Here is a 55,632-nt window from a genome sequence, read left to right on the forward strand (position 1 = left end):
CCGAGGGCAACTTCAACTGATTAAAAAATCGCCCGCCGGATCAGGTTCAACCCCGCCACCATCAAGACCACCAAAGTCATCTTGCGAAACAGCACCGGATCGACCCGGTCCATCACCTTGCTGCCCAGCCAAACGCCCACCATCACCGGTAGAATCAACAGCGCCGAAAAGGGCCAGGTCTGCGCGTTCAGAACGCCCGAGCCGATATGCGCGACAAGCAGCGCCACCGCGCCCAGCCCGTAGATCACCCCTTGGATCCGCATCTGATCATGTTTCGCGGTCCCGAGCGCGGTGAGATAGGCCACCGTAGGCGGCCCCCAGATGCCGGAAATCCCCCCAACGGCCCCGGCAAATCCGCCCACCAGCGCCTCGACCTTCGTCGACCGCTGCGCCAGATGGAACTGATGCTTCGACAGTTGCAGCAGCGCAAACAGCACCACCGGCACGCCGATCATCAGCAGCATCACCGTCGCTGGCACCAGCCGCACCATCTGGGCGGAGAGCACCAGCATCACGCCACCGCAGAGCAGAAACACCCAAAACAACTTGATCGACCGCAGCGCGGCCTGCGGCCCCTGCCGCAGCGCTTGAAAGGCATTGGCCAGCACCGTGGGCAGAATCAGCCCCGCCAATGCCAGATCGGGCGCCATGAAGGTCGTGAGACCGGAAATCAGCACCAGCGGCAGGGCAAAGCCCACCACGCCTTTGACGAAGCCACCGCAAAGACCGATTGCAAGTGCAGCATAAAATTCGAACGGGGTGAGAAAGGGGAAAATACTGTTCATACCGTTACATAGCACCCTCCTCCGGGGCCGCACGTCAAAAATGCTCGCGCAAGATTAGAACAAAATGCCGCAACGAAACGTATCTTTGTTGTGCTGCAGCTGCGAAAGGTCTATGCCTGTCCCAACCAAGAAAGGACAGCCCATGGCACATGACGGTCAGGACATGACGATGCATCGCGTAATTCTCGACGATCTGATCGGGCAGACCGGCGCGGCCCTGCCGCCGCTCGACCAGTTGCTCGAAACCGCCACCGCCGCGGTCCGCGCGCAGGTGAGCGATGACGACCGGGTTTCGGCCAAGCTGATCGAGGCCAATCAGACCGCTGCCCACGGGCTTGCTTGGCTCGCCACCTATGTCCAAGCCCTGCGTCAGATGCAGCTTTGGGCCGAGCGGCTGCAAAGCGAGGGGCGCTTTGGCGAGGTGGAGCAACTGCTGCACCAGATCGCCTTTGGCGAATACCTCTGCCAGATCCGCGGCGGCATCCAGATGAACCAAGGGGAGATGCTGCGCCTGCAAGATCTGGGGTTGAGCGCCGAGGATGAGGCCGTGCTCGATAATCCTGCGATCACCAGCCTGACCCGCGCGGGCAACACCCAAGCCGCGCGCAGCCGTCTGGTCGAACTGATGCAGGAACGCAGCGCCGATGTGACCTTTGGCGTCAGCGGACTGGACGAAGAGCTTGAGATGATCCGCGACCAGTTCCGCCGCTACGCGGTTGAGAAGGTCGAGCCGCACGCCCATGACTGGCACCTCAAGGACGAACTGATCCCGATGGAGGTGATTGAGGAACTGGCCGAGATGGGCGTTTTCGGCCTGACCATCCCCGAAGAATACGGCGGGCTGGGCCTGACCAAAGCGTCGATGTGCGTGGTCAGCGAAGAGCTGTCGCGCGGTTATATCGGGGTCGGCTCGCTCGGCACCCGCTCGGAAATTGCCGCCGAACTGATCCTCTGCGGCGGCACCGACGCGCAGAAAGAGAAATGGCTCCCCCGCATCGCAAGCGCCGAGACCCTGCCCACGGCGGTCTTTACCGAGCCGAACACCGGCTCCGACCTCGGCAGTCTGCGCACCCGCGCGGTCAAGGACGGGGAGGATTACAAGGTGACCGGCAACAAGACATGGATCACCCATGCCGCGCGCACCCATGTGATGACCCTGCTGGCGCGCACCGATCCCGAAACCAGCGATCACCGCGGGTTGTCGATGTTCCTAGCCGAGAAAACGCCCGGCGATGATGCCAATCCCTTCCCCACCCCCGGCATGACCGGCGGCGAGATCGAGGTGCTGGGCTACCGCGGCATGAAGGAATACGAGCTTGGCTTCGACGGTTTCGAGGTGAAGGGCGAGAACCTCCTCGGCGGCGAAGAGGGGCGCGGCTTTAAACAGCTGATGGAGACCTTCGAGAGCGCCCGCATCCAGACCGCCGCCCGCGCCATTGGCGTGGCGCAATCGGCGCTCGATATCTCGATGCAATACGCGCAGGACCGTAAGCAATTCGGCAAATCACTGATCAACTTCCCCCGCGTCTCGGGCAAGCTGGCGATGATGGCGGTGGAGCTGATGGTGGCCCGGCAGCTGACCTATTACAGCGCCTTCGAGAAGGACGCCGGACGGCGTTGCGACGTAGAGGCGGGCATGGCCAAACTGCTCGGCGCACGGGTCGCTTGGGCCGCAGCCGACAATGGCTTGCAAATCCACGGCGGCAACGGTTTCGCGCTGGAGTACAAGATCAGCCGGGTGCTTTGCGACGCGCGAATCCTCAACATTTTTGAGGGCGCCGCCGAGATTCAGGCGCAGGTTATTGCCCGCCGCCTTCTGGGCTGATCTGCCGGGGTTGCAAGCGTCGCGGATGTCAGGGACATAGGCGGCGCTTCACTCCAAAGGACAGCCCATGCGCAGCTTTCTGATCCTCGCCGCCCTCAGCGCCCTGCCGCAATGCCAAGGCGATGAAACCGTCCGTGCCTATGGCGCGGGCGACAAGACATGGCATCTGGTGGAGTTGGACGGCAAGCCCTTCGATGCCCGCGCGACCCTGACCTTCCCCGAGACCGGCAAGATCGCCGGGCAGGCCCCCTGCAACGCCTATAGCGCCGCGATGACGGTGCCCTACCCATGGTTCGACACCGGCCATATCGCCGTCACCCGCCGCGCCTGCCCCGACCTTGCGGGCGAGACGGCGTTCTTGGATGCGCTGACAGAGGTGACCATTTCGGACGTGCTGGGCGACACGATGATACTGTCGGATGACAGCGGCGAACGTCTGGTTTTCAAAGCCGCCGACTAAAGGCATCGACAAAGCGCGCCCGGGCTTCCGGCAGGGGTTTGCCGCCCAAGTCCCGCGCCAGATGCACGGTCAGGAAATGCCCCGTCGTCCGCAGCCCCTGCGCCACCTCAGCATCACTTCCCGCCCCGCCGCGCAGCACAGGCGGCAGGGGCAAAAGCCGATCCGCCCAGTCCCCCGCCCCCTTGGCCGAGACCGCACGCCCAGTCTTGGGGGAGACATAGATCAGCCCCTCGGTCGCGCCAGTCACCGCGCAGGCGTCGAGGTCGAGCGCATAGCCCATTTCTTCCAAAAGGCGCAGTTCCCATTTGAGGTAGGCCAGTGGCCAGACATCGCCCTGCCCCAGCATATCCAACAGCGCCTCGGTGCGGCGGTAAAGCGCCGGATGCGGCTCGCGTTCGGGCAGACAGAAGGCCAAGAGCGCGGTGACCGCGTTCAGCCCCGCCAGCGCCAGACGGTCCTGCATCGCCACGGCGGCACGGCTGCGCAAAGGCTCGACGGTGAAGGCGCCGATGTGGTCCTCCAGCCGCGCGCGCCATGCCACGTCAAGCTGCGCGCCGGGTTGCAGACTGGGGGCGATCTTGCGGCTGGTACCGCCACGGACGATGCCAGCGTGGCGGCCTTGGGCGGGGGTGAAAACCTCAATGATGGCGGAGGTCTCGCCATGTCGCCGCGCGCTCAGCAGAATGCCCTGATCGCGCCATTCCATCAGGCGAGCCCCGGTTCGTCCAGAAGGTGCCGCCCGGCGCGGTCCTCGACCTCGATCACCCAGAGGTCAGGATCGAAGCTACGCTGGCGCGAGACGGTGGCATCGACCTCCCCCTCGTCGCCCGCGGCCAGTTCGACCCACTTACGCGCGCCGCTCATCAGATCGAAGGAACGCTGGAACAGCACCGCGCGGCCATCGAGCGTTGCCAGCTTCACCAGCACCGCGCCGCCGGTGTCATCGCCATGGGCCACGACGAAGGCGGGGATGTCCTGCAACCTGAGCCGCGCGAGATAGGCATCGACCCAGAAGCGCGCAGTCAGGCGGGCCATGGCAGACCTTTGGCGTCAGTCATTGCCATCTTTGAAATCCAGGCCCATCTCGGAATAGCGCTCGGCCTCTTCCAGCCAGTTGGCGCGGACTTTCACCTGCAAGAACAGATGCACCTTGCGGCCAAGGAACTCTTCGAGTTCCTCGCGCGCGGCCTTGCCCACCGCCTTGATCGTCTCGCCCTTGTTGCCCAGCACGATTCCCTTGTGGCCGTCGCGAACGACATAGACCAACTGGTCAATCCGGGCCGAGCCGTCCTTGCGCTCTTCCCAGTTCTCGGTCTCGACGGTGAGCTGGTAGGGCAGTTCCTGATGCAGGCGCAGGGTCAGTTTTTCGCGCGTGATCTCGGCGGCGATGTTGCGCATCGGCAGGTCGGCGATCTGGTCCTCGGGGTAGAGCCATGGGCCGTCCGGCACCTCGCCCGCCAGCCACTCGCGCAGGGTATCGGTGCCGTGGCCGCGCTCGGCGGAGATCATGAAGGTTTCGGAAAACTCAAACCGCTCGTTCATCTTCTCGGCCAGCCCCAGCAGCACCGGCGCCTCGACGCGGTCGATCTTGTTGATCGCCAGCGCCACGCGGCGGCCCTTGGCGATGTTGCTAAGCTCTTCGAGGATGCGTTCCACGCCCTCGGTCACGCCCCGGTGCGCTTCGATCAGCAGCACGATCACATCGGCATCCGCGGCCCCGCCCCAAGCGGCGGCGACCATGGCGCGGTCCAGACGGCGGCGCGGCTGGAACAGGCCGGGGGTATCGACGAAGACCAGTTGCGCATCGCCCTCCATCGCCACGCCACGGATGCGGGCGCGGGTGGTCTGGACCTTATGTGTCACGATCGAGACCTTGGCCCCGACCATGCGGTTCAGCAGGGTGGATTTGCCCGCGTTGGGCTCTCCGATCAGGGCGACGAATCCGGCACGGGTGGTCATGTGTTGCTCTCCAATTGCCGCAGCAGCGTGCTGGCGGCGGCCTGTTCGGCGGCGCGTTTCGACGGCGCGGTGGCGGCGGCCTCGGCCCCGTTGTCCAGCCGCGCGGTAATGGTAAAGACGGGCGCGTGATCCGGGCCGCTGCGCCCGGTCTGCACATAGCGCGGCGGGTTCAGCCCGCGCGCCTGCGCCCATTCCTGCAGCGCGGTCTTGGCGTCGCGCGCGTCTTCCTTGACGGTTTTCAGCCGGTCGCCCCAAAGCCGCAGCACGAGGTCTTTGGCGGCGTCAAAACCACCGTCCAGATAGACCGCGGCGATCACCGCCTCGATGGCATCGCCCAAAAGCGCCTGTTTGCGCCGCCCGCCCGAGATCATCTCGGACCGACCGAGCTTGAGCACCTTGCCCAGATCAATCTCACGCGCCACATCGGCGCAGGTTTCCTTGCGCACCAATGCGTTGAAGCGCGGGGCCAACTGGCCTTCGCTTGCGCCGGGATCAAGCGCCAGCAGCGCTTCGGCCATGACAAGGCCCAGCACCCGGTCGCCCAGAAACTCCAACCGCTGGTTGTCGTCGCGGTTGGCCGAGGACATGGAGGCATGGGTCACCGCGCGCACCAGCAGCTCCGGCTTGGCAAAGTGATGGCCAATCCGCGTCTCGAAGGCTTTGAGGTCTCCGCTTAGTTTCATCTGACAGCTTCGAAGAAGCGGTCGCCGCGCCATGTCCAGAAGAACAGCATCGAACGCCCGGCAGAGCTGAACATGATGCGATCCGCGCGGCCAATGAGGTTTTCGAAGGGCACGAAACCCACACCCCCGGCGCGCTGCGCCAGACGGCTGTCAGCAGAGTTGTCGCGGTTGTCGCCCATGAAGAAGTAATGCCCCTCGGGCACGGTATAGACGCCCGTGTTGTCCGACTGCTGATTGGTGATGTTCAGGGTCGGGTAGGACACGCCATTGGGCAGGGTTTCGATCTGGCGGCTTTTCACGCAGGTTGCCCCTTGGCCCACGGGGCCGTTTTCGCAGCGCGGGCGCAGTTGTTGCGGGCCTTGGGGGGCCATCACCTCTTCAAACGTGCCGGCATCTTCGACCTCGACCGGGGTGCCGTTCAGGCTGATGACACCGTTTTTGATCTGCACCTTGTCACCCGGCAGGCCAATCAGGCGCTTGATATAGTCGCGGCCCGAGACAGGGTGACGGAAGACGACCACATCGCCGCGCTCAGGCTCAGACCCGAAGAGGCGCTCGTTATCGCCATCGAAGACACCGCAGACATCCTTTGCGTCAATCTCGATCCCGACACCGGGCAGCATCAGGCTGGGGCAAGAGGCGTAGGAATAGCCGTAGGCCATCTTGTTCACGAAGAGGAAATCACCGATCAGCAGCGTCTCTTTCATAGAGCCAGAGGGGATCCAGAAGGGCTGGAAGAACAGGGTCCGAAAGACACCGGCGATCAGCAGCGCCCAAAAGATTGTCTTGATGGTTTCGACAAAGGCGTTGCCGGTTTTTTCCTTAGCGGCCATGCGGCGCTCCTGACATATCGGTTTGGGGTTACATGCGGGGCCGTGCGGGCCAAGTCAAGTGACGCGGGGCCGGATCGGCCTGCCCCGCGTGCATATGACGCGAAACGGCGGGGCGCGCCAGCCTATGCAGCCTAATCGGCAAGAGGGCGCGCTTCGATTACCACGAAAGCCTGCGCCCAAGGGTGATCGTCGGTCAGGGTGACATGGATGATCGCCTCATGCCCCGGCGGGGTCATCGCGGCGAGACGGTCCGCAGCCCAGCCCGTGACCTCCATCACCGGCTGACCGCTGCGCAGATTGCTCACCGCCATGTCGCGCCAAGCGATGCCCATGCGCAGCCCGGTGCCAAGCGCCTTTGAACATGCCTCTTTCGCGGCCCAGCGTTTGGCATAGGTGCCCGCCACGTCATGGCGGCGCTCGGCCTTGCGTTGCTCGACCTCGGTGAACACCCGATTGCGAAACCGGTCGCCGAAACGGTCGAGCGTGCCTTGGATACGCTCGATATTTGCCAGATCAGTGCCGATGCCGAGGATCATTGAGTGCCATTCTTGCCGCGTGACGGGGCCGGATGGCCCTTTGCCCTCAATAGATCATGCGGCGAAAGCGAGGAAAAGCGGCAATCCGACGCGAAAACGCCGCCCCGGGGGAACGGGACGGCGTTGAATTTACCACGAGGCGCGGCGCTTAGGCTACGGCGTGGCGGGCCTTCTCGGCTTTCGCCTCGTCGATGGCGCGCTGAACGGCGGCGCGCTGTTCGGTCAGGAACTCATAGCCGGGGCGGCCAGCAGTGGCTTTGATCGCATCGTCGTAGTTTTCGACCAATGCGGATTCGCCGTTGATGATCTCGTCATAAACAGCTTCGTTATCGCCGGTCACTGCGTCGCGCAGCTTCAGCCAACCGCGGTGAGCCGATGCGGCGGCAGAGCCTTCTTCGGATACATCCACGCCGTCGACACCAAGCTGGCGGTGCAGTTCTGTGTGGAACTTCTCACGTTCCGCGATGCGCTGGTCGAAGAAGCCGACAAATGCCGCTTCATCCGAGACCTGCTTGCGGGATTCACGATAGCCGTCGCGGCTGTCGATCAGGCGGGTGTGCAGTTTCTTCAGCGTGTCGATATGGTCGCTCATTGGTGCCTCCTTAGGTTTGTTAACCAGTCTGGCGGCCCAACGCGGCCAAGGCCGCTTTAGGTCCAGAGGGAGGCACCCTTTGAGAGATTTTCCGCCACCGGCGGGCGGCAGGTTCAGCCCTCGCGGGCCTCATCCATCAGGCGGCGCATCTCGGCAATCGCGGGTTCCAACCCGAGGAAGATCGCCTCTCCAATCAGGAAGTGCCCGATGTTAAGTTCCCGCACCTCGGGGAAAGCGGCGATCGGGGTGACAGTGTCATAGGTCAGCCCGTGGCCCGCGTGCACCTCAAGCCCGAGAGAGTCGGCGAAACGCGACATCTCGCGCAGCTTGTTGAGTTCGACATCCGCCTCATCCCAACGGCCCTCGGCGAAGGCATCGCAATAGGCACCAGTGTGCAATTCGATCACCTCTGCGCCGATGCGGTTGGCGGCTTCGATCTGCGCGCGCTCAGCTGCGATGAAGATCGACACCCGGCTGCCTGCCTCGCGCAGGGGCGCGATGAAATGGGCCAGCTTATTCTCTTCCCGCGCGACTTCCAGCCCGCCTTCGGTGGTCCGCTCTTCGCGCTTTTCAGGCACAATGCAAACCGCGTGGGGCTTATGGCGCAGGGCGATCTTTTGCATCTCATCCGTCGCGGCCATCTCGAAGTTGAGCGGGACCGACAGCACCTCCATCAAGCCTTCGATATCGGCATCCGAGATATGCCGCCGGTCTTCGCGCAGATGCGCGGTGATGCCATCGGCCCCGGCCTTTTCCGCGATCTTGGCCGCGCGCAGCGGGTCGGGATAGGCGCCGCCCCGTGCGTTGCGCACCGTCGCCACATGGTCAATGTTCACGCCCAATCTCAGCTTTGGTTGATCCGCCATCTCGATTCCCCTTGCATCACTTGCCCCGACCATAGGTCGGAACTTTCGCCAACCCCATAGGGAGGAGCGGTTTTTCCCGAAATTTGATGGCGCGAAAAGATCAGTCGGCGTGGCGCTTTGCGTCGGCCTTTTGCGCCGCCTTATGTTTGAGCGCCTCGAACTTGGCTTTGATCATGCCGCGCCGCCGCTTTTGATAGGCGCGCAGCACCGGGACCGAAATGTAATAGGCGATAGAGGCGCAGATCATCCCCGGCAGGATGCCCCCGATCAGATAGGGGTAGAAGACCTGATGGAAGAACACCGTCAGCCCGGTCCAATCCATCTGGGTGTCGGTAAAGATCGCGACGAAATTCTCTTTCAGATCGCGCCCGGCGTCGAGAAACTTACCCCCGAAAGAGCGGTGCGCCGTCGGCGCCACGGGCGCGCCGAGGATCCAATGCCCGGTTTGCAGGGCCGCGATGCCGATGGGCACATAGGTCAGCGGATTGCCAAAGAAGGTCGCCATCAACGCAGCAAGGATATTGGCCCGCATCACCCGCCCGATCAGCGCGGCGACGATGAAGTGCAGGCCGTAGAAGGGCGTAAAGGTGGTAAAGACCCCGGCCCAAATGCCGCGCGCGATGCGCTCGGGGCTGTCGGGCAGCCGCCGCATCCGGTGTTTGACATAGTGAAACGCACGCGTCCAACCACCGCGCGGCCACAGAAACTCGGCCAGCGCGCGCAGGGTCGGTTTCGGATCGCGGCGTTTGAAAATCAAGTCTCAGGTCCAGTATCGGCGTTTCGTCTGCGCGGGGTCAGGCGGTCTTTTCGACGGTCTTTCCCATGCTCATATTGCGGTGCCTGCTGACATCGGCGACCTCACTCTCGGCTTCGAGCGTGGACATCAGCGAATGCAGGTGACTCACGTCTCGGAGATCCACATAGACCACCAGCCGGTAAAAGTCAGGCTTGCGCTCCACAAACTCCAGATCTGAAATATTGGCCGAAGCTTCGCCGATCAAGGTGCAGACCCGCCCCAGAACCCCCGCGCCATTGCCGATGGTGATGTCCAGCGCGCAGGTATAGACCGCCGGATGGCTGCCGTCATGCCAACGCAGATCCAGCCAGCGTTCGGGTTGGTCTTCGTATTCCGAGAGGCGGTCACAGTCGATGGCATGGACAGTCACGCCCTTGCCCCGGAAGGTGATGCCGACGATCCGCTCACCGGGCAGCGGGGTGCAGCAAGGCGCGCGGTCAAAGCTCTGCCCCGGCTCTAGCCCCACGACCGCGCGGCGCACGTCGATCTGTTCGCCCTTTTGCGGGGCAAGATCGGGATAGACGCATTCCACCACTTCGCGGCCCGTGAGTTCCGAACTGCCAAGCCGGGCGAGCACTTCGTCGGGGCCATTCAACCGCATGTTCTTGGCCACGGTATGCAGCACCTTATCGGTGGCCTTCTTACCGACCTGCGCAAAGGCCGAGCGCGCCAATTCACGGCCCAGTTTGATAAAGCGCTCGCGGTCGACCTCACGCAGGGAGCGCCGGATCGCGGACTTGGCTTTGCCCGTGGTGGCGATGTCGAGCCATGTCACCTGCGGCGTCTGGCCCTGCGCGGTGGTGATCTCAATCGACTGGCCGTTTTTGATCCGGGTCCACAGCGGCACGCGCATCCCGTCGACCTTGGCCCCCACACAGGCGTTGCCGATACGGGTGTGGATCGCATAGGCGAAATCAATCGGCGTGGCCCCGCGCGGCAGCTTCACCACATCGCCCTTGGGCGTGAAGCAGAAGACCTGATCAGCGTACATCTCAAGCTTCACCGCTTCGAGGAAATCCTCGTGATCGGTCTCGGCGTCGAACTGTTCGGTCAGCTGGCTGATCCACTTGGCGGGATCGACGGCAAAGGGGTTCCGGCTGCGCACCCCGTCGCGGTAGGACCAATGCGCGGCGACGCCGGTCTCGGCCACGTCATGCATCTGGCGGGTGCGGATCTGCACTTCCACCCGCTTGCCATCCCGGCCCGAGACCGTGGTGTGGATCGAGCGATAGCCGTTGGTCTTGGGCTGGCTGATGTAATCCTTGAACCGCCCCGGCACCGCGCGCCAGCGCCGGTGGATCGCGCCGAGTGTGCGGTAGCAATCCTCCTCAGACGCGGTGATCACGCGAAAGCCGTAAATGTCGGACAGACGGGAGAAGCTTTGCTCCTTCTCCTCCATCTTGCGCCAGATCGAATAGGGCTTCTTGGCCCGGCCAAAAACCTCGGCGTCGATATCCGCTTTTTCCAACTCGACCCGCATGTCGCCGGTGATCCGCTGGATCACATCGCCGGTGTCGCGCTGCAGGGTAATAAAGCGGCGAATGATCGACGCACGCGCCTCGGGGTTAAGCACGCGGAAGGCGAGGTCTTCCAACTCTTCGCGCATCCACTGCATGCCCATGCGCCCCGCCAGAGGCGCGTAGATGTCCATCGTCTCCCGCGCCTTTTTGACCTGCTTGTCCGGGCGCATGGATTTGATCGTGCGCATGTTGTGCAAACGGTCAGCGAGCTTAACGAGGATGACGCGCAGGTCCTTGGACATCGCCATGAAAAGCTTGCGGAAATTCTCGGCCTGCTTGGTCTCGGTCGAGTTTAGCTGAAGGTTGGTCAGCTTAGTGACACCATCGACCAATTCTGCCACTTCGCCGCCAAAGAGGCTTTGCACCTCGGCATAAGACGCTTTGGTGTCTTCGATCGTGTCGTGCAGAAGGGCGGTGATGATCGTCGCATCGTCAAGCTGCTGTTCCGTGAGGATCGCAGCGACAGCGACGGGATGGGTGAAATAGGGCTCGCCGGAATGGCGAAACTGCCCCTCATGCATCCGCGCCCCATAGTCGAAAGCGGCGCGGATCAGGGGTTCATTGGTACGGGGATTGTAGCCTTGAACAAGAGCGATCAGGTCGTCGGCAGTGATGTCGGCGCTGTTCATGCCATCTGCCTCATTGCCCCGGCCGGGGCGCGGGGGTTAGCCCTGCCCCTGTGCGGCCATCAACTGGCGCAGCAACATTTCTTCGGACATGCTGTCTTCTTCGGGCTTGTCCTCTTCGGCACCCATCAAAAGCGCCATGGCGTCTTCTTCGGGCTCGTCGACTTCGATCTGGCTCTGGTTGCTTTCGATCAGACGCTCGCGCAGGTCATCAGCCGACTGTGTTTCTTCGGCGATTTCGCGCAAGGACACGACGGGGTTCTTGTCGTTGTCACGGTCAACGGTCAGCTGCGATCCGGCAGAGATCTCGCGGGCACGATGTGCGGCCAGCATGACGAGTTCGAAACGGTTCGGAACCTTATCCACACAATCTTCGACGGTGACGCGGGCCATGAAGCCTCCAATATCTCATTTGCTGCCAGAAGTGCCGTATTTAAGCCGCCTCGGGCAGATTTACAAGCCGTTATTGCAGCCGCCGCACCTCGGCACGATCCCGCTCAGGCAGGGCTTCAAGCAGGGCGCGCACGGGCTTTCCAAGCAGCGGATGCACCCAATTGGGGGCCACATCGGCCAGCGGCACCAAGACGAAGGCCCGATCCTGTAGCCGGGGATGCGGCAGGATCAATTGCTCCGGCGTGCGGCCAATCTGTGCCTCCAAAGGCAACTCGCGCCATATCTTGTGGGTCTGGCGGTCTGGCAACACGATATCATCACAGGCCAAAAGATCCAAATCCAAGGTCCGCTGCCCCCAGCGTTGCACCCGCTCACGGCCCATCTGCGCCTCGATCCGGTGCAAGACGCCAAGCGCGGTCTGCGGATCCCATGGCGCTTCGAGCCAGGCGGCGGCATTTACATAGTCCGGCCCTGCCCCTGCGGGAAAGGCCGGAGTGTGATAGAATGCACTCGTGGCGCGAATCACCGCGCCGGACGTCTGCAATAGCTTTAAAGCCGATTTTAGCGTTTCCTGAGGCTTACCCACAGAAGATGCAAGGTTACCGCCGAGCGCAACCAGAAGACTATACTTTCGTATAGGGCCTCTACTGCTTAATTCCATACCCTCGGGGTCTTGCGACATCGTTAAAAAGCCTTAGTTATGCACCCTGATGTGGGGGCATCGCCAGAGGTCACGGATTTATTAATCCGCGGCGATTACAGTTCAAACCGGGAATACGGCGAAGCCTGCCGAAAGGATAGTTTAATGTTCTACAAAGATGAGCGGTTGGCGCTTTTTATAGATGGCTCCAACCTCTACGCCGCGGCAAAGACGCTGGGCTTCGACATCGACTACAAGCTGCTGCGACAAGAGTTCATGCGCCGCGGCAAGCTGCTGCGCGCCTTCTACTATACCGCGCTTTTGGAAAACGATGAATATTCGCCGATCCGCCCGCTTGTCGACTGGTTGAACTACAACGGCTTCTCCATGGTCACCAAACCGGCCAAGGAATACACCGACAGCATGGGCCGCCGCAAAGTCAAAGGCGACATGGACATTGAACTGGCCGTCGATGCGATGGAACTGGCCCCGCGGGTCGATCACATCGTGATCTTCTCTGGCGATGGTGATTTCCGCCCGCTGGTGGAAAGCCTGCAACGCCAAGGCGTGCGCGTCTCCGTCGTCTCCACGATCCGCAGCCAGCCGCCGATGATCTCGGATGATCTGCGCCGCCAAGCCGACAACTTTATCGAGCTTGACGACCTGCGTGACGTTATTGGTCGCCCGCCGCGCGATCCCGCACCGCAGGACTGAACGACGCAGACCCATTTCGCGCAGAACCATACCGCCCCCGCGCGGCAGCGGTCTTATTGTGCGTAGCGTCAGGATGATGGGCAAACGAATACCAGGCCAGCGACTGTGGCGTCACTGGCCTGTGAAATTTCTAAAATACCCCAGGGAAGATACAATACAGCACATGAACCCATGCGTTCCCCTTGATCCCACACTACTTGCTCCCGTAGAAGTAGACGACCCCCCGAAAAAGGGGGGTAAAAGTGAGGGAAGATGCTGTTCGATGCCGCTGTACGTTTGGAAAAGCTGCAAGATGTTAGCGCGCTTTGGGATGGGATCGTAAAGACATTTCGCAAGACCGGCTTTACCCATGCCATCCACATCAGCGTGGGTGCGGATTTCAAAGACGCTCAGTTTCTGTCCACCATCCCCGACCTCTACGATGACCTCCCGCCCGAGGATGACCCATTCCTGCACCACTCGTGCAACAGTTATGATGTGCTGACGATCGGCCAAGCCTTCGTACATCTCTACCCCGATGTCACCCCGTCCGAGCATTCGCTGATCGCCCGCGCAGGGCGCGAAGGTCTGCATGCTGCCTTTGCCGTGCCGATGCGGCTGAAGGGCTCCGAACGTTTTGGCGGCTTCATCGTCGGCAACGGGATGGAGGCCGAAGAGTTCGAGCGCGCCTTCAGCGACATTGCCGAGGATCTGCGCCTCTTCTGCCTGCTGATGCACCGCCGGATCGAAGACCTGACCGGCACCGCGCCCCTGCCCTTGCCCGAGAATCCTTCGGCCTTCGACAAACTTAGCCCGCGCGAAGCCGAAGTGGTGAACCTGCTGGCCCACGGCTACACCCGCCAGCAGACCGCGCACCGCTGCAACCTCTCTATCCACACCGTGTCTGACTATGCGAAATCCGGCTACCGCAAGCTCGGCATCCGCAACCGGGCGCAGGCGGCTGCGCTGGTGCACGCCACGGCGGGCGAGCCTGCGCCCAAGTCGGACTGACGGGCTGGACGAAGCGGGCCCAAGCCCTTACCTCTGCGCCAACCGTCCGGAGATTTCGCCATGACCAAACCGCCTCTTACCCTCTACCTTGCCGCGCCGCGCGGATTCTGTGCGGGCGTGGACCGGGCGATCAAGATCGTCGAAATGGCGATCGAGAAATGGGGCGCGCCGGTCTATGTGCGCCATGAGATCGTGCACAACAAGTTCGTCGTCGATGGGCTGCGCGACAAGGGCGCGGTCTTTGTCGAGGAACTCTCCGAATGCCCCGACGACCGTCCGGTGATCTTTTCCGCCCATGGCGTGCCGAAATCCGTGCCCTCGGCGGCGCAGGCGCGCAATATGATCTACGTCGATGCCACCTGCCCGCTGGTCTCCAAGGTGCATATCGAGGCGCAGCGGCATGCGGATGCGGGCCTTCAGATCATCATGATCGGCCATGCGGGCCACCCTGAAACGATCGGCACCATGGGCCAATTGCCCGAAGGCGATGTGCTGCTCGTCGAAACGCCTGAGGATGTGGCCACAGCCGCCGTGCGCGATGACGCGCATTTGGCCTATGTCACCCAGACCACGCTCAGCGTCGATGACACTGCCGATATCGTGGCCGCCCTACAGGCGCGTTTCCCTGCCATCATCGGCCCGCATAAAGAAGACATCTGCTACGCCACGACCAACCGTCAGGAAGCGGTCAAAGCCATGGCCCCGAAATGCGACGCGATGCTGGTGGTGGGCGCGCCCAACTCCTCGAACTCCAAACGGTTGGTCGAAGTCGGCGCCCGCGCGGGCTGCGCCTATGCGCAACTGGTGCAACGCGCCGATGACATCGACTGGCGCGCGCTAGAGGGCATCGGCAGCATCGGCATCACGGCCGGCGCATCGGCCCCCGAAGTGCTCATCAACGAGGTGATCGACGCCTTCAAAGCGCGCTATGACGTGACCACCGAATTGGTCGAAACCGCGCAGGAGAACGTCGAATTCAAGGTGCCCCGCGTCTTGCGCCAACCCGCCTGATTGACCGCCGCGCGCCAGCCGCCTAAACCGCGTTGAAACCGCGACGGGAGCCACCATGCCAGACCTCTATGCCTACACAGACGGAGCCTGCTCAGGCAATCCCGGCCCCGGCGGCTGGGGCGTGTTGATGCGCGCCATGGACGGCGACAAGATCGTCAAGGAACGCGAGTTAAAGGGCGGCGAGGCGCAGACCACCAACAACCGCATGGAACTGATGGCCGCAATCTCGGCGCTGGAGTCACTGAGCCGGGCGACTGAGATCACCATCGTGACCGACAGCAACTACGTCAAAAACGGCATCACCGGTTGGATCTTTGGCTGGAAGAAAAACGGCTGGAAAAACGCCGCCAAAAAGCCGGTAAAGAACGCCGAGCTTTGGCAGCGGCTGGATACAGCGAATGCGCGGCATAATGTGACGTGGAAATGGGTCAAAGGCCACGCCGGCCACCCCGAAAACGAACGCGCCGATGAACTGGCCCGCGCGGGCATGGCCCCCTTCAAACCGGGCGGCAAGAAGTGAGCCTGCTGGCCCTGCTGGACTATGCCGCCGTGCTGGTCTTTGCCATCACCGGCGCGCTTGTCGCCAGCCGGGCGCAGCTTGATATCGTGGGCTTTGCCTTTATCGCCTGCCTGACCGCCGTGGGCGGCGGCACGATCCGTGACCTTCTGCTCGACCGCAACCCGATCTTCTGGATCGAAACCCCCAGCATGTTGGGCGTGGCCATCCTGGCCGCTTTGGTGGTGTTTTTCACCGCCCACCTGCTGGAAAGCCGCTTTCGCACCTTGATCTGGCTCGACAGTCTGGCGCTTGCCGTCGCGGTCGCGGCGGGGGTTGGTGTGGCGATGGCGCAAGAGCAATCCGCGCCAATCATCATCGTCATGGGCATGATCACCGGCTGTATGGGCGGGCTGATGCGTGATGTGGTGGTCGGGCAGCTGCCGCTGGTGCTGACCCAAGGCGAGCTTTACGCCACCGCAGCGCTCTCAGGTGCCGCCGTCGCCGTGCTGCTGGCGCCCTATTTCGATGGCACGCTCTACCCGCTGCTGGCCTGCGCTGCGACGACTTGGGTGCTGCGCGCCGGGTCGCTTTATTTCGGCTGGCACCTGCCGGTCTACAAAAGCACCCCGCCCAAAAGCTGAACGCTCGGCCTTAGCTCAGACGCGCACCCACTGCGATCTGCGCACCGCGTTGAAACACATCCGCCTCCTGCACGCCCTTGCCCGCGCGCTGTAGCCGCGTCAGCCGCACCGCCCCGTCGCCGCAGGCGATGCGCAGCGCGTCCGACAGCACCTCACCCGGCGCGCCGGTGCCCTCGTCCAGCACCGAGCCGAGGACTTTCACCCGCTGGCCGTCAATCTCGAACCACGCGCCGGGGAAAGGCGACAAGCCCCGAATCAGCCGGTCCACCTCGACCGCGGGGCGGGTCCAGTCGATCCGCGCTTCGGCTTTCTCGATCTTGGCGGCATAGGTGACGCCCTCTTCGGGCTGGGGCTGCGGCGTCAGATCGGTCAGTTGCGACAGCGCCTTGTTGATCGCAACCGCGCCCATGGCGCTCAACCGGTCATGCAACTGTGCCGTCGTCTCATCGCTGCCGATCTTGGTCTCTTCGCAGAGCAGCACTGGCCCGGTATCCAACCCCGCTTCCATCTGCATGATGCACACGCCGGTCTTTTCGTCGCCCGCCATGATCGCACGGTGAATGGGCGCCGCGCCGCGCCAGCGCGGCAACAGGCTGGCGTGGATGTTCAAACAGCCATGTTTCGGCGCGTCGAGAATGGGCTGCGGCAGGATCAGACCGTAGGCCACGACCACCGCCGCATCGGCCTCAAGCGCGGCGAATTCTTCCTGGGGCTCGGGGTGTTTGAGCGATACCGGGTGGCGCACCAGCAGACCAAGCGCCTCGGCGCGCTGCTGCACCGGGCTGGGACGGGGCTTCTTGCCGCGCCCGGCGGGGCGGGGCGGCTGGCAATAGACCGCACAGATCTCATGCCCACCCTGCACCAGCGCATCGAGGATCGGCACCGAAAAATCGGGCGTGCCCATGAAGATCAGTCGCATCTGTTCACTCCTGCCGGACAGCACCCTGGAGAGCGCCGTCAGCCGTTTTGTTTGCGCGCCTTGCGCAACAGCATGTCGCGCTTGGTTTTGCTGAGGTTGTCGAAATACATCTTGCCCGCCAGATGATCGATCTGGTGCTGCACGCTCACCGCTTCCAGCCCGACGAAATCACGCTCCACCTCGGCCCCCGTCTCATCAAGGAAACGCACCTTCACCCCACGCGGGCGGCGGATCACGGCGCTGAAACCGGGCAGATTGGGGCTGGCCTCCTCGTAAGGATGCAACACGGCAGAGGCATCGACGATCACCGGGTTCGCCAGCCGAATGCGTTTGTTGCGCGCTTCCGAGGCATCGACCACCGCCACCTGCAACATCACCCCGATCTGCGGCGCGGCAAGGCCGACGCCGGGCATGGCGTCCATCGTCTCGATCATGTCGTCCCAGAGGGTGCGGATTTCATCCGTCACCGCATCGATGGGTTCGGCAGGGCTGCGCAGGCGTTTGTCGGGCCATGGAACATAGCGGCGTAGGGTCATTGTGCGTTGAACTCCGCAATCTTGGCGGCGCGGGTGTCCGCGTCGAGGTGATCGAAGGTCACCACACCGTCAAGGTGATCCATCTCATGCTGCGCGATCAGCGCGGCGGCACCTTCAAGGCTTTGCACATAGCGGCCACCGTTCAGCCCGGTCCAGACCATCTGCACCTGCGCGGGGCGCGAGATATCGGTGCTGATGCCGGGGATGCTAAGACAGCCTTCGGTATTGGTCACCCGTTCTTCGCCGATCTCTTGAAACATCGGGTTGATGCAGACGAGCGGGTCGGACTTATCCTCTTTCCAGCCCGCATCCATCACGAAGATGCGCAGCATCGCGCCCACCTGCGGCCCGGCAAGGCCACGCCCCGGTGCGGCATACATCGTTTCCAGCATATCGGCGGCAAGGCGTTCGATCTCCGGCGTGATCTCTTCGACCGGGGCGCAGATCTCGGCCAGACGCGGGTCGGGCCAGCGGAGAACCTCCAGCACGCTCATCCGCGCGCCAGCTCGCGCTTGAGCTTGACCATCTTGCGGGTGATCATCTGGCGTTTCAGCGGCTTGAGGTAGTCAATGAAAAGCTTGCCATCGAGGTGGTCGATCTCATGCTGAACGCAGGTCGCCCAAAGCCCGTCAAAGGCCTCCTGCTGCTCTTTCCCGTCACGGTCGAGCCAGCGCACTTCAACTTCTGCCGGGCGGGTCACCTCGGCATATTGGTCGGGGATGCTGAGACAGCCTTCTTCATAGGTGTTAAGCGCGTCCGAAGAAGCCACGATTTCGGGGTTGAACATCAGCAAGGGCCGGGGCGCTTCGCCCTCTTCCTTGACGCAATCCAGCACGATCACCCGGCTCAGCACGCCGATCTGCGGCGCGGCAAGGCCGATGCCCGGCGCGTCATACATGGTGGTCAACATATCATCGCCCAGCACGCGCAGCTCGTCGCTGAGATCGGCGACGGGGGCTGCGGCTTTCTTGAGCCGTGGATCGGGGTGCAAAAGGATCGGGCGTTTCATCCCGCTCATTTAGGCCATGCCCGTGCATCGCGCAACCGGGGGCTTGCAGCGCCTGCGACAGCCGTTAGCTTGGCCGCAATATCAGGAGAGACCAGCATGAGCTTTGACGACATCATCGACCGGCGCGGCACCCATTGTGCGAAATGGGACAAGATGGAAGCGATCTATGGCGTGCCCGCGGACAGCGGCATCGCCATGTGGGTGGCCGACATGGATTTTCGCCCCCCGCAGGTGGTGCAGGACGCGCTTCAGGCCCAGATTGATCACGGGGTGCACGGGTATTTCGGCGATGACAGCAAATACCTTGCCGCGATCCAATGGTGGATGGAAAATCGCCACGGTTGGAAGGTCGACGCCGAGGCGATCTTTACCACGCATGGTTTGGTGAACGGCACCGCCATGTGTGTCGATGCCTTCACCCAGCCCGGCGATGGGGTGGTGCTGTTCACCCCGGTCTATCACGCCTTCGCCCGCGTGATTAACGCCGCCGAGCGCCGGGTCGTGGAATGCCCGCTGACCAATGCTTCGGGCCGTTACGAGATGGATTTTGACGCCTATGACGCCCTGATGACCGGGGATGAGAAGATGGTGATCCTCTGCTCGCCGCATAACCCCGGCGGGCGTGTCTGGAGCCGTGAAGAACTGCAAGGCGTGGCCGATTTCGCCAAGCGGCATAATCTGGTGCTGGTCTCGGATGAGATCCACCACGATCTGGTGATGCCGGGGCACAAGCACATCCCCATGGCGCATATCGACGGGATCGAAGACCGTCTGGTGATGATGACCGCCACGACCAAGACCTTCAACATCGCGGGCGGCCATACCGGAAACGTCATCATCCACGACCCCAAGCTGCGCGAGCGCTTTGCCCGGCGCATGGCGGCCTTGGGCGTTTCGGCAAACTCCTTCGGGCTGATCATGGCAACCGCCGCCTATTCGCCCGAAGGGGCCGCTTGGGTGGATGAGCTGACCGCCTATCTCGACGGGAACCGAAAGCTGTTCGACGAGGCGGTGAACGCGATCCCGGGGCTAAGTTCGATGCCGCTGGAATCGACCTATCTGGCTTGGGTGGACTTTTCGGGCACCGGCATGGAGCCCGCGGAGTTTCAGGACCGTGTCGAAAAGAACGCCACCATCGCCGCCAACCATGGCGCCACCTTTGGCACGGGGGGCGAAAGCTTCATGCGCTTCAACCTCGCCACCCCGCGCGCACGGGTCGAGGAAGCCTGCGAGCGGCTCGCCAAAGCTTTCAGCGATTTGCAGTAACCAAACGGCGCGGCGGGGCAGCCCCGCCGTGCCGCCCTATCAGGCGCGGCCGTCTTCGATCAGACCCAGCGGCGCATCGGCGGGGCGTTCGAAGTCAAGGGGCGGACGGTCCGCCACGGCGGTGGCGCGTTTGAACTCATAGCGCATCTCGCCCGCTTCTTCCTCACTCGCCACGATCAGACATTGGAACAGATGCAGGCTGCCGTCATAGAGATCGACCAGCCCGCGCAGCTTCGGCGCATCCTGTGCATCGACGGAGAAACCGGTCTTCCACATGCGCAGCACGCGGTAGACATCACCCCCCGCCTCAAGCCGCAGGCGCGCGCCCTTGCGCAGGCTTGCCATACGCGCGGCATCCAGCCCCGCCTGTATTTCTTTCGACAGAAATTCTTCCATGCGCAATCCCCCCGCTGATGCCTCTAAGCTGGCGGAAAGCGTAGAAAATTCAAGTTAAGAATTGGTGACGTTTGGGCAGTCTGCATCAGTGCAGAGCGGCTGCGCGCCTATGAAGATGGGCGGCCCCGGCGCCCTGCCCTAAATATACCCTCAAACGCGGAAAGGAGAACAAGATGGGCCTATTGGTCGACGGTAAATGGCAAGACAAATGGTATGACACCAAATCCTCGGGCGGCAAATTTGAGCGCAGCGAGGCCAAGTTTCGCAACTGGGTGACCGCCGATGGCAGCGCCGGACCGAGCGGCGAAGGCGGGTTCAAGGCAGAATCGGGGCGCTACCACCTCTACGTCAGCTATGCCTGCCCATGGGCGCATCGCGCGCTGATCTTCCGCCAGTTGAAGGGGCTTGAGGATCACATCGGTGTCTCTGTCGTGCATCCCGATATGCTGGGCGAGGGCTGGACCTTTGACACGGATTTCCCCGGTGCCACGGGCGACACGCTCTTCGGCCTGCCCTATGCCCGCGACATCTACACCCGTGCCAATCCCAATTTCACAGGCCGCGTGACCGTGCCGATCCTTTGGGACAAAGAGCGCGAGACCATCGTCAGCAACGAGAGCGCCGAGATCATCCGCATGTTCAACAGCGCCTTCGACGCGATCACCGGCAACAGTGATGACTATTACCCCGCGCAGCTGCACGACCGCATCGAAGAGGTGAACGCCCGCGTTTATGACACGCTGAACAACGGCGTCTACAAAGCAGGCTTCGCCACCACGCAAGACGCCTATGACGCTGCCGTGCATCCGCTCTTCGACACGCTGGATTGGATCGAAGACATCCTGTCGCAGAACCGCTATCTCGCGGGCGACCGGATGACCGAGGCCGACTGGCGGCTCTTCACCACGCTGGTGCGCTTCGACAAGGTCTATCACCTGCACTTCAAATGTAACCGCCACCGGATCGTCGATTACCCGAACATCTGGGCCTATACGCGCGAACTCTATCAGGTGCCGGGCGTGGCCGAGACGGTGAACTTCGACCATATCGTGCGGCATTATCACTACAGCCATGACACGATTAACCCGCACCGCATCATCCCGATCAATCCGGTGCTGGACTTCGACGCGCCGCACGGGCGCGGCTGACCTCCCCTCCCCCTGCCCCGTGGAAGACGCTTGATCGCGCAGCTCTTTTGCGCTTTCACCGCAGCGACGACGGCAGGGGGATGATCATGCAAAAGCCAGACCAGCGCGACCACGGTGGCGGTGTCGATGCGGCAGCGGCGCGTTTCGGCGGGCAGCGGTCGGATTGGATCGACCTTTCCACTGGGATCAACCCCGCGCCCTACCCAATACCTGCCCTGCCTGCGGGCGCATGGACTGCCCTCCCCGACGCGGCGGCGCAAGACGCGCTGCTGGCCGCCGCCCGCGCCTTTTGGCAAGTGCCCGAAGGGGCCGCGATCCTCGCCGTGCCGGGGGCCTCCTCGGCCATCGCGCGAATCCCGGCGCTGGCCCCGAAAGGCCGCGTGCGCATCCCCGGGCCGACCTACAACGAACATGCCGCCAGCTTCGCCGAGAATGGCTGGCAAGCGGTCGAGACGGGCGAGACCGAAGCCGCCGTTCACGTCCATCCCAACAACCCCGACGGGCGCCTGTGGCCCTTGGCAGAGACGACAGCCCCGCTCAGCATCATTGATGAGAGCTTTTGCGACATCACGCCCAACGCCACCCTCATGGCGCAGGCCACGACACCCGGCACGCTGATCCTCAAGAGCTTTGGCAAATTCTGGGGGCTGGCCGGGCTGCGGCTGGGGTTCGTGATCGGCGATCCGGCCTTGGTCGCGCGGCTTGAACAGATGCTCGGGCCGTGGCCGGTCAGTGGCCCGGCCCTGCATATCGGCGCAGCGGCGCTGCGGGATGAAACATGGGCCGAGGCCACGCGGGCGCGGCTGGGGGCCGAGGCCACGCGCCTCGACGGGCTGATGACCACAGCAGGCGCAGAGATCGTCGGCGGCACACCGCTTTTCCGGCTCTATGAGGTCGAGGACGCGCAGGCTTGGCAAACCCGCCTCGCCCTGCACCAGATCTGGAGCCGCGTCTTCCCCTATAACCCCCGCTGGCTGCGCCTTGGCCTGCCGCCGTCGATAGGTTGGGCGCAACTGGAGCAGGCGCTGGCATGAGCACGGCGGCGATCCTCGCGCTGGCCATGCTGCTGGACGCCGCACTTGGAGAGCCGGACTGGCTCTGGCGTCGCCTGCCGCATCCGGCAGTTCTGATGGGGCGGCTGATCGGTTGGGGGGATCGTCGGTTAAACCACAGCCAAGCCCGCCGCGCCAAGGGGGTGGCACTGCTGCTGGCGCTGATGATCGGGGCCGCGCTGCTCGGCTGGGCGCTCAGCCTTGCTGGCCCCCTCGTCGAGATCATCCTCGCCGCCATACTGCTGGCGCAACGTTCCCTCGTCGAGCACCTGCGCGCCGTGGCCGACGGGCTGCGCCAGTCGCTGCCCGCAGGGCGCCGCGCCGTGGCGATGATCGTCAGCCGCGACACCGCCGCGATGCCCGCAGATGCAGTCGCCCGCTCTGCCATCGAAAGCGGGGCGGAGAACCTCAGCGACGGGATCATCGCCCCTGCCTTTTGGTTCCTGCTGGGCGGTCTGCCGGGGCTGCTGGTCTATAAAATCGTCAATACCGCCGACAGTATGATCGGCTACCGCACCCCGCGCTATGCCGATTTCGGCTGGGCCGCGGCGCGGATGGATGACCTTCTGAACCTCGCCCCCGCACGGCTGACCGCGCTGCTGATCGCCCTGCCCGGCGGGGTGCTGCACCTCTGGCGCGACATCAAGGCCGACGCGGCGCTGCACCGCTCGCCCAATGCCGGTTGGCCGGAAGCCGCCATGGCGCGGGCCATAGGTGTGGCCCTCGCCGGTCCGCGCAGTTATGATGGGCAGGTGCAGCAGTTTCCTTGGGTGCATGGCGCGGGGGCGCGCGTCATCGGACCTTTGGAGATCGATGCGGCCATCACCCGCCTCTGGCAGGCATGGTTGGTGATGTGGGCAATCGCCCTAGTTCTGGCCTGTCTGTGACAAAGAGGTAACCATGCGCCCCACGTTTCTCGCCGCCGCACTCGCGGCGCTCACCCTTCCCGCCAGCGCCTATGCGCAAGCCAAATGCGGCGGGGACTTTTCCAGTTTCATCGCCGATGCCAAGACCGAGGCCGTGGCAAACGGCGCGGACCCCGCCAAGGCCGAGCGTTTCTTTGCCGGCCTGCGCCAAGACCCCGCCGTGCTGCGCGCCGATCAGGCGCAAGGGGTGTTTCAAAAGCCCTACATCGAATTCTCGCGCCGCCTGATCTCGGAAAACCGGATCAACCGGGGCCGCGCCATGGCCGAGAAATACGACGCCATCTTCGACCGGATTGAGGCGGAATACGGCGTCAGCCGTGGCGTGCTCTTGGCCTTCTGGGCGTTTGAAACGGATTACGGCGCGTTCCAAGGCGACTTTAACACTGCCAACGCGCTGGCGACCCTTTCTCATGACTGCCGCCGCCCCGAACTGTTCCGCCCGCAGCTTTTCGCCGCTCTGGAGCTTTTCGAGCGCGGAGAGTTCGACCCGGCCACCACCACCGGCGCTTGGGCCGGTGAGATCGGCATGGTGCAAATGCTGCCGCGCGACATTCTAGAGAACGGGGTGGATGGCGACGGCGACGGCGTGGTCTCGCTCAAGACATCTGCCCCCGATGCGCTGCTGTCGGGTGCCAAAATGCTGCAAAGCCTCGGCTGGCGCGCGGGCGAGCCTTGGTTGGCCGAGGTCACCCTGCCGCAGGATTTCGACTGGTCGCAAACCGGGCTGGAGACCACAAAACCCGTCAGCGAATGGCAGGCGATGGGTGTCTCCCCCCGCAACGGGCCGCTGGCCGAGGGGCTGACCGCCTCTGTCCTGCTGCCGCAGGGGCGCGGCGGGCCTGCTTTCATCGCCTATCCGAACTTCCGCGTTTATTTCGAGTGGAACCAGAGCTTTACCTACGTGATGACCGCTGCCTATTTTGCCACCCGGCTGGAAGGCGCGCAGGTCTATGACGCGGGCAATCCGGCCCCCGGTCTGGGCGGCGAGGCGATGAAAACGCTGCAACGCAAACTCCAAGCCAAGGGCTATGACGTGGGCGATGTAGATGGCATCCTCGGCTCTGGCACCCGCGGTGCGGTGCGGGCCGAGCAAGAACGTCTCGGCATGCCCGTCGATGGCTGGCCCACGCCTGAGTTGCTGAAAAAACTGTAAGGAGAAGTCCGATGGCCCTCAAGAAAACCGCCGCGCAAATGGTCGCCGAGGCCCGCGCCCGGATCGAAGAGATCGACAGCACTGAGGCCATCGCCATGCTGGGGGACGACAATGTGCAATTCGTCGACCTGCGTGACCCCCGCGAACGCGAACGCACCGGGTTCATCCCCGGTGCCTTCCACTGCCCGCGCGGCATGTTGGAGTTCTGGGTCGACCCCGAGAGCCCCTATTTCAAAGAGGTCTTTGCCCAAGACAAGAAGTTCGTCTTTCACTGCGCCTCTGGCTGGCGCTCGGCCATCTCGGTCGCGACGCTGCAAGACATGGGGTTTGACGCGGCCCATCTGAAGGACGGTTTCGGCGGCTGGGAAAAAGCGGGCGGCCCAATCGAGAGGTCTTGATGCGCAGGCTTTGATCTGGCCTCCCCCACCTAAAGCTGCCACAAGTTTTGCAACGTCAAAGGAGAGACAGAATGACCGAGATCAAACGCCACCACACCAATACCCGCATGAGCCAGATCGTCGAGCATGGCGATGTGATCTACCTTGCCGGTCAGGTCGGCACGGCGGGTGCGGATGTGGCCCAGCAGACCCAAGATTGCCTTGATAAGGTCGACGCCTTGCTGGCCGAGGTTGGTAGCGACAAGACCCGCATCCTGCAATCGACCATCTGGCTGGCCGACATGGCCGATTTCGAAGCCATGAACGCCGTCTGGGACGCATGGGTGCCCGAGGGCCAAGCCCCCGCCCGCGCCTGCGGCGAATCCAAACTCGCCACGCCGGAATATCTGGTCGAAGTGCTGGTGATCGCTGCCAAGGCCTGAGCCATTCCCCCGCGCCCTGTCACGGGGCGCGGGGCTTTGCCGGACCCCCAGATGACCCCCTGCACCCTCACCGCCTTGTCGCACCTCGCCCAGCTCCGCGTCGATACGATCATCGACGTGCGCGCGCCAATGGAGTTTGCCGAGGATCATCTGCCCGGTGCCATCAACCTGCCCGTGCTGTCGGACGCGGAGCGCGCCGAAGTGGGCACGATCTACAAGCAGGTCAGCCCCTTTGATGCGCGCAAGATCGGCGGGGCGCTGGTGGCGCAGAACACGGGCCACCATTTGCAAACGGCACTGGCGGATAAAGACGGCAGCTGGCAACCGCTGGTCTATTGCTGGCGCGGCGGGCAGCGGTCGGGGGCATTCTCGACGATCCTCGATCAGGTCGGTTGGCGCGTCCAACTTCTGCGCGGCGGCTATCGCAGCTATCGGCGGCTGGTGGTCGCGGCACTCTACGACACGCCCCTGCCGCATCGGCTGATGCTGATCGAGGGCGGCACCGGCACGGCCAAGACACGGCTGTTGCACCATCTGGCCAAGGCAGGCGCGCAGGTGCTTGACCTCGAAGGGCTGGCGCAGCACCGCGGCTCGCTTTTCGGTGCGGTGGACGGCGGGCAGCCGCATCAAAAGATGTTCGAATCCCGGCTCGCCCAAGCGCTATTGCCGCTCGACCCCGCGCAGGTGACATGGGTCGAAGCTGAGAGCAGCAAGATCGGCGACATCACCCTGCCGCCTGCGCTTTGGGCCGCGATGCGCGACGCGGCGCGGGTTGAGATCGCCGCCCCCTTGGCCGCGCGGGCGGATTTTCTGTGCCGGGCCTATGATGACCTGACCAGCGACCCCGCCATGCTGGAAAACCGCATCGACAGGCTGCGGCCCTATCATAGCGGAGAGACGATCACCCAGTGGCAGAGCCAAGCCCGCGCGGGCGATTGGGCCAGCCTCGCCGAAGGGCTGATCGGCCAGCACTACGATCCGCGCTATGCCAAGGCCGCCAGCCGCAACCCTGCCCCGCGCGCCCGGCTGACGCTTGACCGGCTCGATGACAGCACATTGGCCGAGACCGCCGCCACGCTGCACAGCCGTTTCACCGCAGGCGGATAGAGGGCACCCCCGCCTCAAGCCGCCCGATGATATGGCCCGCCAAACCTTCGCCCCTTAACCGCGCCTGCGCCGCTTTCGCCGCATCCTCGGGCAAGGCTGCCAGCAGCCCTCCGGCGGTTTGCGGATCGTGGAAAAGCGGGTTCACCGGGCCTGCCGCCGCTATCGGGGCGTCCGCCTGATTGACCGACAATAGCGACGATGCCACCCCCTGATCCGACAGCGCCTGCGCGCCGGGGTAGAGCGGCACCGCCTCCCCCCAAAGCTCCGCCGCCAGCCCCGAGGCGCGGCAGATCGCTTGCACATGGCCGGCAAGGCCAAAGCCCGTCACATCCGTCATCGCATGGGCCTTGCTCAAAATCTCCGCCTCCCGCGCCTGCGGGGTGGCCATGACGTCGAGCGCTTCTGCCACCACCCGCCCCGGCGCGGTCCCTGCCATATGTCCTGCAAGGATCACCCCCGCCCCGATGGGCCGGGTCAGCATCAGCACATCGCCCGGCTGCGCGCCACCGAGGCCAATCGGCATCACGTTCCGCGTGCCGGTGACCGTAAAGCCGATGGTCAGTTCCGCGCCCATGGTCGTATGGCCGCCCACGATCTGCGCGCCTGCACCCGCCATCACCTCCTGCGCGGCCATCGCGATCTCGCGCAGGGTCCGGGCCTGCAATTCGGGCGACATGCGCGGCAGGATGATCGAACTCAGCGCCGCCTGCGGTGTGGCCCCCATGGCCCAGACATCGCCCAAGGCATGCACCGCCGCAATCCGCGCCATCATTGCGGGGTCTTCGACAAAGCCGCGCAGGTGGTCCGTGCTCATCACCTGAAAACCGCCACCGGGTTGGCGCAGCACCGCCGCATCATCGCCCGCCCCGGTGAGCACATCGCCCGAGACGGGCGGCTGCACCTCGGCCAAGAGATCGCCCAGCACCGCGCCGCCAACCTTGGCCCCGCATCCGCCACAAAGCGGTTTGCCCGCCAACGCCTCCTGCACGCCCGAGGCCACCGGGCCCGTCAGCGCATCGGTCTTCATCGCGGGCAGGTCATCGAGCCCGTCCATGAACTTCCGGTCGATCCGGTCCTTCCACCGCCACAGCAGCGCACCGCCAAGGGCCAGCCCATTCCGCTCTGCCACCGCGGCTTTCCCGCCGAGTGAAATCAGCTTGAGATAATGCCGCTGCGGTTTGAACGCCCGCCGTGCCCCGCCGCTGAGCGCCGCGCGCAGGTTATCATGCAGCACCGGCGCCGCCCGCACGGCAAAGACACCGGCCTTGGGGCGCGGGCTCCCCTCCATATGCGCGCAATCGCCAACGGCGAAGAGCCTGTCATCATCTACCACCCCCAGATCGGCCCCGACGCGGATGAACCCCGCGTGCAGCGGCAGATCGGTCTGGGCAAGCCAGCCCTGCGGCACCGCCCCCGCAGCCCCCACGCAAAGCGCCGCGGGGATCGGCGCGCCATCCGCCAAGAGCACCTGCCGGTCGGTGATCTGCGTGACCTTGGCCTCAAGCGCCACGGTCACCCCAAGCTCTGCCATCTGCCGCCGCACCATCGCCTCGGTCCGGGGGGCCAGGCCGGAAAGCTGCGGCCCATGTTCCACCACCGTCACCGCAGGCTGCCCCCCCGCGTCACGCAGGGCAAAGGCCATCGCCATGGCAAGCTCGCAGCCCGCCACACCGCCGCCGATCACCGCCACCTCGGGCGGCTGCTCCCCCGCCTTGACCGCCGCGAGAAACTCCCGCCAACGCGCGGCATAGAGATCGAGCGGCTTGGCCGCGACCGCGTGGGCGGCAAACCCCGGCAGGCCCATCTTGGCCGTGATCCCTATGTCGATCGAGGCCACGTCATAGGCCACGGCCCCGTGCCCTTCGACCGTGATCTCCCGCGCGGCACGGTCGATCCCCGTCGCCGCCCCAAGGATCAACCGCGCCCCGGCGTGGCGGCAAAGGCGCATCAGGTCGATCTCCAATGCATCGCGGTCGTAATGCCCGGCGATATGACCGGGCAGCATGCCGGTATAGGGCGCAGTGGGGCCGGGGTTGATGACGGTCAGCCGTGCGCCGGGCAGCGGGTCCATCCCCCATTTGCGCAGCACCAGCGCATGGGCGTGCCCGCCCCCCACCAGCACCAGATCCCGCGTCAGGGGCAGATCGCTTTGCACCAGATAGCCTCACTCTCTCTTTCCGCTTTGGATCATAGCTACCCCAAGCCACCCGCCCGCGCCATCGGCCTGACCGAGATGTGAGCGGGCCGGATCAAAGCGGAAATGGCGCTTCCCCGCCCATTCGGGCCCCGAAAGCCGCCAAACCGGTAAAAAGGGTGACAATTCGCCACAAAACCCCCATGTACATTCCATCCCCGACCCTCTACCGACGGTCGGATTCCTTTGCCGTGGCTGGTAGCACCCCACGTGCCCGCCCCCCGCACAACGTTCAAGACAGGACAGCCTTCGTGATCCAGACTATTGCCGATGCCCTTGCCCAACAGGGTTATGAAACACTTACCGCCGTACAGGAGGCCGTCACAGACCCTGCGCTGAACGATCAAGACCTTCTGGTTTCGGCCCAAACCGGGTCGGGCAAGACGGTGGGCTTCGGCCTTGCCATCGCGCCCACGCTTCTGGGCGAGGACACGCATTTCGGCCAAGCAGGCGCGCCGCTGGCGCTGATCATCGCGCCGACGCGCGAATTGGCCATGCAGGTTAGCCGCGAGTTGACCTGGCTTTATGGCAAGGCGGGCGCGGTGGTCACCACCTGCGTCGGCGGCATGGACACCCGGACCGAGCGCCGCGCGCTGGACCGCGGCGCGCATATCGTCGTCGCCACGCCGGGGCGTCTGTGTGACCACATCAAGCGCAACAACATCGACCTCGATTCCCTGCGCGCCGTGGTGCTGGACGAGGCTGATGAGATGCTCGACCTCGGCTTCCGCGAAGACCTTGAGTTCATCCTGTCGGAATCCCCCGAGGAACGCCGCACGCTGCTGTTCTCGGCCACCGTGCCCGCGGCCATCGCCAAGCTCGCGCAATCCTACCAGCGCGACGCGCAGCGCATCACCACCGTGGGCGAGACCAAACAGCACAGCGACATCGAATACCGCGCGCTGAACGTGCATCCGCGCGACACCGAGAACGCGATCATCAACGTGCTGCGTTTCTACGAGGCGAAGAACGCCATCGTCTTTTGCAACACACGCGCCGCCGTGGCGCGGCTGACCACGCGCTTTACCAACCGCGGCTTTTCGGTCGTGGCGCTTTCGGGTGAGCTGACGCAGTCCGAGCGCACCAATGCGCTGCAAGCGCTGCGCGACGGGCGCGCGCGGGTCTGTATCGCGACGGACGTGGCCGCACGCGGCATCGACCTGCCGAACCTCGAACTGGTGATCCACGCCGACCTGCCCAGCAACTCCGACACGCTGCTGCACCGCTCGGGCCGCACCGGCCGCGCCGGGCGCAAGGGGGTCTCGGCCCTGATCGTACCGCCCAAGATGCGCAGCAAGGCAAACCGGCTTCTGGGCTGGGCCAAGCTGAAAGTGGAATGGGCCGCACCGCCCTCCGCCGCCGAGGTCAACGCCGCCGATGAGGCGCGCCTGCTGGCCGATTCCGCATGGGTGGAGCCTGCGCCCGAGGATGCGGCGGAATTCGTCACCTCGCTGGTCGAGAAATTCAGCGCCGAGCAATTGGCTACCGCCTTCGTCAACCTCTACCGCAAGCGCCAGTCCGCCCCGGAAGAGCTGAGCGATCCCGGCGCGCCGGGCGAGGACAAGCCGCGCCGCGACTTTGGCCCATCGGTCTGGTTCTCGGTCTCTACCGGGCGCAAAGACGGGGCCGAGCCGCGCATGTTGCTGCCGATGCTCTGCCGCCGGGGCGACCTGACCAAGGACGACATCGGGGCGATCCGCGTGCAAGACAGCCATAGTTTCGTGGAGGTGGCCGAAGCCTCGGTGCCCGGTCTGCTCGACACGCTCGGCGGCGAAATGACGCTGGAAGACGGCGTGGTGCTGACCAAGTTGGACAAGGCCCCAGACCTGCCGCGCGGCCCCAAACCCGGCGGCAAACGTGGCCCGAAACCCGGCGGTTTCAAAGGCGACCGCGGCCCGCGCAAGCCGCGCGGCGATTACGACCCGGATGCCGCCCCCGCCCCGCGCAAACCCCGCGCGAAATCCAGCGACGGCCCCGGTGCTGCGTCTTTCGACAAGCCGAAATACGACAAGCCCAAGTTCGATAAGCCCAAATTCGACAAGCCCCGCGCCCCCAAGGGCGAACGCCCGCCGAAGTCGCATAAGACCGAGCGTAGCCCGATGAAACCCGGCGCGACGCCCAAGCCCAAATCGGGCGGCGACAAGAGCGGCAAGCCCAAGGCAAAGGCCGTTTGGAAAAAGGAAAAGCCCGCGGGCGACGCCCCGCGCAAGGGCAAGGGCAAACCGACCACCTCGGCCACCACGCCGGGCGGGGAAAAGACCTACAAACGGGCCTCCGACCCGTCCAAACGCTTCACCCCGCCGAATAAGATCGGCAAACAGGGCGGCAAGGGTGGCCCGAAATCGAAATAAGACCAAACGCCGGGGCCTCACCCCGGCGTTTTTGCATCCGGCGCAATTTCTTCAAAGAAATCGCCCCCTCTGGCCTCACCGAAGGGGACAAACTGGCACTACTGGATCATGCCTATTCGCGGTGTTCTTGGAACAGTTTACCCCGCCTTTGCGCGGGCTTCATTCGTGGGCTCGCCCACCCGTAAAGAAAGGTTTGCCCCATGGACGGCAATTTCAACGAGAACGACATCTCCCGCGTTGTCGAAGCCGACCGCGCGCATATCTGGCACCACCTGAGCCAGCACAAACCCTATGAAACCACCGACCCCCGCATCATCGTCGAAGGCCGCGGCATCCGGGTCTGGGACCAAAAGGGCAAGGAACACCTCGACGCCGTCTCGGGCGGGGTCTGGACGGTCAACGTCGGCTATGGCCGCGAGAGCATCGCCAATGCGGTGCGCGACCAACTGATCAAGCTGAACTATTTCGCCGGCTCCGCAGGTTCGATCCCCGGCTCCCATTTCGCCGAGAAATTGCTCGACAAGATGCCGGGGCTCGACCGCGTCTACTATTGCAACTCCGGCTCCGAGGCGAATGAGAAAGCCTTCAAAATGGTCCGCCAGATCGCGCACAAGCGCTATGGCGGCAAGAAGCACAAGATCCTCTACCGCGACCGCGACTACCATGGCACCACCCTCGGCTGCCTCTCCGCCGGCGGTCAGGACGAGCGCAATGCGCAATACGGCCCCTTCGCGCCGGGCTTCGTGCGGGTGCCGCATTGCCTTGAATACCGCAGCTTTGAACAGGACGGCGCGCCGCAGGAAAACTACGGTGTATGGGCTGCCGACCAGATCGAAAAGGTGATCCTCGCCGAAGGGCCGGAAACCGTGGGCGCGCTCTGCCTTGAGCCGGTCACGGCAGGCGGCGGCGTGATCTGCCCGCCCGAGGGCTATTGGGAGCGCGTGCAGGAGATTTGCCGCAAATACGACATCCTGCTGCACATCGATGAGGTCGTCTGCGGCGTGGGCCGCACTGGCACATGGTTCGGCTATCAGCACTACGGCATCCAGCCCGACATGGTGACCATGGCCAAGGGTGTCGCCTCGGGCTATGCCGCCATCGCCTGTCTGGTGACGACCGATGCGGTCTTCGACATGTTCAAGGACGATGCCAGCGATCCGCTGAACTATTTCCGCGATATCTCGACCTTTGGCGGCTGCACCGCAGGGCCGACGGCGGGCATCGAAAACATGAACATCATCGAGCGTGAGAACCTGTTGGAGAACACCACCAACATGGGCAACTACATGCTGGAGCAGCTGCACGCGCTGGCCGACAAGCACAAGGTGATCGGTGATGTGCGCGGCAAAGGGCTGTTTCTGGGGGCCGAACTGGTGACGGACCGCGACAGCCGCGCTCCTGTTGAGGAAAAGCGCATTCAGGCCGTGGTGGGCGATTGCATGGCCCAAGGGGTGATCATCGGCGCCACCAACCGCTCCCTGCCCGGCAAGAACAACACGCTGTGTTTCTCGCCCGCGCTGATCGCAACCCGCGATGATATTGATGAGATCATCACGGCGGTCGATGGCGCCTTGGGCCGGGTCTTCACTTCGGCGTAAAACCGCGTCTTGCGGCATGCGACAGGCGGCATCGGTTGACCCGGTGCCGCCTTCGTCTATCTAAACCCCTGTCTTGCCCGAACATGACATCGCACCGAAAGATCGCCGCAGATCGAAACCCGCGGGATTTTTCTGAAAATGTAGCGCCTTCGCGGGAACCTCTTCCAATCCCCCCGCGTTGGCAAATGAGTAAACTGGGAGAAAGACATGAAGAAGTTTCTTATCGCAATTCCGATGATCGCCGGTCTCGCCGCTTGTGACGGCACCACCTCGAACCAAGGTGCTCTGACTGGCGCGGCTCTCGGAGCTGCCACCGGTGCTGCCGTTTCAGGCGGTGACGACAAGGTTCAAGGCGCAATCATCGGCGGTCTCGCAGGTGCGGCGGCTGGCAACTACATCGGCCAGACACAGTCCGGCAAATGCGTTTACCAGAACGCCAACGGCCAGCGCTACGTCGCGGCTTGCCCGTAAACGGCTGACATCGCGCGATTTCGCGTTATCGGGGCTTCGACCATCGGTCGGAGCCCTTTTTCGTTTCCGCCTCTCCCCTCACCTTGGCACCGGCATGATTTGATCCTAACAGGGATCAAGCGCCCCAAGGGCGCGGGGAGGAACCATGACCACAACAAGCGATATCGCGATCTTACTGATCGCGGCCTTCGGCGCGGGGGTGTTGAACACCATCGCCGGGGGCGGCACCTTTCTGACCTTTCCCGCGCTGGTCTTTACCGGCATGCCCCCCGTGGCCGCCAATGTGACTAGCGCCGTGGCGGTGTTTCCGGGCTACCTTGCAGGCGCTCTTGGCTTTCGCAACGAGCTTGGCCGCTTCGACCGCCGCGCCTTGCTGCGATTGTGCCTTATCACGCTGGCGGGCGGTGTGGTCGGTTCGGGCTTGCTTCTGATCTCTTCCAACGCGGCCTTTTCCGTCGTCGTGCCTTTCCTACTGCTTGCGGCGACGCTGGTGTTTCTGCTGGGCGACCGCATCCGCGCCTTCGCCGCCGCCCATGCCCGCGCCGTGACGCCCCAAGGCGCGCTCGGCCTCTTTGCGGTCAGCGTTTATGGCGGCTATTTCAACGGGGGTTTGGGCATCGTTCTGCTGGCCCTTTTCGCGCTTTGGGGAATGACCGATCTGCACGGGATGAACGGCCTCAAGACCGGGCTGAGCTTCGTGCTCTCCTCGATTTCCGTGGCGGTCTTTGCCTTGGCCGGTCTGGTTGCATGGCCGCAGGCGCTGCTGATGATGCTGGCGGCCACGGCGGGCGGCTATGCTGGCGCGCCACTCGCGCGGGCCTTGCCGAAAGAGACCGTGCGCTGGCTGATCGCGGCCATCGGGTTCGGCATGAGCGCGGTGTTTTTCTGGCGGCTCGTGGCGGGCTAATCCACCACCCGCGCCGCGCCGCTTTCGGGATCGAAAAGCACCAAGGGGTGATCCGCGCTTTCGATCCGGCCCAGACCCATGTCATCACGCAACAGCGCAACCGGCCCCGAGATCGCCCGCGCGAGGGCCACCTCCAGCCGCTCCCCCACCGCATGGGTCAGCGTATGCACCGCGCGGCCCATTTCCAGATCCGCCCCCGCCAGCGTGCCATCCGCCAAGGTCAACCGCCCCTCGGCGCGATAGACCTCCCGCCCATTGAGGGTGAAGCCCGTGATATCCGACCCAGCCGTCGCCATGGCATCGCTCACAAGGAAAATACCGTCGCCCTTGGCCGCCAGCGCGGTGCGCATGGAGGCGGGATGCACATGGATGCCATCGGCGATCAGCCCGGCATGCACCCCCTCTCGCGCCAACGTCGCTCCGACCAGCCCCGGCGCGCGGTTGCCCATCTGGCTCATCGCGTTGAACAGGTGAGTGACGCAGGTCGCGCCCGCGTCGAAGGCCGCCATACAGGTCTCGTAATCCGCATCGCTATGGCCGAGCGAGACCACGACCCCCGCCTCGGCCATCGCGGCGATCTGCGCGGTGCTGGTGTTCTCCGGCGCGACGGTGACCATGAGGTTCGGCAGACGCGCGGCGGCGCGTAGGATCAGGGCGAGGTCGGCCTCACGCATCGGGCGGATCAGCGCCCCGTCATGCGCGCCCTTGCGCGAAAGCGCCAGATGCGGTCCCTCCAGATGCAGCCCGATGATGCCCGGCACCCCTTCTGCGATGGCGTCGACAGCGGCCTCGATGGCGGCTTCGGTCTTCTCGGGCGTGTCGGTGATCAATGTGGGCAAGAGCGCCGCGACACCGGTGCTGCGATGCGCCTCGGCCATGCGCTGCAGGGTCGCCAGATCGGGGCTGTCGTTGAACATCACCCCGCCGCCGCCGTTGACCTGAAGATCGACGAAGCCGGGGCAAAGCACGCCGCCCGCCATAGGCTCTGCCACGATGCCCTGCGGCACCTCTTCGGCGGTGAGGATGCGGCGGCTGCCGTCCTGCGTCTGCGCCAGCACCATGCCGCGGTGCAACCGCTTGCCGTCATGGATCTGCGCCCCGGTGAAAACCTTTGCGATCTCGCTCATCACAGAACCTCCTCCGCCGCGGCCTTGCAGGCCAGATGAAACGCCCCATCCAGCGCCGTGCCCCGCGCCACGATCCGGCCAGCCAGATGGTCTTCCGGCAGGTACGGCGCGTAATGCGGGCCGATCCCGCCGAGCAGACAGAGCGGATCGCCGGGCGCGAAATCCAGCGCCTTCAACGCGCGGGTGTAATAGGCCGCGCCCTCCCGCATCAACGCCTGCGCGTGATGGTCCCCGGCCTCCGCCGCCGCGATGACCTTGGGCGCGAATGCCGCGTAATCCCCCGGCTGCGCCGTCAGGCTGAAGGCCACGAAAGCCTCAGGATCATCTCCGAAATCCGCCAACAAAGCGCGGGTCAGGTCGCTCTGGGGCAACACCCCATCATGAGATTGCAACGCCAGATCCAGCGCCCCGCGGCCCAGCCAAGCGCCCGATCCCTGATCCGCCAGATGAAACCCCCAACTGCCGACATAGCGAAACGCCGTGCCATCGGTCGCGGCCACGATCGTGCCGGTGCCGATGGCCAAAACCCAGCCCGCCGCCCCTTCGCCAAGCGCGCCAACCACGCAGGCGGGGCGGTCGTCCTCCGCGATGATCCGGGCATAGGGCAGCGCCGCGCGCAGCCGCGCTGCGTCCCGCGCGACGTTCATCCCGGCGAGGCCGAGAAAGGCCGTGGCCCCGGCAAGCGCCTCGGCAGGCAGCCCCGCTGAGGCCGCCGCCGCTTCGACCGTGGCGCGGATATTGATCAGGGTCTGATCCGGGTCATTGCCGATATTGGCCCGCCCGCCACAGGCCCGGCCAAGGATACCATCGCGCTGCGTGCCAATGGCCGCACGGCAGCCGGTGCCACCGCCGTCCACGGCGATTAAGAGAGGGGCGGAAATGCTCATGCGATCGTTCTAGGCGAGGGGCCGGGCGAACGGAAGTGCGGGCGCGGCCCCGAGGATAAATTCGGCCAGCCGTAATGCCAGATTGAACTCCCCCTAGGGCCAGCCTAACCTTCGCCCCATGGCCCTGCCCGTCGAAACCTTTTTCCTGCGCCCCGATGCGCAAGGCACGCTGCAACAGCAGATCCAGCAGATGATCGCCCAAGGCATCCTCTCGGGCCGGTTCCAGCGGGGGGAGAAGCTGCCTTCGACCCGCAGGCTCGCCGCGCATCTCGGCGTCAGCAGGATCACCGTGACCATCGCCTATACCGAGCTTTTGGCGAATGATTACCTTACCTCGCGCGGGCGGTCGGGGTATTTCGTCTCGGACAACGCGCCCGCCCCGCCCGCCTTCGCCCCCCGGGCCGAGGCGGATGACGCCATCGACTGGACCCGCGCGATCGGGCAGCGGTTCAGCGCCAATGGGCTGGCCGCCAAACCGCAGGATTGGGCCAGCTACCGCTACCCGTTCATCTATGGCCAAGCCGACCCGACGCTCTTTGACCACGCCAACTGGCGACTTTGCGCCTTGCAAGCCCTCGGCCAGCGCGATTTCACCTCGATGACGACCGATTACTACGATCAGGACGACCCGCAACTGATCGAGTTCATTGCCCGCCACATCCTGCCCCGGCGCGGCGTCTCGGCCCGGCCCGAGCAGATTCTCATCACGCTAGGCGCGCAGAACGCGCTTTGGCTGACCGCGCAGGTACTGCTGACCCAACGCCGCCGCGCCGTGCTCGAAGACCCGTGCTATCCGGCACTCAGCGGTATTCTCAGCCAATCCCGCTGCCACATCACGCCCGTGCGGGTGGATCAAGACGGCCTCCCGCCCGAGGCGATCCCCCCCGATACGGATGTGATTTTCGCGACCCCCAGTCACCAATGCCCGACCAATGCGACCATGCCGATGGACCGCCGCCGCGCGCTGCTGGCCCGCGCCCGCGCACTGGAGGCGCTGATCGTCGAGGATGACTATGAGTTCGAGATGTCCTTTCTCAAACCCGCCTCGCCCGCGCTCAAATCGCTCGATGACGAGGGGCGGGTGATCTATGTCGGCAGCTTCTCCAAATCGCTCTTTCCGGGGCTGCGGCTGGGGTATCTGGTGGGGTCCGAACCCTTCATCCGTGAGGCCCGCGCGCTGCGCGCCTCGGTCCTGCGGCACCCGCCGGGGCATATCCAGCGCACCGCCGCCTATTTCCTGTCGCTTGGCCATTACGACGCTCAGATCCGCCGCATGGGGCTGGCGCTGCACGAACGCCGACGGGTCATGGACGCGGCGCTAGAGACCCACGGTCTGCGCGTCTCGGGCCGGGGGGCCTATGGCGGCTCGTCCTTCTGGATGCGCGCACCAGAAGGCGTGGACACGGCGGAACTGGCCGAAAACCTGCGCGCGCAGGATGTGCTGCTGGAGCCGGGACATGCCTTTTTCGCCGGGGCTGAGAAGGCCACGAACTACTATCGGCTGGCCTATTCTTCGATCCCCGCCGCGCGGATCGAAGAGGGCGTCGGGCTGATCGCGCAAGAGATTGACCGCCTGCGCTGATCTGGCCTTAGGGCTGGCGCAGTTCTGGCCCTAACCCCGACCTGCACCTGCCCGTAATTTGCCGATAGCTTTGCCCCATGCCCAAAGGATCGCGCGATGAAAATGACCACCGAAGAAGCCTTCGTCAAAACCCTGCAAATGCATGGGATCGACACGGCCTTTGGCATTATCGGCTCGGCCATGATGCCGATTTCCGACCTTTTCCCCGCCGCCGGGATCACCTTTTATGACGGCGCGCATGAGTGCAATTCGGGCATGATGGCCGATGGCTACACCCGCGCCTCGGGGCGGATGTCGATGATGGTGGCCCAGAACGGGCCGGGCATCACCAATTTCGTGACGCCGGTAAAGACCGCCTACTGGAACCACACGCCGCTTTTGCTGGTGACCCCGCAGGCGGCGAACAAGACCATCGGTCAGGGCGGCTTTCAGGAGGTCGAGCAGATGGCGCTCTTCCGCGACATGGTGGCCTATCAGGAGGAGGTCCGCGACCCCAGCCGCATCGCCGAGACGCTGAACCGCGTGATCCTTCAGGCCAAGCGCCACTCTGCCCCCGCCCAGATTAACATCCCCCGCGATTTCTGGACGCAGGTGATCGACATCGATCTGCCCGCCATCGTTGAATTCGAACGCCCCTCGGGCGGGGAGACGGCGATTGCCGATGCGGCGGAACTGCTCTCGGAGGCGAAATTCCCGGTGATCCTCAACGGCGCGGGCGTGGTGATCGGCGGGGCCATCGACGACGCGCGGCAACTGGCCGAGCGGCTGGATGCCCCGGTCTGCTGCGGCTACCAGCACAACGACGCCTTCCCCGGCTCGCATCCGCTCTCGGTCGGGCCACTGGGCTACAACGGCTCCAAGGCAGCGATGGAGTTGATCGCCAAGGCCGATGTGGTGCTGGCGCTCGGCACGCGTCTCAACCCCTTCTCGACCCTGCCGGGCTATGGGATCGACTATTGGCCGCGGGAGGCCAAGATCATTCAGGTCGACATCAACCCCGACCGCATCGGCCTGACCAAACCGGTGAGCGTCGGCATCGTGGGCGATGCGGGCAAGGTGGCGCGCAGCCTCCTCGACCGGCTGAGCGATAGCGCCGGCGACGCGGGCCGGGAGGAACGCCGCAACCTGGTCGCTCAGACCAAATCGGCATGGGCGCAGGAGCTGACCTCGATGGACCACGAAGACGACGACCCCGGCACCACCTGGAACGAACGCGCGCGCAGCCGCGAGCCGGAAAAGATGTCGCCCCGCATGGCATGGCGCGCGATCCAGAAGGCGCTGCCCACTGAGGCGATCATCAGTTCCGACATCGGCAACAACTGCGCCATCGGCAACGCCTACCCGACGTTCGAGACGGGGCGCAAATACCTCGCCCCCGGGCTTTTCGGCCCCTGCGGTTACGGTTTCCCGGCGATCTGCGGCGCCAAGATCGCCTGCCCGGACACGCCCGTGGTGGGCTTTGCCGGCGACGGCGCCTTTGGCATTTCCATGAACGAGATGGTCAGTGTGAACCGAGACGACTGGCCCGCCGTGACCATGGTAATCTTCCGCAACTACCAATGGGGCGCGGAGAAGCGCAACACGACGCTCTGGTTCGAGGACAACTTCGTCGGCACCGAACTGGCGCAGGAAGTCTCCTACGCCGGGATCGCCAAGGCCTGCGGGGTCGAGGGGTTGCAGGTCTCGACCATGGAGGAACTGACCGAGGCGTTGGACCGCGCGATCAAGGCACAGATGAATGACGGCAAGACCACTTTCATTGAGGTGCTGCTCAACCAGGAACTGGGCGAGCCCTTCCGCCGCGACGCGATGAAGAAACCGGTCTCCGTCGCCGGGATCAGCCGGGATGACATGCGCCCGCAACGGGCCTGAGCCATGCCGCTGGTGCTCGTCGTCAACGCAGGATCGTCGTCGATCAAGGCGGCGGTCTTTGACGGCGGGCTGTCTGAAACCCTGCGGATTGAGGCGCAGGGCATCGGCCAGTCCGGCGCCCTGCGTGTGGGAAAGGCTCCGGCACGGCCCCTAGCCCTGCCAGACCACCGCACCGCCTTCACCGCCATTCTGGCGGGGCTGCGTGACACGGGGATCGCGACCGCTGACCTCAGCGCCGCCGCGCATCGCGTGGTGCACGGCGGCCCGGATTTGGCCGAGACAACGGAAGTCACCCCCGCCGTGCGCGCCGCCATCGCCGCGGCGCAACCGCTGGCCCCGCTGCACAATCCGCATCACCTCAGCGCCATCGACGCCCTTGCCGCACTGATGCCGGAGCTGCCGCAAGCCGCCGCCTTCGACACCGGCTTTCACCGCACCAACCCGGACGTGGCGCGCCGCTACGCGCTGCCCGAGAGGCCTGAGACCGCCGATCTGCGCCGCTACGGCTTCCACGGCATCAGCTACGAGAGCCTAGTGCGGAATTTCACCGCCCAAACCGGCGCCCCCCTGCCCGACCGCCTGCTGGCGCTGCATCTGGGCAATGGCGCGTCGCTCTGCGCGATCCGCGATGGGAAATCGGTGGCCACAACCATGGGCTTCTCGCCCTTGGGCGGGCTGACGATGGGCACCCGCGCGGGCGAGATCGACGCGGGCGCGGTGCTGCATCTGGTGGACGATCTCGGACTGGAAGCCGCGCAGAGACTGCTGCACCACGAAAGCGGGTTGCTCGGCCTGTCGGGCCAGACCGCCGACATGCGGCAATTGGCGGAAAGCGATAGCGAGAGCGCCCGCTTTGCCCGCGACCACTTTTGCTACTGGATCACCCGTCAGGCCGGGTCGATGATCGCCGCGATGGGCGGGATCGACGGCATCGCCTTCACCGGCGGGATTGGCGAGAACGATTCCGCGGTGAGGGAAAAGGTTCTTGCAAACCTCCGCTGGGCGGGAAATATTCCCTCGTGGGTCATCCCCGCCGCCGAAGAGAAACATATCGCGCGCCAAGCGCTTGCCCTGCTGAAAGCCCCCGCCCCCTCATGACGCATTCCCAGCCGCCGCTCGATCTGTCGCCCAAGGTCTCGGACGAGGTCCGCCGCACGACCTGCTACATGTGTGCCTGCCGCTGCGGCATCAACGTGCATATGAAGAAGGGCAAGGTCGCCTATATCGAGGGCAACCGCGACCACCCGGTGAACCGCGGCGTGCTCTGCGCCAAGGGCTCGGCGGGGATCATGCAGCACAATTCCCCCGCACGCCTGCGCAACCCGATGAAACGCGTGGGCCCCCGCGGCTCGGGCGAATTCGAGGACATCAGCTGGGGTGAAGCCCTACAGATCGCAACCGACTGGCTCGCCCCGCTACGCCATGAGGCGCCAGAGAAACTCGCCTTCTTCACCGGGCGCGACCAGTCGCAAAGCTTCACCTCGCTCTGGGCGCAGGCATTCGGCACGCCGAATTATGCGGCGCATGGCGGCTTCTGCTCGGTCAACATGGCGACGGCGGGGATCTATACCATGGGTGGCGCCTTCTGGGAGTTCGGCCAGCCTGATTGGGACCACACCAAGCTCTTCATGCTTTTCGGCGTGGCCGAGGATCACGACAGCAACCCGATCAAGATGGGACTGGGCAAGCTCAAGAAACGCGGCGCGCGGGTGATCGGGGTGAACCCGATCCGCACCGGCTACAACGCTATCGCCGACGATTGGGTCGGCATCACGCCGGGCACCGACGGGCTGTTCATCCTGTCGCTGATCCACTGCCTGATGAAGGCCGGGCGCATCGATCTGGACTACCTCGCGCGCTACACCGACGCGCCGGTGCTGCTGAACGGCGACCCGAAGTCGCCCGAGTTCGGCCTGCAACTGCGCGACGCGGACGGCAAGGCGCTGGTGATCGACCGCAAGACCCGCAAGCTCACCCCCTTCGACCAACCCGGCGTGCGCCCCGACCTCTCGGCTACCTACCGCGCGGGCGGGATCACGCACCGCCCGGTGTTCCACAAGATGGCCGAAGAATACCTCGGCGAGGACTACACCCCCGAGGCCGTGGCCGAGCGCTGCGGCATCCCCGCGCCGCGTATCCGCGCCATCGCCGCCGAACTGGCGCGTGTGGCCTTCGACGAGGCCTTCGAGATCGACCAGCCCTGGACCGATTTCCGCGGCGAGCGTCACGAGAAGATGACCGGCCGCCCGGTGTCCTTCCACGCCATGCGCGGCATTTCGGCCCATGCCAACGGCTTTCAGACCTGCCGTGCGCTGCATGTGCTGCAGATCATCCTCGGCACCGTGGAAGTGCCCGGCGGCTTCCGGTTCAAACCGCCCTACCCCAAGCCCGCCACGGCGCATCCCAAACCCCATTGCAAGGCCACGCCCGGCGGGCCGCTCGACGGGCCGCATCTTGGCTTCGTGCAAGGCCCAGACGATCTGGCGCTGTGCCCCGATGGCAGCCCCGCGCGGATCGACAAGGCGTTTACATGGGAAAACCCGATGTCGGCCCATGGGCTGATGCATATGGTGATCTCAAACGCCCATGCGGGCGATCCCTACAAGATCGACACGCTGTTTCTTTATATGGCGAATATGTCGTGGAACTCATCCATGAACCCCGGCGGGGTGATGGAGATGCTGACCGATACGGATGAGAACGGCGACTATGTCATCCCGCGTATCATCTACTCCGACGCCTATTCCTCGGAGATGGTGGCCTATGCCGACCTAATTCTGCCCGACACGACCTATCTGGAGCGTCACGACTGCATCTCGCTCCTCGACCGCCCGATCAGCGAGGCCGACGCCGCCGCCGACGCGATCCGCTGGCCTGTGGTGGAACCCAACCGCGACGTGCGTGGCTTCCAATCGGTGCTCTGCGATCTTGGCGCGCGGCTGGAGCTGCCCGGGTTCGTGAACGAGGACGGCAGTCAAAAGTACCGCGACTACGCCGATTACATCACCAACCACGAACGCCGCCCCGGCATCGGCCCGCTTGCCGGGTTTCGCGGGGAGGACGGCAGTCAAAGCGGCCGCGGCGCCCCGAACCCCGAGCAGATCGACCGCTACATCGAGAACGGCGGCTTCTCGGCCCATCACATTCCCGCTGAGGCGCAATACTACAAACCGTGGAACGCCGCCTATCAGGACTGGGCCGTGGGCATGGGGATTTACGACGCGCCGCAACCCTATCTCTTCTCGCTCTACGTGGAGCCGCTGCGCCGCTTCCAACTGGCCGCCGAGGGCCACGGCGACCGCCAGCCCCCGGAGCATCTGCGCGAGCGCATCAAGCAGTTCATGACGCCGCTGCCGCATTGGTACGAGAGCGACCCCGAGGGCGCGCAGGGCTACGATGTTCACGCCCTCACCCAACGCCCGATGGCAATGTACCATTCATGGGGCAGCCAGAACGCCTGGCTGCGCCAGTTGCACGGGCACAACCCGCTCTACCTGCCCACGGCGATCATGCGGGCCAAGGGTCTGAAGGACGGCGATTGGGCGCGCGTGACCTCGCCCCATGGCGGGATCACCGTCCCGGTGATGGAGATGGCCGCGCTGAACCCCCATACCGTCTGGACATGGAATGCCATCGGCAAGCGCAAGGGCGCATGGGCACTGGACCGCGACGCGCCGGAGGCGACGAAGGGCTTCCTGCTCAACCACCTGATCCACGAGCTTCTCCCGCCCAAGGGCGACGGCCTGCGCTGGTCGAACTCCGACCCGATCACCGGACAGGCTGCGTGGTTCGACCTCAAGGTCCATATTGAAAAGACCGCGGCCCCTGCCGAGGCACAACCGGAAATCCCGCCGCAACGCTCGCCCGTCCCGCCCGCGCCGCGCGACATCGCGTGGAAGGTGAGCAAATGACCCCCTTCGCCCCCCGCGCCGCGAGAACGACCCTTCAGGACCGCCAGACATGACCACGCTCCCGCAACAGACCGACCGCAAACTCGGCCTCGTGATCGACCTCGACACCTGCGTCGGCTGTCATGCCTGCGTGATCTCCTGCAAAGGATGGAACACCGAGAACTACGGCGCGCCGCTGTCGGACCAAGACGCCTATGGCGGCGACCCGTCGGGCACCTTCCTCAACCGGGTGCACAGCTACGAGGTCCAGCCCGAGGCGGGCGCGGCGCAGTTGGTCCATTTCCCCAAATCCTGCCTGCATTGCGAAGACGCGCCCTGCGTCACCGTCTGCCCGACGGGGGCGAGCTACAAGCGGGTCGAGGACGGCATCGTGCTGGTCAACGAAAGCGATTGCATCGGCTGCGGCCTCTGCGCCTGGGCCTGCCCCTACGGCGCGCGCGAGATGGATCAGGCCGCGGGCGTGATGAAGAAATGCACCCTCTGCGTCGACCGGATCTACAACGAGAACCTGCCCGAAGAAGACCGCCAGCCTGCCTGCGTGCGCACCTGCCCCGCGGGCGCGCGGCATTTCGGCGATCTGGGCGATCCCGACAGCGCGGTCAGCCAGTTGGTGGCCGAGCGTGGTGGCGTGGACCTGATGCCCGAGCAGGGCACCAAACCGGTCAACAAATACCTGCCGCCGCGCCCGCGCGACACGCTTGGCCCTCCCGAGGGCGATATCGACGTGCTCGCCCCCTTCCTCGCTCCGGTGGACGAGGGGCCGAAGGGCTTTCTCGGCTGGCTCGACCGCACTTTGGAGAAGCTCTGATGCATCCGGCGCCTTCCGTTATTCTGTTCAGCAGCCTGTCGGGCATGGGATTTGGCCTGCTTGCATGGCTCGGGATCGGCCTGCCTGCGGTGACCGGCTGGGTCGCTTTCGTCTTCTTCGCGCTGGCCTATCTCTTGGCCGTGGGCGGGCTGATCGCCTCGACCTTTCACCTTGGCCACCCGGAGCGTGCGCTCAAGGCCTTCACCCAATGGCGCAGCTCTTGGCTCAGCCGGGAGGCTTGGGCCTCGGTCGCGGCGCTGCTGGTCATGGCCGCCTATGGCGCGGGGTTGGTGTTTTACGACACGCGGCTTTGGCCACTGGGGGTGCTTGGCGCGGCGCTGTCGCTGCTCACGGTGCTGACCACGGCGATGATCTATACCCAGATGAAAACCGTGCCGCGCTGGCACAGCGTCATGACGCCGCTGAATTTCCTATCGCTCAGCATCGCTGGCGGTGCCCTTCTGGCGGGGCAGGTGACGGCGGCGATGGTCCTGCTGGCGCTGGCCGGGGCGGTGCAGATCGCCACATGGTGGCGCGGGGATCGGGCGCTTGCGGCCTCAAACAGCGATATCGCGAGCGCGACGCGGCTGGGGCCGCAGGGCAGTGTCCGCGCCTTTGAGCCCCCCCATACTGGCAGCAACTATCTGCTACGGGAATTCGTCTATCAGATCGGGCGCAAACATGCGCTGAAACTGCGGGGGATCGCGATTGCCCTGATGGTGCTGCTGCCGCTGCTGCTGCTCTTGTCGCCCGTGTTTCATCACCTTGCCGCCGGCCTCGCGGTGCTCAGCCATGCGGCAGGGGTGCTGACCGCGCGCTGGCTGTTTTTTGCCCAAGCCGAACATGTGGTCGGCTTCTATTACGGCAAACGCTGAACGCAAAAGAGGGGGTGTCTCCCCCCTCTTCGTATCGGCCAACCTGTTTACAGTAGGCTTAGTTCATCAAACCCGCATGGCGCAGGGCCGCATCGACCAGTTCCTTGGTCGGGTCGGTCAGTTCCGTGAGCGGCAGACGCACCTCGTCCGAGCAGAGGTCGAGCCGCGACATGGCGTATTTCACACCCACAAGCCCCGGTTCGGTAAAGATCGCCTTGTGCAGCGGCATCAGACGGTCCTGCAACTCCAGCGCCTTGGCATAATCGCCCTCAAGACAGGCGGCCTGCATCTGCGCCACAAGGCGCGGCGCGACATTGGCGGTGACCGAGATACAGCCGACGCCGCCTTGAGCGTTGAACCCATGCGCCGTGGCATCTTCGCCCGAGAGCTGGCAGAAATCCGGGCCGCAGGTAATGCGCTGATCGCAGACGCGCGCCAGATCGCCGGTGGCGTCCTTGACGCCGACGATGCGCGGCAGCTCGGCCAGTTCGCCCATCGTTTCGGGCATCATATCCACCACCGAACGGCCGGGGATGTTGTAGATGATGATCGGCAACTCGCAGCAGTCATGCACGGCAGTGAAATGCGCCACCAAGCCGCGTTGCGTGGGCTTGTTGTAATAGGGCGTCACCACCAGCAGCGCGTCGGCGCCGACCTTTTCGGCGTGGCGGGCAAGGCGGATGCTTTCGACCGTGTTGTTCGACCCGGCGCCCGCGATGACCGGAATGCGGCCCGCGACGGCTTTGACCACCTCTTCGACGACGGTCTCATGCTCGGCATGGCTCAGCGTCGGGGATTCGCCGGTGGTGCCGACGGGGACAAGCCCGCTCGACCCTTCGCCGATGTGCCATTCGATAAGTTTCTTGAGCGTATCCAGATCCAGCGCGCCGTTGCGAAACGGCGTGACGAGGGCAGGCAGAGAGCCTTTAAACATGTGCACGCTCCTTAAGTGCTGGCCGGCGGAAAACCGGACTGGATGAGGGCTTTTGCGGGCGCTACGGTTTGATAAACGGCGCCCGAGCCATATGTTGCAAGGCTCTAGCCTCGGAGACGTAGGAAATGCAAGCGATGACGCGCCTGATGGCGATCCTCATGAGTGTTTTTGTCCTGACCGTGCCTGCGGAGGCGCAGCGGCCACGGCCTTTGGGCTGGGCGATGGATGCGATGCGCAGCGGCAATTGGGACGCCGCCGCAGCACTGGCCGCCCGTGATGGGCAGGTCGCCGCAGATGTGATCGAATGGCACCGGCTGCGCGCCGGGCGCGGCACCTATGCCGACACGCGCGACTTCCTGAACCGCAGACCCGACTGGCCCGGTGAGGCATATTTGCGCCGGCAGAGCGAAGCGGCGGTCATCAAACAGGGTGAGAGCGAGATACTGGATTTCTTCTCGGCCATGGCCCCGCAGACCCCACGCGGCGTGCTGGCCCATGCCGAGGCGCTGATCAACAGCGGCCAGCGCGGTGAGGCCGAGGCGAACCTCGTTCTGGCGTGGCGCACCATGCCGATGAACGCCAGCAGTCAGGCGCTATTTGTCGAGGCGCATGGCAGCCTTCTGGCCTCCCATCACGCGGCACGGCTGGAAGAGATGCTCTGGCAGCGCGAACATTCCGAAGCGCGGCAGATGTTCGATCTGGTCTCAAGCGCCGACAGGGCGCTGGCGGAAACCCGTATCGCCCTGCAAAAGCTGGAAAGCGACGTGAACGCCAAGATCGACGCGCTCCCCTCCTCCAAATCCGATGCGCCGGGGCTGGCGCATGACCGCTTTGAATGGCGTATCCGCAAGGGTCTACGGGAGGATGCCAAGGATTTGATGCTGGCGCGCTCGACCTCGGCTGAGGCCCTGGGCCAGCCCCCCAAATGGGCCAACCGCCGTCGCGCCTTGGCGCGGGATGAAATGCGCAATGGCGATGCGCAAAGGGCCTACCGACTGGCGTCGCAGCATTTTCTGACCGATGGCTCGAACTATGCCGATCTCGAATGGCTTTCGGGCTATATCGCGTTGCGGTTCTTGGACGATCCCACCACCGCTCTGGGCCATTTCCAGAACCACGACAACGCCGTGGAATCCCCCATCAGCCAAGGCCGCGCGGGCTATTGGCAAGGCCGCGCGTTAGAGGCGATGGGCGATGCGGAAGGCGCGGCGAAAGCCTATGCCATGGGGGCGAAGTACCAAACCTCCTTCTACGGGCTGCTGGCCGCCGAACGGGGCGGCCTCCCCTTTGACGAAAAGCTCGCAGGCGCGGCACCTGAGCAAGACTGGCGCAGCTCTCCGCTGGCCCGTGCGCCGCTGTTCGAGGCCGGGTTGCTGCTGCAAGCCTCGGGCGAGCTGTCCACCGCCGAACGGTTCTGGACCCATTTGGCCGAGCAGCTCGTCCCCGAAGACATCGCCCTGCTGGGGCAAGCCGCGATCGACGTGGGCCAGCCGCATATCGCGGTGATGATCGGCAAACGCGCCGCGCAGCGGGGGCTGGAGGTGCCCGCCCCCTATTACGCGCTGCACAGTCTGGTGGAAAAAGACCTGCCGATGGCGACCGAGATGACCCTCGCCATCGCGCGGCGTGAAAGCGAATTTGATCCCAATGTGCAAAGCGGCGTCGGCGCGCGGGGCTTAATGCAGATCATGCCCGCCACGGCGCGGGACGTGGCGCGCGATCTGGGCATCTCAGGCCAGCACACGACGGACCGGCTGACCGCCGACCCCGATTACAACGCGCGGCTTGGCGCGACCTATCTGTCGCAGATGGCCGGACTTTTCGACGGCAATGTCTCCATGATGTCGGCGGCCTATAACGCAGGCCCCAGCCGCCCGCGGCGCTGGATGGCGACCTATGGCGACCCGCGCAAGCGTGAGATCGACATCGTCGATTGGATCGAGATGATCCCCTTTCGTGAGACGCAGAACTACGTCATGCGGGTGACCGAAAGCCTGCCCGTCTATCGCGCCCGTCTGGGAAAAGACCCGCTGCCGATCCCCTTTAGCAAAGAGTTAACCGGGGCGACGTTGAAGGCGTTCGCGCCATAGGGTGAACAGCCCCGCCGCCACGATCATGCCCGCGCCCAACACCACACTGGGGCGCAGCACTTCGTTAAAGACAGACAGGCCGATGATCACGGTAAAGATCAACTGCGTATAGGCGAAGGGCTGCACCGCGCTTGCCTCGGCCACCTCGTAGCAACGGATCAGCAGCCAATGGCCCGTGACCCCGGTGATGCAAAGCGTGCCCATCAGCAGCCAGTTGCCCGGCGTCATCGGCTCCCAAAACCAGATGCCGACCGCCGTCATGACCGCCGCGCCGGTGACGCCCGTCCAGAAAAAGCTCGTCGCCGTGTTATCGCGCCGCGCGACATAGCGGGTCAGCAGCCCGTAGACCGCAAACATCGCCGCCCCTGCCAGCGGGATCGCGGCGGCCGGATCCACCACGCGAAGCCCGGGTTGCAAGATCACCAGCACCCCGACAAAGCCCACACCAATCGCGGCCCACCGCCGCCAGCCGACTTTCTCACCCAAGATCGGACCGGAGAGCGCCGCCACCAAAAGCGGGTAGCAGGTAAAGACCGCATGGCTCTCCACCAAGCCCAGAATGGTGAAGCCCAGTACCATCGTGCAAATCTGCGCCGAGAGCAGCACGCCCCGCAGGATTTGCACCGCAGGCTGTGTCGTGGCGGCGGCGCGGCGGATGCCGCCCGCCTTGCGCAATGCCAGCGCGATCACGAAGGCCGCGAAAAACCAATAGCGGATCATCACCACCATCAGCACGTTGTAATTCTCGGCCAGATGGCGTGACAGCCCGTCCTGAACGGCGAAGACCATCGTCGTGGCGATCATCAGCATGATGCCGAGCGGGATGTTGTTGGACTGGCTCATGCGGGCATCCGTGCGCGGGTCATATGGCGTTTGCGGCCATAGCCGGGGATGCGGGCAACCTCGAAACCGCCCGCGGAGAGGGCACGGCGCACGAAGCCCGCGGCGGTATAGGTCGCAGCACTGCCGCCCGGTGCGGTATGGCGTGCCACCTCGGCCATCAGATCATCGCCCCAAAGCTCGGGGTTCTTGGCCGGTGAGAACCCATCAAGGAACCAAGCATCGACCTGACCCTGCCATGCGGGCAGGGTTTCGCGCGCGTCCCCAATGATGATCTCGGCCCGCAGGCCGGGCAGTTCCAACACGCCACCCGCGCCATCCCACGCCGCTGTCAGCGCATCGCGCCGCCCGTCGAGCGCGGGAAAGGCCGCATGGGCCTGCGCCATATCCTCAGGCCGCATCGGGTAGGCTTCGAAACTGGTGAAATGCAGCGGCCCGTCATGGCCCGCCCGCATCCAAGCATCCCAAGCCAGCAACAGGTTCAGCCCGGTGCCAAAGCCAAGTTCAGCGATGTGAAAGCCGGGGCGGAACCTCTCGGGCAGGTCATTGCCCGCCAGAAAGACATAGGCCGTCTCAGCCGCGCCATCTTCCAAGCTGAAGTAGGGGTCATCGAACTGGGTCGAAACGGGCACTTGGCCCGCGCGCCACGTGATCTGGGCATTCTGGTCTGGCACGGCACGTCCTGCTAGAGGGGGAAGAAGTCGCGCAGACACTGCGCAAGCTGGCGGGGAATGGCAATGGTGGATGTAACCGTAAGAGGGGCCGGGATTTTTGGCCTGTCGGTGGCTTGGGCCTGCGTCCGGCGCGGGGCGACGGTGCGCGTAGTCGATCCGTCAGGACCGGCGGCGGGGGCTTCGGGCGGGATCGTGGGCGCGCTGGCGCCGCATGTGCCGGAGAATTGGAACGCCAAGAAAGCCTTTCAGCTTGAGAGCCTGCTCAGCGCCGAAGCCTTCTGGGCCGAGGTCGAGGCCGAGGGCGGTCGCGCGTCCGGCTATATCCGCAGCGGGCGCTTGCAGCCGGTCGCGGATGACGCGGCCCTCGCGCTGGCGCGGCAGCGGCAGGACACGGCAGCCGAACTTTGGCAAGGCCGCGCCCGGTGGGAGTTGATCCGGGCCGAGAGCAGCGATTGGGCCCCGCAGAGCCCGACGGGCTGGCTGATCCACGACACCCTCAGCGCCCTCGTCCACCCGCGCCACGCCTGTGCCGCCCTCATCGCGGCGCTGGCGGCCAAAGGCGTTGAGATCGTGGCCGAAGCGCCCGATATGGGCCTGACCCTCTGGGCCACTGGGGTCGCGGGGCTGGAGGCGCTGAATGCGGGCCATCCGCGTTTGGTTGGCGCGGGCATCAAAGGGCAGGCCGCGCTCCTGCGGTTGGACCGGGGCGGCGCAGCGCAGCTTTTTGCCGATGGGGTCCATGTGATCCCGCATCTGGATGGCACGGTGGCTGTGGGCGGCACCACTGAGCGAGAATATGACAGCCCTGACGGCACCGATGCGCAGCTCGACGCGGTGATCGCCAAGGCCCGCGCGGCGGTGCCCGCATTGCAAAACGCGCCGGTCGTCGAACGCTGGGCCGGGCTGCGCCCGCGCAGCCGCAGCCGTGCGCCGATGCTGGGGCCGTGGCCGGGCAAGCCGGGGCATTACATCGCCAACGGCGGCTTTAAAATCGGCTTCGGCATGGCCCCGAAAGTGGCAGAGGTGATGGCCGATCTTCTGCTCGAAGGCCGCGATGCCATCCCCGCGGGTTTCAGGGTCGAGGACAACCTCTAGGCCAACAAAAAAACCCCGGCCACTGGCCGGGGTTCTCTGTCACTCTCAAGGTGCAGTTTAGCGCGCGTTGGGCAGGATCACGATCTCGACCCGGCGGTTCTGCGCCTTGCCAGCGGCGCTCAGGTTGCTTGCCACAGGCTGGCTTTCGCCACGGCCGAATGTCTGCAAACGCTGCTGTGGCACGCCGTTGGACAGAAGGATGTTACCCACGGCCTGCGCGCGACGCTCGGAAAGCTGCTGGTTATAGGCCGCTTCGCCATCGCTGTCGGTGTGGCCCACGACTTGCAGGGTGGAGTTCTGATAGATGTTTACGTTCTGCGCCAGCGCGGCCAGATCGTCACGCAGGGCGGGCGATACGTTGGTGCTGTCGGTCGCAAAGAGGATGTCTTGCGGCAGTGTCACGATCAGACGGTCGCCGGTGTTGGTGATCACCACGCGGCTGTCCATCGCGGCGCGCAACTCGGCCTCTTGCTTGTCCAGCGAATAGCCGACGCCCGCGCCGATCGTGCCGCCGATCAAAGCGCCTTTCAGCGCGCCTTTGCCGTCGCCTTCGGAAATCGCACCGGCAAGGGCCCCGACGCCCGCACCGATCAAAGCGCCGTTCTTGGTCCGCTGGTTGGGATCGCCATTGCCCGGCTGCATCGGCTGCGTACAGGCACCCAGTGTCATCGCGCCAGCCAGAGCGGCGGCCAAAGTCATCTTCGAAGAAATCATGTCTACTGCCTTCATGTTTGCGGCCCCGTTCGGGCGGGGCATCTTGACGTGAACGCAATATAGGCACGCAAAGTTCCCAAAAACATTACATATAACCGCTATTCGGCAGAAACCCGCCCAGAGGGGGCTGTTTGCGCTTCTGCCCGTGCCGCCTCGAAGGCGAGCATTGCGCGTTTCACCGGCAGCCCCCAGTGGTAGCCGCCCAAGCCCCCGCTTTTGCGCAACGCCCGGTGGCAGGGGATCAGCCAACTCACCGGATTGCGCCCTACTGCCGTGCCCACGGCACGCACGGCGCGGGGGCTGCCGATGCGCTGCGCGATTTCGGAATAGGTGGTCACCTGCCCCGAGGGGATGCTCAGCAGCGCCTCCCAGACCTTGATCTGAAAGGGCGCACCGATAAGGTAGAGCGGCGCTTTGGCCTCGGGGTCCTTCCGCCGCCCAAAGGCCGCGTCAACCCATGCCTGCAACCGCGCGGGGGCCTCCACGAAATCGGCGAGCGGCCAGCGGCTGCAAAGATCCGCCATCGCCGCATCCTCTCCCACTTCCGACGACAGCGCCAAGCCGCAGATGCCCTTGTTGGTGCCCATCACCAGCGTCGGGCCGAAGGGGCTGTCGAACCAACCCCAGTAGATCGTCAGCCCCGCGCCCTTACGGGCGAACTCACCGGGGCTCATCGCCTCCCAGCGCAGGAAAAGGTCATGCAACCGCCCGCTGCCCGACAGCCCCAATTCATGCGCCGCCGCCAATGTGGTGAAGTGATCGCGCAGCATGACCTTGGCCTGATCCAGCATCAGATACTGCTGGTATCGCTTGGGCGAGACCCCCACCCAGCGCGAGAACAACCGCTGGAAATGCGCGGCGGACATGCCCATCTCACCCGCGATCCAATCGAGTTGCTTGGGGTCCTCGGCCTCGTCGATCAGGGCGATGGCGCGGCGCATCACCTGATAGTGGTACCCCTGATCTTCGGGCGCGGGAGAGAGCTGTGCGATCTGTGTCATGCCGCAAGATTAGCCGCGCCCCTGCCCCCGTGCGACCCGTTTCTTGCGCCATCGCACCCCAAGCGCCGCCCCCGCTTGCCCTGCCGCGCCATTCATCGCATACCCTGGGCCATGGCCCGCCAACTTGATTATCATACCATCCGCGAGATCTTCGCCCGCTTCCAACAGGCAGAGCCTGAGCCCGAGGGCGAGTTGGAGCATGTGAATGTCTATACGCTCGTGGTGGCCGTGGCGCTGAGCGCGCAATCGACAGACGCGGGCGTCAATAAGGCGACGCGCGAGCTGTTCAAGATCGCCGACACGCCGCAAAAGATGCTCGATCTGGGGCTTGAGGGGCTGATCGACCATATCAAGACCATCGGCCTCTACCGTCAGAAGGCCAAGAACGTCATCAAGCTAAGCCAAATCCTTGTCGACGATTACGACGGCGAGGTGCCCAATTCCCGCGCCGCGCTGCAATCGCTGCCGGGTGTCGGGCGCAAGACCGCGAATGTGGTGCTCAATATGTGGTGGGGCCAGCCCGCGCAGGCGGTGGACACGCATATCTTCCGCGTCGGCAACCGCACCGGGATCGCACCGGGCAAGACGGTTGACGCGGTCGAGCGCGCTATCGAGGACAACATTCCCGCCGATTTCCAGCGCCATGCCCATCACTGGCTGATCCTGCATGGCCGCTATCACTGCAAAGCCCGCAAACCCCTGTGCCGCACCTGCATCATCCGTGACCTGTGCCAATACGAGGACAAGACAGAATGACCCAATACGAAGTGGTTGGCATCGGCAACGCCGTCGTCGACGTGATCTCCCATGCCGATGACAACTTCCTTGCCGACAACGGCATCGAAAAAGGCATCATGCAGTTGATCGAACGTGAACGCGCTGAAGACCTCTATGGCGCGATGCAAGACCGGGTGCAGACGCCGGGCGGCTCGGTCGCCAATACCGTCGCGGGCGCGGGCGCGCTGGGCCTCAAGACAGCCTTTATCGGGCGGGTGCGCGATGATGAGTTGGGCCAGTTCTATGCCAAGGCGATGACCGATATCGGGATCGATTTCGTCAACGCCCCCGTGGCGGAGGGCGAGAACCCAACCTCGCGTTGCATGATCTTCGTCACCCCCGATGGGGAGCGGTCGCTGAACACCTACCTCGGCATCTCAACCGGGCTGACCTCGGCCGATGTGCCGCAGGCGGTGACGGAGAAGGCCAAGCTGATGTTCCTCGAAGGCTACCTCTTTGACCATGAGGCGGGCAAAACCGCCTTTCGCGAGGCCGCTCGGGCCGCGACGGCGGGCGGCGGCATGGCGGGCATCGCCATCTCCGATCCCTTCTGCGTGGAGCGCCACCGCGACGACTTCCTCGCGCTGATCGAAAACGATCTGGGCTATGTCATCGGCAATGTGGCCGAGATTCGCGCCCTTTGGGAAACCGACGACACCGAAGCCGCACTGGCCAAAACCGCCGAGATTTGCCCGCTGGTGGTCTGCACCCGCTCGGGCGACGGGGTCACATTGGTCCGGGGCGCGGAACGGGTCGACGTGCCGGTCGAAAAGGTCGTGCCGGTGGATGCCACGGGCGCGGGCGATCAATTCGCGGCGGGCTTCCTCTATGGTCTTGCCACGGGCCGCGATCTTGAGACCTGTGGTCGCATGGGCAACATCTGCGCGGGCGAGGTGATCCGCCACATCGGCCCCCGCCCCCAGACTGACATCATGGCCCTGTTCAAGGCCGAAGGGCTGGTCTGACCATGATCGAGAACGGATTCCACGATGTCCCCCCCGGCAAACTCGCCGTGGTGGTGACCCATCTTGAGATGGACGCCAAACCCAGCCTGCGGGAGGTGCCCCTGCCCGAGGGTGTCACCTTTCGGAAGGTCACACCGACGCCCGACTGGTTTCGGGACATTTTCCGGCGCGTCGGGATGGATTGGCTCTGGTACGGGCGGCTCAAATTGGATGACGCGGCCCTCTCTGCGCTGCTGCAAGACCCGGCGCGGGACTTTTATACGCTGACCCGCGATGGCAAGGACGTGGCGCTGCTTGAGTTGAACTTCCCCGAAGATGGCAGCTGCGAGTTGGCCTATTTCGGGCTGACCTCTGCGCTGATCGGCAGTGGATCAGGGCGGTATTTGATGAACCAAGCGATCACCCTGGCTTGGGAACAGCCGATCACCCGGCTGCACCTGCACACCTGCACCAACGACAGCCCACAGGCGCTTGGCTTTTATGTGCGGTCAGGCTTCATCCCGGTGCGCCGCCAGGTCGAGATCGACGACGATCCGCGTCTCACAGGGCTGCTGCCGCGCGATGCGGCACCGCAAGTGCCGCTTATCGAGGCATAAGACTGCCGCCGGATCACCGAACCGGCGTGCACTCCGCCCCGTGGAAACAGGCGATTACTTTATCGACCATGGCAGGCTTCGGAGAGCCGAAGAGGTCGCCCCCGCAGGGGTTGCTTTCCAGCGCATAGGCCCCATCCGGTTTGCGTTCGAGGAAGGCTAGGACATCCCCCTCTTCGGCAGAGCCGCACCACGGGCCGAAACACTGAACGTTGAGCGTGAGGGGCTGGTCAAAGGGCACGTCAAAGCCCCCTTTCGACAGCGCCTTGCCGCTGATCTGCGCCCGGATCGGCGTCTCTTCGGGCGGGTTGATCCCGATGGTGCCACCCTTCGGCAGGGCGCTGGCGTCAAAGGTCAGACGCCCCTGCACCACGACATAACTTTCCTCGGCCTTGGCCGCGCGTTGATAGGTCGCCTCGACCGAATGGGGCAGGCAACTGAGCGCAAGCGCGGGCAGCGGGGCCAAAGTGGCGAGGGCGCAGGCGATGATCCGTGTCATAACTTCTCCTCAAACTCTTCAAGAACCGCCGCATAGACCGCACGTTTGAACGGCACGATATTCGCGACCAGCTGATCCGCGGGCATCCAGCGCCATTCCGAGAATTCAGGCTCAGCCGTCTGGATATTGACCTGATCGTCCCGTCCCAGAAAACGCATGAGGAACC

The 55,632-nt window shown here is 64.6% G+C and carries 58 protein-coding genes (1 of these 58 cut by a window edge); 30 read left to right on the top strand and 28 right to left on the bottom strand.

Annotated features, from left to right (window positions below):
• Positions 1-20: 20 nt before the first annotated feature.
• On the bottom strand, positions 21-785 hold the full coding sequence (locus tag J7392_RS05760; protein ID WP_209216603.1) for a sulfite exporter TauE/SafE family protein: 765 nt from the start codon (positions 783-785) through the stop codon (positions 21-23).
• Between the two features lie 142 nt (positions 786-927).
• Here J7392_RS05760 and J7392_RS05765 point away from each other — a divergent pair, with 142 nt between their 5' ends.
• Both J7392_RS05765 and J7392_RS05770 read left to right on the top strand, forming a co-directional pair.
• Complete coding sequence (locus J7392_RS05765) at positions 928-2,610, top strand: acyl-CoA dehydrogenase family protein (RefSeq protein ID WP_209216605.1); 1,683 nt, start codon at positions 928-930, stop codon at positions 2,608-2,610.
• Positions 2,611-2,677: 67 nt separating this feature from the next.
• On the top strand, positions 2,678-3,070 hold the full coding sequence (locus J7392_RS05770; protein ID WP_209216607.1) for an META domain-containing protein: 393 nt from the start codon (positions 2,678-2,680) through the stop codon (positions 3,068-3,070).
• Here the strand turns inward: J7392_RS05770 and recO are convergent.
• From recO to folK, 12 genes are all read right to left on the bottom strand, one after another.
• Positions 3,054-3,776: a DNA repair protein RecO gene (gene recO, locus J7392_RS05775; protein ID WP_209216609.1), complete on the bottom strand. Its 723-nt coding sequence runs from the start codon at positions 3,774-3,776 to the stop codon at positions 3,054-3,056. The genes J7392_RS05770 and recO overlap by 17 nt on opposite strands.
• On the bottom strand, positions 3,776-4,105 hold the full coding sequence (locus J7392_RS05780; protein ID WP_209216611.1) for a DUF1491 family protein: 330 nt from the start codon (positions 4,103-4,105) through the stop codon (positions 3,776-3,778). The genes recO and J7392_RS05780 overlap by 1 nt, the downstream gene beginning before the upstream one ends.
• A 15-nt stretch (positions 4,106-4,120) precedes the next feature.
• A complete protein-coding gene (gene era / locus J7392_RS05785; protein ID WP_209216612.1) occupies positions 4,121-5,029 on the bottom strand; it encodes a GTPase Era in 909 nt (302 codons plus the stop codon).
• Complete coding sequence (gene rnc / locus J7392_RS05790; protein WP_067264583.1) at positions 5,026-5,712, bottom strand: ribonuclease III; 687 nt, start codon at positions 5,710-5,712, stop codon at positions 5,026-5,028. Before rnc ends, era begins: the two co-directional genes overlap by 4 nt.
• Positions 5,709-6,545 (bottom strand): signal peptidase I, encoded by an 837-nt coding sequence (lepB, locus tag J7392_RS05795; RefSeq protein WP_209216614.1) that lies wholly within the window; start codon positions 6,543-6,545, stop codon positions 5,709-5,711. The genes rnc and lepB overlap by 4 nt, the downstream gene beginning before the upstream one ends.
• A 131-nt stretch (positions 6,546-6,676) precedes the next feature.
• Positions 6,677-7,081: a holo-ACP synthase gene (gene acpS, locus J7392_RS05800; RefSeq protein ID WP_067264589.1), complete on the bottom strand. Its 405-nt coding sequence runs from the start codon at positions 7,079-7,081 to the stop codon at positions 6,677-6,679.
• Positions 7,082-7,229: 148 nt separating this feature from the next.
• Positions 7,230-7,673 (bottom strand): PA2169 family four-helix-bundle protein, encoded by a 444-nt coding sequence (locus J7392_RS05805; protein ID WP_209216616.1) that lies wholly within the window; start codon positions 7,671-7,673, stop codon positions 7,230-7,232.
• A gap of 113 nt (positions 7,674-7,786) precedes the next feature.
• Positions 7,787-8,539 carry a pyridoxine 5'-phosphate synthase gene (locus tag J7392_RS05810; protein WP_209216617.1) on the bottom strand — a complete coding sequence of 251 codons (753 nt, stop codon included), beginning with the start codon at positions 8,537-8,539 and terminating at the stop codon, positions 7,787-7,789.
• A gap of 100 nt (positions 8,540-8,639) precedes the next feature.
• Positions 8,640-9,296, bottom strand: a complete 657-nt coding sequence (locus tag J7392_RS05815) for a DUF2062 domain-containing protein (RefSeq protein WP_067264597.1) — start codon at positions 9,294-9,296, stop codon at positions 8,640-8,642.
• A 37-nt stretch (positions 9,297-9,333) separates the two neighbouring features.
• A complete protein-coding gene (locus tag J7392_RS05820; protein WP_209216619.1) occupies positions 9,334-11,484 on the bottom strand; it encodes a bifunctional (p)ppGpp synthetase/guanosine-3',5'-bis(diphosphate) 3'-pyrophosphohydrolase in 2,151 nt (716 codons plus the stop codon).
• Between the two features lie 36 nt (positions 11,485-11,520).
• Positions 11,521-11,874 carry a DNA-directed RNA polymerase subunit omega gene (rpoZ, locus tag J7392_RS05825; protein WP_067264606.1) on the bottom strand — a complete coding sequence of 118 codons (354 nt, stop codon included), beginning with the start codon at positions 11,872-11,874 and terminating at the stop codon, positions 11,521-11,523.
• A gap of 70 nt (positions 11,875-11,944) precedes the next feature.
• Positions 11,945-12,556: a 2-amino-4-hydroxy-6-hydroxymethyldihydropteridine diphosphokinase gene (folK, locus tag J7392_RS05830; protein ID WP_348540685.1), complete on the bottom strand. Its 612-nt coding sequence runs from the start codon at positions 12,554-12,556 to the stop codon at positions 11,945-11,947.
• Positions 12,557-12,679: 123 nt separating this feature from the next.
• Here folK and J7392_RS05835 point away from each other — a divergent pair, with 123 nt between their 5' ends.
• The 5 genes from J7392_RS05835 (at position 12,680) to J7392_RS05855 (ending at position 16,369) form a co-directional block, all read left to right on the top strand.
• Entirely contained in the window at positions 12,680-13,228 is a 549-nt protein-coding gene (locus tag J7392_RS05835) for an NYN domain-containing protein (protein ID WP_209216621.1), read from the top strand.
• Between the two features lie 252 nt (positions 13,229-13,480).
• Complete coding sequence (locus J7392_RS05840) at positions 13,481-14,218, top strand: LuxR family transcriptional regulator (protein WP_209216623.1); 738 nt, start codon at positions 13,481-13,483, stop codon at positions 14,216-14,218.
• Positions 14,219-14,278: 60 nt separating this feature from the next.
• Positions 14,279-15,229 (top strand): 4-hydroxy-3-methylbut-2-enyl diphosphate reductase, encoded by a 951-nt coding sequence (ispH, locus tag J7392_RS05845; protein ID WP_209216625.1) that lies wholly within the window; start codon positions 14,279-14,281, stop codon positions 15,227-15,229.
• Between the two features lie 55 nt (positions 15,230-15,284).
• Complete coding sequence (rnhA, locus tag J7392_RS05850; RefSeq protein WP_209216627.1) at positions 15,285-15,749, top strand: ribonuclease HI; 465 nt, start codon at positions 15,285-15,287, stop codon at positions 15,747-15,749.
• The gene (locus J7392_RS05855; RefSeq protein ID WP_209216629.1) at positions 15,746-16,369 is read left to right on the top strand and encodes a trimeric intracellular cation channel family protein; all 624 of its coding nucleotides are present in this window, start codon (positions 15,746-15,748) and stop codon (positions 16,367-16,369) included. The genes rnhA and J7392_RS05855 overlap by 4 nt, the downstream gene beginning before the upstream one ends.
• 10 nt (positions 16,370-16,379) lie before the next feature.
• Here the strand turns inward: J7392_RS05855 and fmt are convergent, their stop codons facing one another.
• From fmt to def (J7392_RS05875), 4 genes are read right to left on the bottom strand one after another with little or no spacing between them, the layout of a single operon-like run.
• The gene (gene fmt, locus J7392_RS05860; RefSeq protein ID WP_209216630.1) at positions 16,380-17,288 is read right to left on the bottom strand and encodes a methionyl-tRNA formyltransferase; all 909 of its coding nucleotides are present in this window, start codon (positions 17,286-17,288) and stop codon (positions 16,380-16,382) included.
• A 38-nt stretch (positions 17,289-17,326) separates the two neighbouring features.
• Entirely contained in the window at positions 17,327-17,824 is a 498-nt protein-coding gene (def, locus tag J7392_RS05865) for a peptide deformylase (RefSeq protein ID WP_168612657.1), read from the bottom strand.
• Positions 17,821-18,318: a peptide deformylase gene (gene def, locus J7392_RS05870; RefSeq protein WP_209216631.1), complete on the bottom strand. Its 498-nt coding sequence runs from the start codon at positions 18,316-18,318 to the stop codon at positions 17,821-17,823. Before def (J7392_RS05870) ends, def (J7392_RS05865) begins: the two co-directional genes overlap by 4 nt.
• The gene (def, locus tag J7392_RS05875) at positions 18,315-18,833 is read right to left on the bottom strand and encodes a peptide deformylase (RefSeq protein ID WP_067264635.1); all 519 of its coding nucleotides are present in this window, start codon (positions 18,831-18,833) and stop codon (positions 18,315-18,317) included. The genes def (J7392_RS05870) and def (J7392_RS05875) overlap by 4 nt, the downstream gene beginning before the upstream one ends.
• A 96-nt stretch (positions 18,834-18,929) precedes the next feature.
• Between def (J7392_RS05875) and J7392_RS05880 the strand changes: the two genes are divergently transcribed.
• A complete protein-coding gene (locus J7392_RS05880; RefSeq protein ID WP_209216632.1) occupies positions 18,930-20,099 on the top strand; it encodes a MalY/PatB family protein in 1,170 nt (389 codons plus the stop codon).
• A 39-nt stretch (positions 20,100-20,138) separates the two neighbouring features.
• Here J7392_RS05880 and J7392_RS05885 read toward each other — a convergent pair whose 3' ends face one another.
• Positions 20,139-20,495 carry a hypothetical protein gene (locus J7392_RS05885; RefSeq protein WP_209216633.1) on the bottom strand — a complete coding sequence of 119 codons (357 nt, stop codon included), beginning with the start codon at positions 20,493-20,495 and terminating at the stop codon, positions 20,139-20,141.
• Positions 20,496-20,668: 173 nt separating this feature from the next.
• Between J7392_RS05885 and J7392_RS05890 the strand changes: the two genes are divergently transcribed.
• The 7 genes from J7392_RS05890 (at position 20,669) to mnmH (ending at position 26,701) form a co-directional block, all read left to right on the top strand.
• The gene (locus J7392_RS05890; RefSeq protein ID WP_209216634.1) at positions 20,669-21,643 is read left to right on the top strand and encodes a glutathione S-transferase family protein; all 975 of its coding nucleotides are present in this window, start codon (positions 20,669-20,671) and stop codon (positions 21,641-21,643) included.
• A gap of 86 nt (positions 21,644-21,729) precedes the next feature.
• Positions 21,730-22,677, top strand: a complete 948-nt coding sequence (cobD, locus tag J7392_RS05895; protein ID WP_209216636.1) for a threonine-phosphate decarboxylase CobD — start codon at positions 21,730-21,732, stop codon at positions 22,675-22,677.
• Positions 22,674-23,582 carry an adenosylcobinamide-phosphate synthase CbiB gene (gene cbiB / locus J7392_RS05900; RefSeq protein ID WP_209216638.1) on the top strand — a complete coding sequence of 303 codons (909 nt, stop codon included), beginning with the start codon at positions 22,674-22,676 and terminating at the stop codon, positions 23,580-23,582. Before cobD ends, cbiB begins: the two co-directional genes overlap by 4 nt.
• 13 nt (positions 23,583-23,595) lie before the next feature.
• The gene (locus tag J7392_RS05905; RefSeq protein ID WP_209216639.1) at positions 23,596-24,774 is read left to right on the top strand and encodes a lytic murein transglycosylase; all 1,179 of its coding nucleotides are present in this window, start codon (positions 23,596-23,598) and stop codon (positions 24,772-24,774) included.
• An 11-nt stretch (positions 24,775-24,785) separates the two neighbouring features.
• A complete protein-coding gene (locus J7392_RS05910) occupies positions 24,786-25,172 on the top strand; it encodes a rhodanese-like domain-containing protein (RefSeq protein ID WP_209216640.1) in 387 nt (128 codons plus the stop codon).
• Between the two features lie 71 nt (positions 25,173-25,243).
• The gene (locus J7392_RS05915) at positions 25,244-25,594 is read left to right on the top strand and encodes a RidA family protein (protein ID WP_067265627.1); all 351 of its coding nucleotides are present in this window, start codon (positions 25,244-25,246) and stop codon (positions 25,592-25,594) included.
• Positions 25,595-25,645: 51 nt separating this feature from the next.
• Complete coding sequence (mnmH, locus tag J7392_RS05920) at positions 25,646-26,701, top strand: tRNA 2-selenouridine(34) synthase MnmH (protein ID WP_209216641.1); 1,056 nt, start codon at positions 25,646-25,648, stop codon at positions 26,699-26,701.
• Here mnmH and selD read toward each other — a convergent pair.
• The gene (gene selD / locus J7392_RS05925) at positions 26,685-28,859 is read right to left on the bottom strand and encodes a selenide, water dikinase SelD (protein WP_209216989.1); all 2,175 of its coding nucleotides are present in this window, start codon (positions 28,857-28,859) and stop codon (positions 26,685-26,687) included. The genes mnmH and selD overlap by 17 nt on opposite strands.
• A gap of 287 nt (positions 28,860-29,146) precedes the next feature.
• Here selD and J7392_RS05930 point away from each other — a divergent pair, with 287 nt between their 5' ends.
• From J7392_RS05930 to J7392_RS05945, 4 genes are all read left to right on the top strand, one after another.
• Positions 29,147-31,246, top strand: coding sequence for a DEAD/DEAH box helicase (locus tag J7392_RS05930; RefSeq protein WP_209216642.1), 2,100 nt, complete (start codon positions 29,147-29,149; stop codon positions 31,244-31,246).
• Positions 31,247-31,446: 200 nt separating this feature from the next.
• Positions 31,447-32,844, top strand: coding sequence for an aminotransferase class III-fold pyridoxal phosphate-dependent enzyme (locus J7392_RS05935; RefSeq protein WP_209216643.1), 1,398 nt, complete (start codon positions 31,447-31,449; stop codon positions 32,842-32,844).
• A 207-nt stretch (positions 32,845-33,051) separates the two neighbouring features.
• Entirely contained in the window at positions 33,052-33,315 is a 264-nt protein-coding gene (locus J7392_RS05940; protein WP_209216644.1) for a glycine zipper 2TM domain-containing protein, read from the top strand.
• 145 nt (positions 33,316-33,460) lie between these two features.
• Positions 33,461-34,222 (top strand): sulfite exporter TauE/SafE family protein, encoded by a 762-nt coding sequence (locus J7392_RS05945; RefSeq protein WP_209216646.1) that lies wholly within the window; start codon positions 33,461-33,463, stop codon positions 34,220-34,222.
• Here J7392_RS05945 and nagA read toward each other — a convergent pair.
• Positions 34,219-35,349, bottom strand: coding sequence for an N-acetylglucosamine-6-phosphate deacetylase (gene nagA, locus J7392_RS05950; RefSeq protein ID WP_209216649.1), 1,131 nt, complete (start codon positions 35,347-35,349; stop codon positions 34,219-34,221). The two genes, J7392_RS05945 and nagA, sit on opposite strands and share 4 nt — an antisense overlap.
• On the bottom strand, positions 35,349-36,236 hold the full coding sequence (locus J7392_RS05955; protein WP_209216651.1) for a BadF/BadG/BcrA/BcrD ATPase family protein: 888 nt from the start codon (positions 36,234-36,236) through the stop codon (positions 35,349-35,351). The genes nagA and J7392_RS05955 overlap by 1 nt, the downstream gene beginning before the upstream one ends.
• A gap of 118 nt (positions 36,237-36,354) precedes the next feature.
• Between J7392_RS05955 and J7392_RS05960 the strand changes: the two genes are divergently transcribed.
• The 6 genes from J7392_RS05960 to J7392_RS05985 all read left to right on the top strand — a co-directional run bounded on the left by J7392_RS05960 (position 36,355) and on the right by J7392_RS05985 (position 45,284).
• Positions 36,355-37,818 carry a PLP-dependent aminotransferase family protein gene (locus tag J7392_RS05960; RefSeq protein ID WP_209216653.1) on the top strand — a complete coding sequence of 488 codons (1,464 nt, stop codon included), beginning with the start codon at positions 36,355-36,357 and terminating at the stop codon, positions 37,816-37,818.
• Between the two features lie 96 nt (positions 37,819-37,914).
• The gene (gene xsc / locus J7392_RS05965; RefSeq protein ID WP_209216655.1) at positions 37,915-39,690 is read left to right on the top strand and encodes a sulfoacetaldehyde acetyltransferase; all 1,776 of its coding nucleotides are present in this window, start codon (positions 37,915-37,917) and stop codon (positions 39,688-39,690) included.
• A gap of 3 nt (positions 39,691-39,693) precedes the next feature.
• Positions 39,694-40,788, top strand: a complete 1,095-nt coding sequence (locus tag J7392_RS05970) for an acetate/propionate family kinase (protein ID WP_209216656.1) — start codon at positions 39,694-39,696, stop codon at positions 40,786-40,788.
• The gene (locus J7392_RS05975) at positions 40,785-43,601 is read left to right on the top strand and encodes a molybdopterin oxidoreductase family protein (protein WP_209216657.1); all 2,817 of its coding nucleotides are present in this window, start codon (positions 40,785-40,787) and stop codon (positions 43,599-43,601) included. Before J7392_RS05970 ends, J7392_RS05975 begins: the two co-directional genes overlap by 4 nt.
• 49 nt (positions 43,602-43,650) lie before the next feature.
• Positions 43,651-44,409: a 4Fe-4S dicluster domain-containing protein gene (locus J7392_RS05980; RefSeq protein ID WP_209216658.1), complete on the top strand. Its 759-nt coding sequence runs from the start codon at positions 43,651-43,653 to the stop codon at positions 44,407-44,409.
• Positions 44,409-45,284, top strand: coding sequence for a DmsC/YnfH family molybdoenzyme membrane anchor subunit (locus J7392_RS05985; protein ID WP_209216659.1), 876 nt, complete (start codon positions 44,409-44,411; stop codon positions 45,282-45,284). The genes J7392_RS05980 and J7392_RS05985 overlap by 1 nt, the downstream gene beginning before the upstream one ends.
• A 58-nt stretch (positions 45,285-45,342) precedes the next feature.
• Here J7392_RS05985 and dapA read toward each other — a convergent pair whose 3' ends face one another.
• Entirely contained in the window at positions 45,343-46,218 is an 876-nt protein-coding gene (dapA, locus tag J7392_RS05990) for a 4-hydroxy-tetrahydrodipicolinate synthase (protein ID WP_209216660.1), read from the bottom strand.
• Positions 46,219-46,343: 125 nt separating this feature from the next.
• On the opposite strand from dapA, the gene J7392_RS05995 reads away from it, so the two are divergent.
• Positions 46,344-48,308, top strand: coding sequence for a transglycosylase SLT domain-containing protein (locus J7392_RS05995; protein ID WP_209216661.1), 1,965 nt, complete (start codon positions 46,344-46,346; stop codon positions 48,306-48,308).
• On the opposite strand, the gene J7392_RS06000 is transcribed toward J7392_RS05995, so the two are convergent.
• Together J7392_RS06000 and mnmD are read right to left on the bottom strand one after the other, a co-directional pair.
• The gene (locus J7392_RS06000; RefSeq protein WP_209216663.1) at positions 48,273-49,151 is read right to left on the bottom strand and encodes a DMT family transporter; all 879 of its coding nucleotides are present in this window, start codon (positions 49,149-49,151) and stop codon (positions 48,273-48,275) included. The two genes, J7392_RS05995 and J7392_RS06000, sit on opposite strands and share 36 nt — an antisense overlap.
• Positions 49,148-49,822: a tRNA (5-methylaminomethyl-2-thiouridine)(34)-methyltransferase MnmD gene (mnmD, locus tag J7392_RS06005; RefSeq protein ID WP_209216665.1), complete on the bottom strand. Its 675-nt coding sequence runs from the start codon at positions 49,820-49,822 to the stop codon at positions 49,148-49,150. Before mnmD ends, J7392_RS06000 begins: the two co-directional genes overlap by 4 nt.
• Positions 49,823-49,879: 57 nt before the next feature.
• On the opposite strand from mnmD, the gene J7392_RS06010 reads away from it, so the two are divergent.
• The gene (locus tag J7392_RS06010) at positions 49,880-50,917 is read left to right on the top strand and encodes an FAD-binding oxidoreductase (RefSeq protein ID WP_209216667.1); all 1,038 of its coding nucleotides are present in this window, start codon (positions 49,880-49,882) and stop codon (positions 50,915-50,917) included.
• Between the two features lie 57 nt (positions 50,918-50,974).
• Here J7392_RS06010 and J7392_RS06015 read toward each other — a convergent pair whose 3' ends face one another.
• Both J7392_RS06015 and J7392_RS06020 read right to left on the bottom strand, forming a co-directional pair.
• Positions 50,975-51,631, bottom strand: coding sequence for an OmpA family protein (locus J7392_RS06015; protein WP_209216668.1), 657 nt, complete (start codon positions 51,629-51,631; stop codon positions 50,975-50,977).
• 98 nt (positions 51,632-51,729) lie between these two features.
• Positions 51,730-52,632 carry a bifunctional helix-turn-helix domain-containing protein/methylated-DNA--[protein]-cysteine S-methyltransferase gene (locus J7392_RS06020; RefSeq protein WP_209216669.1) on the bottom strand — a complete coding sequence of 301 codons (903 nt, stop codon included), beginning with the start codon at positions 52,630-52,632 and terminating at the stop codon, positions 51,730-51,732.
• Between the two features lie 111 nt (positions 52,633-52,743).
• Here J7392_RS06020 and nth point away from each other — a divergent pair, with 111 nt between their 5' ends.
• From nth to J7392_RS06035, 3 genes are read left to right on the top strand one after another with little or no spacing between them, the layout of a single operon-like run.
• Positions 52,744-53,388: an endonuclease III gene (gene nth / locus J7392_RS06025; protein WP_209216671.1), complete on the top strand. Its 645-nt coding sequence runs from the start codon at positions 52,744-52,746 to the stop codon at positions 53,386-53,388.
• Complete coding sequence (locus J7392_RS06030; protein ID WP_209216673.1) at positions 53,385-54,374, top strand: adenosine kinase; 990 nt, start codon at positions 53,385-53,387, stop codon at positions 54,372-54,374. The genes nth and J7392_RS06030 overlap by 4 nt, the downstream gene beginning before the upstream one ends.
• A 2-nt stretch (positions 54,375-54,376) precedes the next feature.
• Positions 54,377-54,970, top strand: a complete 594-nt coding sequence (locus tag J7392_RS06035) for a GNAT family N-acetyltransferase (protein ID WP_209216675.1) — start codon at positions 54,377-54,379, stop codon at positions 54,968-54,970.
• A gap of 13 nt (positions 54,971-54,983) precedes the next feature.
• On the opposite strand, the gene J7392_RS06040 is transcribed toward J7392_RS06035, so the two are convergent.
• Entirely contained in the window at positions 54,984-55,466 is a 483-nt protein-coding gene (locus J7392_RS06040; RefSeq protein ID WP_209216676.1) for a hypothetical protein, read from the bottom strand.
• On the bottom strand, positions 55,463-55,632 hold the 3' portion of the coding sequence (locus J7392_RS06045; RefSeq protein ID WP_209216678.1) for an RNA pyrophosphohydrolase. It continues 313 nt past the right edge of the window; 170 of the gene's 483 nt are visible here — the last part of the coding sequence; the start codon falls outside the window, past its right edge — the gene reads right to left on this strand; its stop codon occupies positions 55,463-55,465. The genes J7392_RS06040 and J7392_RS06045 overlap by 4 nt, the downstream gene beginning before the upstream one ends.

Source organism: Sulfitobacter sp. R18_1, from assembly GCF_017743915.1.
In the GTDB taxonomy this organism is placed as follows: Bacteria; Pseudomonadota; Alphaproteobacteria; order Rhodobacterales; family Rhodobacteraceae; genus Sulfitobacter; species Sulfitobacter faviae.

Bases quoted from the DNA above. Each gene is read 5' to 3' on its own strand.
- era (WP_209216612.1), bottom strand. From the start codon at position 5,029: ATGACCACCCGTGCCGGATTCGTCGCCCTGATCGGAGAGCCCAACGCG.
- J7392_RS05905 (WP_209216639.1), top strand. From the start codon at position 23,596: ATGCGCCCCACGTTTCTCGCCGCCGCACTCGCGGCGCTCACCCTTCCC.
- J7392_RS05975 (WP_209216657.1), top strand. From the start codon at position 40,785: ATGACGCATTCCCAGCCGCCGCTCGATCTGTCGCCCAAGGTCTCGGAC.
- nagA (WP_209216649.1), bottom strand. From the start codon at position 35,349: ATGAGCGAGATCGCAAAGGTTTTCACCGGGGCGCAGATCCATGACGGC.
- rnhA (WP_209216627.1), top strand. From the start codon at position 15,285: ATGCCAGACCTCTATGCCTACACAGACGGAGCCTGCTCAGGCAATCCC.
- J7392_RS05945 (WP_209216646.1), top strand. From the start codon at position 33,461: ATGACCACAACAAGCGATATCGCGATCTTACTGATCGCGGCCTTCGGC.
- J7392_RS05960 (WP_209216653.1), top strand. From the start codon at position 36,355: ATGGCCCTGCCCGTCGAAACCTTTTTCCTGCGCCCCGATGCGCAAGGC.
- def (WP_209216631.1), bottom strand. From the start codon at position 18,318: ATGAGCGTGCTGGAGGTTCTCCGCTGGCCCGACCCGCGTCTGGCCGAG.
- dapA (WP_209216660.1), bottom strand. From the start codon at position 46,218: ATGTTTAAAGGCTCTCTGCCTGCCCTCGTCACGCCGTTTCGCAACGGC.
- J7392_RS05765 (WP_209216605.1), top strand. From the start codon at position 928: ATGGCACATGACGGTCAGGACATGACGATGCATCGCGTAATTCTCGAC.
- J7392_RS05890 (WP_209216634.1), top strand. From the start codon at position 20,669: ATGGGCCTATTGGTCGACGGTAAATGGCAAGACAAATGGTATGACACC.
- ispH (WP_209216625.1), top strand. From the start codon at position 14,279: ATGACCAAACCGCCTCTTACCCTCTACCTTGCCGCGCCGCGCGGATTC.
- cobD (WP_209216636.1), top strand. From the start codon at position 21,730: ATGCAAAAGCCAGACCAGCGCGACCACGGTGGCGGTGTCGATGCGGCA.
- J7392_RS06000 (WP_209216663.1), bottom strand. From the start codon at position 49,151: ATGAGCCAGTCCAACAACATCCCGCTCGGCATCATGCTGATGATCGCC.
- J7392_RS05985 (WP_209216659.1), top strand. From the start codon at position 44,409: ATGCATCCGGCGCCTTCCGTTATTCTGTTCAGCAGCCTGTCGGGCATG.
- J7392_RS05955 (WP_209216651.1), bottom strand. From the start codon at position 36,236: ATGAGCATTTCCGCCCCTCTCTTAATCGCCGTGGACGGCGGTGGCACC.
- J7392_RS05910 (WP_209216640.1), top strand. From the start codon at position 24,786: ATGGCCCTCAAGAAAACCGCCGCGCAAATGGTCGCCGAGGCCCGCGCC.
- J7392_RS05840 (WP_209216623.1), top strand. From the start codon at position 13,481: ATGCTGTTCGATGCCGCTGTACGTTTGGAAAAGCTGCAAGATGTTAGC.
- xsc (WP_209216655.1), top strand. From the start codon at position 37,915: ATGAAAATGACCACCGAAGAAGCCTTCGTCAAAACCCTGCAAATGCAT.
- J7392_RS05885 (WP_209216633.1), bottom strand. From the start codon at position 20,495: ATGGAAGAATTTCTGTCGAAAGAAATACAGGCGGGGCTGGATGCCGCG.
- def (WP_168612657.1), bottom strand. From the start codon at position 17,824: ATGACCCTACGCCGCTATGTTCCATGGCCCGACAAACGCCTGCGCAGC.
- J7392_RS06035 (WP_209216675.1), top strand. From the start codon at position 54,377: ATGATCGAGAACGGATTCCACGATGTCCCCCCCGGCAAACTCGCCGTG.
- J7392_RS06030 (WP_209216673.1), top strand. From the start codon at position 53,385: ATGACCCAATACGAAGTGGTTGGCATCGGCAACGCCGTCGTCGACGTG.
- J7392_RS05760 (WP_209216603.1), bottom strand. From the start codon at position 785: ATGAACAGTATTTTCCCCTTTCTCACCCCGTTCGAATTTTATGCTGCA.
- cbiB (WP_209216638.1), top strand. From the start codon at position 22,674: ATGAGCACGGCGGCGATCCTCGCGCTGGCCATGCTGCTGGACGCCGCA.
- folK (WP_348540685.1), bottom strand. From the start codon at position 12,556: ATGTCGCAAGACCCCGAGGGTATGGAATTAAGCAGTAGAGGCCCTATA.
- acpS (WP_067264589.1), bottom strand. From the start codon at position 7,081: ATGATCCTCGGCATCGGCACTGATCTGGCAAATATCGAGCGTATCCAA.
- J7392_RS05780 (WP_209216611.1), bottom strand. From the start codon at position 4,105: ATGGCCCGCCTGACTGCGCGCTTCTGGGTCGATGCCTATCTCGCGCGG.
- lepB (WP_209216614.1), bottom strand. From the start codon at position 6,545: ATGGCCGCTAAGGAAAAAACCGGCAACGCCTTTGTCGAAACCATCAAG.
- mnmH (WP_209216641.1), top strand. From the start codon at position 25,646: ATGACCCCCTGCACCCTCACCGCCTTGTCGCACCTCGCCCAGCTCCGC.
- J7392_RS05835 (WP_209216621.1), top strand. From the start codon at position 12,680: ATGTTCTACAAAGATGAGCGGTTGGCGCTTTTTATAGATGGCTCCAAC.
- J7392_RS05935 (WP_209216643.1), top strand. From the start codon at position 31,447: ATGGACGGCAATTTCAACGAGAACGACATCTCCCGCGTTGTCGAAGCC.
- def (WP_067264635.1), bottom strand. From the start codon at position 18,833: ATGAAACGCCCGATCCTTTTGCACCCCGATCCACGGCTCAAGAAAGCC.
- nth (WP_209216671.1), top strand. From the start codon at position 52,744: ATGGCCCGCCAACTTGATTATCATACCATCCGCGAGATCTTCGCCCGC.
- J7392_RS06010 (WP_209216667.1), top strand. From the start codon at position 49,880: ATGGCAATGGTGGATGTAACCGTAAGAGGGGCCGGGATTTTTGGCCTG.
- J7392_RS05770 (WP_209216607.1), top strand. From the start codon at position 2,678: ATGCGCAGCTTTCTGATCCTCGCCGCCCTCAGCGCCCTGCCGCAATGC.
- J7392_RS05915 (WP_067265627.1), top strand. From the start codon at position 25,244: ATGACCGAGATCAAACGCCACCACACCAATACCCGCATGAGCCAGATC.
- rnc (WP_067264583.1), bottom strand. From the start codon at position 5,712: ATGAAACTAAGCGGAGACCTCAAAGCCTTCGAGACGCGGATTGGCCAT.
- J7392_RS06040 (WP_209216676.1), bottom strand. From the start codon at position 55,466: ATGACACGGATCATCGCCTGCGCCCTCGCCACTTTGGCCCCGCTGCCC.
- recO (WP_209216609.1), bottom strand. From the start codon at position 3,776: ATGGAATGGCGCGATCAGGGCATTCTGCTGAGCGCGCGGCGACATGGC.
- J7392_RS05805 (WP_209216616.1), bottom strand. From the start codon at position 7,673: ATGAGCGACCATATCGACACGCTGAAGAAACTGCACACCCGCCTGATC.
- fmt (WP_209216630.1), bottom strand. From the start codon at position 17,288: ATGCGACTGATCTTCATGGGCACGCCCGATTTTTCGGTGCCGATCCTC.
- J7392_RS05810 (WP_209216617.1), bottom strand. From the start codon at position 8,539: ATGGCGGATCAACCAAAGCTGAGATTGGGCGTGAACATTGACCATGTG.
- J7392_RS05980 (WP_209216658.1), top strand. From the start codon at position 43,651: ATGACCACGCTCCCGCAACAGACCGACCGCAAACTCGGCCTCGTGATC.
- rpoZ (WP_067264606.1), bottom strand. From the start codon at position 11,874: ATGGCCCGCGTCACCGTCGAAGATTGTGTGGATAAGGTTCCGAACCGT.
- J7392_RS06020 (WP_209216669.1), bottom strand. From the start codon at position 52,632: ATGACACAGATCGCACAGCTCTCTCCCGCGCCCGAAGATCAGGGGTAC.
- J7392_RS06015 (WP_209216668.1), bottom strand. From the start codon at position 51,631: ATGATTTCTTCGAAGATGACTTTGGCCGCCGCTCTGGCTGGCGCGATG.
- J7392_RS05995 (WP_209216661.1), top strand. From the start codon at position 46,344: ATGCAAGCGATGACGCGCCTGATGGCGATCCTCATGAGTGTTTTTGTC.
- J7392_RS05940 (WP_209216644.1), top strand. From the start codon at position 33,052: ATGAAGAAGTTTCTTATCGCAATTCCGATGATCGCCGGTCTCGCCGCT.
- J7392_RS05970 (WP_209216656.1), top strand. From the start codon at position 39,694: ATGCCGCTGGTGCTCGTCGTCAACGCAGGATCGTCGTCGATCAAGGCG.
- J7392_RS05820 (WP_209216619.1), bottom strand. From the start codon at position 11,484: ATGAACAGCGCCGACATCACTGCCGACGACCTGATCGCTCTTGTTCAA.
- J7392_RS05880 (WP_209216632.1), top strand. From the start codon at position 18,930: ATGAGCTTTGACGACATCATCGACCGGCGCGGCACCCATTGTGCGAAA.